This window comes from Desulfocicer vacuolatum DSM 3385 (assembly GCF_900176365.1).
Lineage (GTDB): Bacteria > Desulfobacterota > Desulfobacteria > Desulfobacterales > Desulfobacteraceae > Desulfocicer > Desulfocicer vacuolatum.
This window is the reverse complement of sequence record NZ_FWXY01000021.1, coordinates 1-57,671: the sequence shown is the minus strand read 5'-3', so window position 1 is coordinate 57,671 and position 57,671 is coordinate 1. Positions and strand designations below refer to the sequence as shown.

The following is a 57,671-nucleotide window of genomic DNA, read 5'->3' as shown; positions in this document are numbered from 1 at the left end:
ACGAACTTGGTCAGCTTGCCAGGAATTTTAACCGCATGACCCAGCGATTACAGGAAATCACCGTCTTAAGAAACGAGCTTGAAGAGGCCGTCAGAAAGCGCACTGCAGAATTGATGGAGATGAATAAACGACTGGTAAAAACAGAACGATTTGCCGCTGCCGGTCAGCTTGCCACCACCGTTGCCCATGAGATCAACTCACCACTCCAGGGTATTTTTTCCCTGGTGGAACTGATGAAGGATGACGTACCACAGGAAAGTGAAAGCCTTGAAGAGCTTGAAAGTATTGAAACAGGACTTCAATCCATTAAAAAAACCGTAAAAAACCTCATGGATCTGAACCGCCCCAGCGGGCTTGAAAAGTCCCACATTAATCTCAACCGGGTCATATCCAACACCTTTTCCCTTTTTAACACCCAGGTGGCAAAGGTGGGGGGAACCATCCAGCTGGATCTTGAACCGAACATGCCGTATATATTTGCATCCTCCCAGCTCCTCAGCCATGTGTTCATCAATTTGATCAACAACTCCATGGAGGCCATGGCCGATGACAATGTCCATGAAACAGAAAAACCCAGAAACCTTGAAATAAAAATACAGACCCGCTGTCACCGGAAAAGAATTGTTATTAAATTCCAGGACAACGGTCCCGGCATTAAAGAGGATGTGCTTCCCAATTTGTTTGTGCCCTTTTTCACAACCAAAAAAAAATTAGGCATGGGTGTGGGGTTAACCATCTGTTCTGACTCAATCCATGAGCACGGCGGTCTTTTGGAGGCCGCAAATGCACCCCATGGCGGAGCCCTGTTCACCATTACACTTCCCACAGACAATACCCCCCTGTGTGACCATGATCCCCCTGCACAGGCAGAAAAAAAGCAGCAAGCATAACCTATCCATGAGCCTTTTTAACTTTTTTCCAGAACGATTGCTGCGTTATTTTCCTGCACTGACAAGCGGTTTTATCATGACCCTTGCCTTTCCCGCCACCCAATGGTCCTGGCTGGCATGGGGGGCGCTGATACCCCTTTTATTGTCCATAAGGGGAACATCTCCTGCCCAAGCATTTGGCATGGGATTGGCCATGGGTATGGGGCACTTTTTCTCCTTAATTTACTGGATATTGCCCACCCTTCGCATTTATGGCAACCTGCCTGTTTTACTTGCCATGCCGGTCCTTATTTTGATGGTGTTCTACCTGGCCCTTTACCCGGCATTTTTTTGTATGATCATTTCCCGGGATTGTTTTGACACGCATTTTTCTGCCTTTCTGCCACTTAAAGCAGCTTCTTTGTGGGTGGCACTTGAATTCACAAGGGCAAATATATTCACCGGGTTTCCCTGGGGCCTCACAGGATATTCCCAGTATCTGAATATAAATTTGATCCAGATGGCAGACATCACCGGCGTCTACGGTGTTTCCTTTATCATTGTGGCGGTCAATGCCACCCTGGCCATGGCGTGGCATCACCGTGGCAATGAACAACATCCCCCTGAAATAAAAAAAAGCCGGAGAATCGCCTTATTTACCTGGGCCGCGTTGCTCCTGCCCACCCTGGGCGGCATCATGATCTATGGCCATAAAAGCATGACCGCCACGCAAACCGCCATGGCCCATGCCCCCAAACAGGTTGTATCAGTAATCCAGGGCAATATTCCCCAGGCAGCAAAATGGGATGACGCTTATAAGACCGTCACCGTGTCAACCTATTGCGAACTTTCCCGGTCAAATCTTTCCAGCCGGCCAAGGGATTTGATCGTATGGCCGGAAACGGCCCTTCCCTTTTATTATACCTGGGATGAAGAGAGCTCCCATGGGGTAAACCAATGCATCCGACAAAGCAATGCATGGTTTATCATTGGCAGTCCTGCTTTTTCCCTTGTGGGGGAGGATGACTTTCATTTTTTTAACCGGGCGTACATGCTCACCCCCCGGGCCATTGTCAGTGATTTTTACGATAAAAGCCATCTGGTACCCTTTGGTGAGTATGTTCCCTTTGGTAAATATTTAACGTTTCTGGATAAATTGACATCCCAGGCAGGGGATTTTTCACCGGGATCTTCCAATGCAAAGCCCCTGGCATTCAAGGGCAGCCGTGCCGGTGTGCTCATCTGCTTTGAAATTATCTTTCCTGAACTTGCCGCAACCGTGGTGAAAAACGGGGCAGATCTTCTGGTTACCATGACAAATGACGCCTGGTTCGGGCGCACATCTGCGCCGCTACAGCATTTTTCCATGGCTGTGTTCAGGGCTGTGGAAAACAGAAGAAGTGTTGCAAGGGCTGCCAACACCGGCATCAGCGGATTTATTGATCCCCGGGGCGTCATCACGGGCACCACAGCTCTTTTTGAAAAGACCACCCTGACCCGGCAGGTTCCCTGTATCAGCTCAATGAGTTTTTATACCACACATGGCGATGTGTTTGCATGGGTCTGTCTTATTTCCGCGCTCATTTTCGCATGCCCCTGGAAAAAATTTTATATGAAAAGGCAGCCTCCAAGGCAACCTCAGCAAAGCCGCCCCCCCGATGGGCAATAGGAACCGGACAATTGAGCTGTCTACAGTTCCGGTCCGGGCCCATTACCCATCGGGGGGACGGCGGTATAATACCATTTTTAATATTCATTGTGGGCAAAGCAGGATCAGAATGAAATTTGACCGTGGCGGTTATATTCTCATTGAAGCCATCGTTTAATGGTTTTAAGGTGGGAAAAAAGCACAATCAAAACAATGCCAATAATGACATATTGAATCACATGAACATGCTGTTCTAAAAAATCAAAAAAAATAACCCAGAAAAAAATCGCAGCAAAGGTTCCCAGAAACACAGCACTGAAATTTCGCCCCACATGGATGTTAAGAAGATATCCCATGATGGAACCTGTGACAGGTCCTGTCACCGGAAGCGGAACCATGACAAAAAGAAACAGGCCGATCCAGCCATATTTTTCTATCTTATCCTTGTGCTTTTCAGCTTTATTTTTCATGGCAACGGAAATCTGCATCACCCACTTAAATTTAATGTGGTTACTCATGGAGAGAATAAATACAGAGTAGGCCAGGCAGACAATGAGAATTTCAAGATAAAAATTGTACAGCAGGGTCCATACAAGGTTAAACCCCGCCATAAAACAGAGCCCAATCCCCGCAGCCCGTCCCCCGAAAATATGTGCCGCAAAGGCCAGCAAAAGATTGCCCGCCCTGGGGGGATCAGTGAGGGCAAACCAGATAATCAGGCCCATGAGCGCCACGGTGAGAAGAACCCCTCCCCACAAAATCATGCCTTCAGGGGTTTTATATATTTTGCCCTTTTGGGGAGCAAATTTTATGGAACCTGTTTTCACGAGGGTTTTATCTGCCTTTTATCACCGCGTAATTAATTTTAAAACTCACACCACAACCGGGGTGCACTAAAAGCCTGTTTAAAAATCAGGGAATGAAAGTGTAATCCCATGACCATGAGACTTACAGTCGATTCATTTCATCTATTTTACCACAGGCCCTAAAATTCAGAAACAATCAAAAAACAGCAAAAAAGTCAAGAAAAACAAATCCATAACGCCGTTTGATTCATTGACAATGTATTTTAAAAAATAAAAACAGCCAGGGTTTAAAAGCCCTGGGCCATTTCATCTGTTGTGTTGCAATGAAGCGGACTTTTATGATAAATAGTGCCCTAAGTTGAATAATAGGGCTTGAACACAATCAAAAGAAAACTCACAGGAGAACCCCATGTCCTTAGAAACAAAACAGAGCATTTCCTCTTTTTATGAAAAAGCAGAACAGCTCAAGGAGTATCTTTGACCTCCCTGTTAAGGAAAACAGGTTAAGAGAACTGGAAAGTTTCATTGCCAGGGAAGATTTCTGGAACGACAATGACAAAGCCACGGAACTTTTAAAAGAACGAACGCGAATATCTGATCTCATTGAGGCGTGGCAAGCTATTTATACGGAAATAGAAGATGCGGACACCCTGCTTGAACTTGCCCGGGAAGAAAAGGACAAGGAAGTGGAAAAAGAGGTGGAGTCCCAGCTCAAACGCCTTGAAAAAAAAATCAAATCATTTTCCATCAATATTATGTTAAATGATGAAGATGACGGCAAAAATGCCATTGTCTCCATCAATGCAGGGGCCGGGGGCACCGATTCCCAGGACTGGGCTGAAAAACTTTTTCGCATGTACACCCGCTGGATTTCCAAAAAAGGGTATAAGCTTCAAGTCATTGATTATCAACCAGGGGATGAAGCCGGGCTAAAAGGTGCCACCTTAAGTGTTTCCGGCACCAATTGTTATGGATACATGAAGGTGGAATCCGGTGTACACCGACTGGTGCGCATCTCTCCCTTTAATGCCAGCGGCAAACGACACACCTCCTTTGCGTCGGTGTTTGTTTACCCGGAACTCAAGGATGATATTCAAATTGACATTGACGAAGGGGATCTTCGGGTGGATGTCTACCGGGCCAGCGGTGCCGGAGGACAGCATGTCAACAAAACCAGCAGTGCCGTCAGGATCACCCATCTCCCCACAGGCGTGGTGGCCCAGTGTCAACAGGAATCCTCCCAGCACCGGAACAAAGAAATTGCCATGAAGGTGTTGAAATCAAGGCTGTATCAAATTGAAAAAGAAAAGCAGAACCGCAAAATGCAGGATCTCCACGACGGCAAGGATGAAATCGCCTGGGGTAACCAGATTCGTTCCTATGTCATGCATCCCTACCGCATGGTGAAAGATCACCGCACCAACTTTGAGGTGGGTGATGTGGATCGGGTGATGGACGGGGATCTGGATCAGTTCATTGAAGGGGTGCTGCTTTCCGGTAAAATATAATGAATGTCCGGGATATTATCACTGAACACTACAGGCCGGGAACAGATCTTTATGATCTGTTCATGCGCCATGCCCACCTTGTCACACAAAAAAGCCTTGAAATGGCCGCCACCCTCTCCCATCTGAATCCGGATACCGATTTTATCCGGGAGGCGGCCATGCTCCATGACATCGGCATCTTCATGACCCATGCCCCTGCCATCCACTGCCGTGGCTCCCACCCCTATGTGTGCCACGGCTTTCTGGGCAGACAGCTTTTGGATAACATGGGCTTATTTCGGCATGCTCTGGTATCGGAACGTCACACCGGAGCCGGTATCACCCTTGACAACATTAAATCCAACCGTCTCCCCCTGCCCCTCCGGGATATGGTTCCAGAAAGTCTGGAAGAAAAAATCATCTGCGTGGCAGACAAATTTTACTCCAAAAGCCCGGAAAAACAAGGCCATGAACCAAGTGTGGAAGAGATCATCTCCTCCCTGTCCGAAATAGACCCCGGCCATGGTAGACGATTTTTTCAATGGGCCTGTAGGTTTCATCTCTGCCCTTCTGTCCAGCGATTTTAATCAGAATATCATAAGCTCCCCTGCGGCGGTTATGAACATTCATGACTCTGGAGGCAACAAAATGGATATTCATTTTTCAAAGGTTACAAAGTCATACAATGAAAGTGGTAACCGCCACCTCATTTTTAAAGAGATAGATGCGCTTTTCCCCTCCAGGACCGTTTCTGTTATTGTGGGAAAAAGCGGGGTGGGAAAAAGCTCCCTCTTGAACCTGGCCGGGGGCATTGACACCCCGGATGCCGGTGCCATTACAATTGGAGATACAGTGATCACCCAGATGTCCGACCGGGATCGCACCATTTTTCGAAGAAAAAAAATCGGCATCATTTTTCAATTTTTTAACCTGATCCCCGTGCTCACTGTCCTTGAAAATGTCTGCCTCACTGCAGAGCTGGACAAGGCATCCCCCAAAGAGGCCCGGGAAAACGCCCTTTCTCTTCTGGATCAGGTGGGACTTTATCATCGAAGAGCAACCTACCCCGACACCCTGTCCGGGGGGGAACAGCAACGGGTGGCCATTGTCCGGGCCCTGGTCCATAACCCTGACATCATCCTTGCCGATGAACCCACGGGTAACCTGGACATGGCCACGGGAAAAACAGTTCTGGAACTCATTGTCAATCTGGTTACACAACGCCAAAAAACCCTGATCATGGTGACCCACAGCCCCGACGCCGTGGACTTTGCCCACCGGGTATTCTCCTTTAAAGATAAAAATCTGTCCCTGTCTCCGGAAAAAGGGGTGTTGAAATGATGATGCCCCCCGGTATTCTCATTAAAACCGCCCTGAAATACAGCAAACACCACCGGGCAAGAACCCTTTTGCTTATCCTTGGCATTGCACTGGGGGTTTCCGGGGTGGTGGCCATTGACATTGCCAAAACCAGTGTCAGCAAATCCTTTGAGCTCTCCACCGGCCTTGTCACCGGCAAAGCCACCCACCGCATCGTGGGCACCACATTGTCCCTTTCCCAGTCCTTATTTACAACCCTCAAAGTCTCCCTGGGCATCAAACAATGCGCCCCGGTGATCTCCAAATATCCCCATGTAAAGGAGCTCCGTGAAAAACAGATGCAGCTCCTTGGCATTGATCCTTTTTCGGAAAATGCCTTTCGTTCCCTGTCCCTGGCACCGGATTCATCCCAAAGCACCCCCAACCTGGCAAAAACGCTCATGTCAGGGGACGGTGTGCTCCTTTCCCAGACCCTGGCCCGGGAAAACAATCTTGCCCCGGGAGATACGCTGACCCTTGTCTTCGGCAAAAAACAGGTCAGCGTGCACATTGCCGGATTTCTTCACAGCACAGCGCCCCTGGAACGCCTTGCCCTCACCGGCATCCTGGTGACGGACATTGCCACGGCCCAGGAAATTTCAGGCATGGGAGACCGCATCTCCCACATTGATCTCATACTGGACTCAAGCCAATCTGTTAACGCCGTCAAAGCCATTCTTCCCAAGGGAAGCTCTCTGGTGCAGACAGCCCGGAACAACCGGGCCGTTCGCAATCTTTCCCAGGCCTTTGAGACCAGCCTTACGGCCTTCAGCATGCTGGCCCTTTTCATGGGGATGTTTCTCATTTACAACACCGTGTCATTTTCCGTTACCCAGCGTCAACGCCTCACCGGAATCCTGCGCTCTTTGGGGGCCACCCAAAGGGATATTTTCATGATGGTGACCCTGGAAGTATTTATATACGGCATTGCAGGCTCCCTGCTGGGCATCCTTGTGGGGATAATTCTGGGAAAGGGCGCAGTCCATGCCGTGTGTACCACTGTGTCAGACATGTATTTTGTGCTCACTGTGAACCAGACTCACATTGCCTGGCCCACCCTGGTTAAAGGCTTTTCAGCAGGCATGGTTTCCTGTGTGGCAGCCACCTTGTTTCCGGCCCTTACGGCAAGCCGTATTCCACCTGTGACACTTTCCCGGCGATCCACATCAGAAACCCGGCTGCAGGGCATGGCTTTAGGCCTTACCCTCATTGGCATACTGCTTCTGGGGCTGGCTTTTTTTCTTTTTGTTTTTCCCCACACCGGTGCCAGTCTGGATTTTCTGGGTATTTTCATGATGTTCACCGGCGCATCATTTATGGTTCCCCTGCTCACCCGGATGCTGATTGCCCTGCTTTTGCGCCTGACCGCCCCCATACCTTCTCTGCTCACCCGCATGGCCCTTAATAATATTGTGCGCTCATTGAGTCGCACCAGTGTGCTCATTGCGTCCCTCATGGTGGTGACCGCTGTGTACATCGGCATTGATACCATGACCGTCAGTTTTCGACAGTCGGTGGTAAAGTGGATTGACGACAATATCGGCGGCGATATCCATGTGCGATGTGCAGATAAAACACAACCTGCCATGGATGCCTCACTGGTGAAGGAAATAACGACCCTTCCCGGGGTGGAAAAGGTCAGTGCCTATGCCATGCAGACGGTGTTATCAGAACGCACAGGAAAAATCCATGTGTTTGCCTATGCCACAGATCAATCCCAAAGGGAATGGATATGGACAGCAAGCCCGCAAACCAATGGAAATACCCTGCCGTCACAGGGCCGCATCCAGGTATCGGAAATATTTGCGGCCCGGCATGGCATTGTTCCGGGACAAGGGCCAAAGATCACTTTAAACACACTTCAGGGCCTTCAAACCTTTCCGGTAACAGGCATTTTTCGGGATTTTTTCATGGGAGGTGGCCGCATCATTGTCCATCCACAAACCTTGAAAACCCATTGGGGATTTGACGGTATCACCTCCCTGCAACTTTTTTTAAACCCGGATCAAACTCCGGGTCAAGACGTGGATAGCACCATTAAAAGCATCCGGAGCATATCCCGGTCATTTCCACCCCTGGAAATCCGTTCCGGCAAAATATTAAAGCAAAGTGTTCTTGATGTATTTGACAATACATTCATGATCACCACGGCCCTGCAGTTTTTAACGGCCATTGTGGCCCTCACCGGCATTATCAACGCTGTGATGGCTCTGCTGCTGGAACGAAGCCGGGAAATGGCCATTTTACGATCCTGGGGGGCCGAGTCGGTGCAGGTGGCAAAATTACTGCTTCTGGAGTGTGGCTATGCCGGGTTCATTGCAGGAATATGTGCCCTGCCCTTTGGGCTTTTTCTTTCCTGGGTGCTCATTGATGTAATCAATAAACGCTCCTTTGGATGGACCTACGACATGGTGCTCCAGCCCCGGGGCTTTCTAACCGCCGTGGCCATGGCCATTGTGGCTGCTGTGGTTGCCGGTATTCTGCCTGCCGTAAAAGCCGGTCAAAACGATATTCCCACGGCCCTTCGCATGGAATAGAATGGTGTTACTGCCTTTAAATCAGGATTTCATTTATGAAACAACAAAACAGGCCCGGCATAAACACAGGAATAAAATTTAAAAAACCGACCGGTGTGCTCACGGCCGCACTTCTCCTGTCAGGAATGTTCTTCCTGGCATGTGGTGCCCCCCCGGACAGGGAAAAAGGGTTTGACATTGGCCAGGCCCTCTCTTCCACCTCCCAAGAAGCGTGCTTTGACCGGGCAGACCGGGAAAAAGTCATTACCTTTCCCCGGGATCTTGGCCCCCACAACACCTTTCAGACCGAATGGTGGTATTACACCGGCAATCTTACGGACAGATCCGGCAGCATTTTCGGATACCAGCTGACCTTTTTCAGAAGAGCACTCACCTGTGAGCCCCCCCGGGGATCTTCAAAATGGAGAACCGGACAGCTTTACTTTGCCCACTTTGCCCTTACCGATGTAACAGCAAAAAAATTTTACACTGATACCCGTATGAACCGGGAAAGCGTGGGCATTGCCGGTGCCATGGGCAACCCCTACCGGGTGTGGATAAATGATTGGGAAGCATTGGAAAAAGAAAATACAATTCATCTGCGGGCCCGGGGGTCTCTTTTTTCTTTAAACCTGGAACTGTCCCCCGGAAAACCTCCGGTATTCCAGGGGAAATCGGGACTTAGCCAGAAAAGCGCCCTGCCAGGAAATGCCTCTTATTATTACTCGTTTCCCCGGATTGACACCCAGGGAACCCTCCAGACGCCCAAGGGAGAAGTAAAGGTCAAAGGCCTCAGCTGGTTTGACCACGAATGGAGCACCAGTGCCCTTGGCAACAATGAAAAAGGATGGGACTGGTTTGCCCTGCACCTGGAAGATGGAAAAGACATCATGGTGTGCCAGGTCAGAAAAGCAGACAACCGCCCCAATGGGTTTTCCTTTGGATGTATTTCCCATGCCCATGGCGGTTACGACATCCTTGGCCCCGATGATTTCACAATTAAAAGCACAGACACCTGGAAAAGTCCTGTCACCGGTGGCATATACCCTTCGGCATGGACGATTTTTTTATCCCCCTTGGATATGACGCTTAATGTAACGCCTTACATTAAAAATCAGGAACACACCGGAGAATTCGTTTACTGGGAAGGGGCAGTGAAGGTTTCAGGAAAAAACAGTTCCGGGTCCGGATATGTTGAATTAACCGGGTATCAGACAAAACAAAAAAACCGATAATAACAATAAATACTTACTTTTAATACTTGCATTTATTCGGATGTAAGATACAATTGCCCTTCAAATTTTAAGCCCTGTCCCTGTCCGATAAAACCGGACTTACAAAGGACCGTCCATTTTAAAGAGGTGTATGTGAAAAACAGCAAAATACGTTTTGTGGCTATCCTGAGTATTCTACTGCTGTCAGGTTTTCTGAGCACCTGCCTGATCAGCTATTATGTGGCCCATGACTCTCTTTCTGAGCAGATTACTGAAACCACCCTTCCCCTGACCAGTGATAACATCTATTCAGAAATTCAACGGGATCTTTTGCGCCCGGTGTTCATCTCCTCTTTGATGGCCCAGGATACGTTTCTCCGGGACTGGACCATGGCAGGCGAACAGGATGACAAAGCCGTTATTCGATATCTCAAGGAAATTCAGCTGCAGTATGACACGGTGACCAGTTTTTTTGTGTCGGAAAAGACCAGAAAATATTATCACCCCTCCGGGGTTCTCAAAACCGTCAGCCAGACAGATCCCCAGGATGCCTGGTATTTCCGAGTACAAAAAATGCGGGACCCCTATGAGGTCAATGTGGACACAGACACAGCTGACAAAAATTCCATGGTGATCTTTATCAATTACCGGGTATTTGATTATGCTGGCCGCTACATCGGGGCCACGGGGGTGGGACTTGCCGTCAATGCCGTTCGGGATTTAATTGACAGTTACCAGCACCGCTACGGTCGAAAAATTTACTTTATTAATCCTGAAGGCCGGCTGACCCTCCACGGCTTAAACTACACCGGCCCGGACAATATTCGCAAGGTACCGGGGCTGTCAAAACATGCCACACGGATTCTCACCACCCCCAGTAATGCCTTAACCTACACAGATGAAGGAAAAACCATTTATGTAAACAGCCGCATGGTGCCCCAGTTTGAATGGTTCCTCCTGGTGATGCAGGCAGATGATCCTGCTGAAGGTCGAATTTTAAACACACTGATGATCAATCTGCTGGTCAGCTTCACCGTCACCGCCATTGTTCTGCTGCTGGCCTATATCACCATCGGGGGATACCAGAGGCGCCTGGAAGAGATGGCAACCATGGACAAACTCACCGGAGCAGCCAACCGCCAGGTGTTTGACATGTTATTCAACCAAAGCGTTAAACAGGCAAAACGCCGCAATAGCCCTTTGGCTGCCATCATGTTTGACATTGACCATTTTAAAAATATAAATGACACATACGGCCATACCATTGGTGATCTAATATTAAAGGCGGTCACCCGCACGGCAAAAAGCCATATCCGGGACTCTGATATTCTTTGTCGATGGGGGGGAGAAGAGTTTCTGATACTGCTCACCGATTGCAACCTGGAACAGGCCCGGACTGTGGCGGAAAAGATTCGTAAAAACATTGAAGTCGATCAAAATGTACTGCACCAAGGTAAAACCATTTCTGTCACCGCCAGTTTCGGGGTGACACAGATTGTTAATCAGGAAACTGTGCTCGATGTCACAATTCGCGTGGATAAGGCCCTTTATGCAGCCAAGGGAAATGGACGCAATCGCACCGAAGTGACCCCATGATCCCCTCCATTGTAAATGGAATTTTATTTTCCCGGGAAATCAGGGTTGAGCATACGATGGAGCAATACCGACTATCTGGCAAACACAAGCCGGGGCAACATGATATTTTCAAGGTGTTGCCGCTGTGCTTCAAAGGCGTCCTTGTCAGATTCCGGAACAAAGGACAAAGGCTCTCCAAAACTCAGAACAACCTTTGAAAACGGTTTGGGAAGCATGAACCGATCCCAGGAATTAAAATACCAGGCATTCTCCGGTTGAATATAAAAAGGTACCACCCACCCTCCGGTTCGATGTACCATCCTGATCACTCCGGGTTTGATGATACCCATGGGCCCCCGGGGGCCGTCAAGGATATGGGCACCAAAGCCGTGGGTGTTCAAATGATCAATCATGGCATCCATGGCCTGTTTTCCTCCCCGGGAAGACGAGCCCCGGACAGTATGCCAGCCGCTTTTATTGGCCACAGCGGAAATTAACTCCCCGTCTTTACTGCGGCTGGTCATCAGGGCCGGATTCAATTTTGAATAGGTTTTAAAATATCGGATAACGGCAAAAAACTGCTGGTGCCACCCACATAAAAGGATGGGGGTGTCCTGCCCCAGAAGACGTTGCCATGCCTGTTCATTTTCCACACGAAACCGGAATGTCCGACTGTACATCCGGACAAAATGATAAACAAACACAATAAACGGGCGGGTATAGATGAGCTTTTTAAATTTTTTCAACATGTCATCCTTTCACATGGTCATTGGTTTTGTTAATAAAAAACTCATGAGTCCGAAATTCTCATTTTTCATACCACATGGGATATGTTCAATTTCAAAGCCCCACATTATGTGGCATCAAACGGGAGAACTTATGACTGACGAGTAAAGAACATACCGACCTGAATAAACTCCAAAGGTTAAAGGCCTGAATAAAACACCATATCAATTTTTAAAAAGAAGGCAAGTCCCAAAATGAAACCGGTTGTCGGTAAGCGAATGAGGGATGATAAGGTTACCCAAATATTCTGAACCAGATTCAGGTTTGCATTGACGCCCCCCCTTTTGTAAACTATAACCATGACATGGACAGCCTCATTCTCTCTTTGAATACCACCCTTGACCTGGTCTTCCGCATGGGATCCATCATGTTTGTCAGCCTTTTTGGTATAGAACTTTTCATGCAGATGGGCTTGATGACCTATCTTAAACCCATTGGCAAACCCGTTGCCAGACTGGCCAACCTGCCCTCGGAAAGTGCGGTGAGCTTTTTGTCTGCCATCGGGTCCATGATCGCAGCCCACTCCATGGCGGCCCAATTCCATGCCGATGGTAAACTCACGGACCGGGAACTGATTTTAACCGGGGTTCTCAATACGGTGCCCTTTCATTTCAAAGAAATTCTCACCTTTCAACTGCCCATTGTTCTGCCCCTTCTCGGCATGCGGTTGTGTCTTATCTACATTGCCGCCTTCTGGCTCACCGGATGTCTGAAACTTGGATTTGTCATTATGGCAGGAAAATTCACCATTGCAGGGGAAAATCTCACCAAAGATGCTTTTAAATCCATGACCTGTGATCCCCATGACCCGAACTGTGTTCCCCGCACCCCGGTGCAGCTTTTAAAAGATACCTGGAATGCCAGGAAAAAAATGTTCATCCGCATGATCACATTGCTCTCCTCGGTGACCATGGTCATACAGATCCTCATGAACACCGGCATGCTCACATGGCTTGAAACTTTGATTGTACCCATGACCGCCCTTTTAAATCTTCCGGCAGCTGTGGTGGGTCCCTTGAGTGCCTATGTGTTCAGTCCCACGGTGGGCATCACCTACATGTCCAATCTTTTAAACCAGCAGGTGGTTACCGATTTCCAGGCCATTTTATCGTTAATGGCCGGCAGCCTGCTCATGATTCCCTTTACCCGGGTGAGGCGCACCCTTCCCCGGTACACCGCCATTTTTGGACTTAAAAACGGCAGCCTTATCTGTGCGATTACCACCACTTTCAGCATGACAGCAAGGATATTAACCGTTTTCTGGCTCCTTGTTTTCTTTTAGGCTGTCGGCGGATAAAAACATACCGGAATGCCCAGGCATTTTCCCACAAAAAAGCTTGAAGTAAGGCTCTCATTTGCGACGTATTTCATATTAAACAACTATTAATCCAGGAAAGGACTCCATGAAAAACAACACCAGAACCATCCAGACCATTCGACAAATGTTTGACGCCCGGTCCATTGCCGTGGTAGGTGCCTCTGCCGATCCTTCCAAATATGGTTTCATGACCTTGGACTGTATCATCAAAGGGGGATTCCAAGGCAAAATCTATCCCGTTAATCCCAAGGGAGGGGAAATTCTGGGTCTCCGGGCCTACACCTCCTTGATGGAATTGCCCCGGGTGCCTGATGTGGCAGTGATCCTGGTGCCGGTGCAGGCAGTGCCCCAGGTGATCCGGGATGCCGGACAAAAGGGTATTCCCGGTGTGGTCATAACAACAGCGGGCTACCGGGAAGTGGGACGGGACGATCTGCAGCAGGAACTCATTGAGATTGCTGAAAAAAATAATGTTCGCATCATCGGCCCCAACATTGAAGGCTTTATTTACATGCCCGGCAAACTCAATGCCCAGTTTTTCCCGGTGATTGAAAACCAGGGGCCCTTTGCCACCATTTCCCAGAGCGGCTCCCTTACCAATGGCCTTGCCGAATGGGCAGACCAAGAAAAACTGGGAATAACAGCCACCATTAATCTTGGCAACCAGGTGGACATATGCGAATCAGATTTCATGGAGTTTCTGGCACAGGACGATGCTGTTAAAGCCATGGGCCTCTACCTTGAAGGAGTGAAAAACGGCAGACGGTTTTTACAGGCCCTGCAACGGGTGACCCCGAGAAAACCGGTGGTGATCTTAAAATCCGGCAGATCCAGTGCCGGAGAAAAATCCGTGGCCTCCCACACCGCCTCCCTGGCCGGAGCCCACAAGGTTTTCCATGCCGCCTGCCGCCAGTATGGGGCCACTCCTGTGGACAATCTCCAGGATCTTTACGATTACGGAAAATTGCTGTCCACCATGGAGATCCCCCAGGGAAATCGATTACTGATTCTCTCTTCTTCCGGAGGCATCGGTGTCATTGCCGTTGATGAAGCCGAAACCCTGGGCATTGATGGCCCTGCCCTTCCCCAGGCCTTTGTGGACGAGGTAAAGGCTTTAAACCTGTCGCCCCTTGGGTCCTACACCAACCCCATTGATCTTGCCGCCATCTGGGCTCACGAGTTCAAGGAAGTGGCCCTTGCGGCGGACAGGCATGATGTGGCAGATGTGTTTCTCATCAACTTTGGGGACCCCATTGAAGGGGGTGGAGATATGATCATTGAGCTGAAAAAACAGATCAACGCCTCCATTGCCGTCTCTTACATGGGCGGTGCCCGGGACGAAGCCGTGGATCGTCCCCGCATGAACCAGGCAGGGGTACCGGTGTTTTCCACCCCGGAACGGGCTGTAAAAGCCATTGCCGCTGCCATGGAATATGGCCGGTTCCAAAGAAAAATCGGCACACCTGCGACAATGGCCCCTTCAGAAATATATAAAGATACCCATTCCCGGCATGAACCGGACACCAATACCCCGGCGGATTTTCTTCTGGAACCCCGGGCGGTGGCACTCATTGAAAAATATAACATCCCCTACCCGCCCCATTATTTTGGCAGCACCCTGGACGAATTAACCACAGCAGCCCATGACATGGGATATCCCGTGGTTCTAAAGGTGGTATCAAAGGATGTGATTCATAAGAGCGACAGCGGTGGTGTCTGTGTTAACATTAAGAACAGCCAAGAGTTAAAAACAGAATATGAGGCCATGACGTCCCGGATTAAAGAAGCCCATCCCCATGCCGTCATTGAAGGCATGTTGGTGTGCCGCCAGGCAGACCGGGGGGTGGAACTTATTGTGGGAGCCATGGAAGACCCGGTGTTCGGTCCCACCCTCATGGTGGGCATGGGCGGTATTTTTGCAGAAATCATGAAGGACACCGCCTTTCGGGTGGCCCCCCTCACCCCGGCCCATGCCCGGGAGATGCTCATGGAACTCAAGGGGTATCCCCTGCTCACCGGTGCCCGGGGAAGTGCATCCTGTGATGTGGATGCCGTGGTGGATCTGATCATGAACCTGTCTTGCCTTATTGTGGAAAACCCCGACATCAAAGAGCTGGATCTCAATCCGGTGAGGGTCTATGAAAAGGGAATTCTGGCCCTGGATGCCAGGATTATGAAAAATTAAAAATAATTACGCAGCTTAAGTTCAAAGGGATGGGGATTTAAATAGGTCTGGGTCTTAAGCCAGGGTTGATCATACTTTAAAACATAATGACGAATCAGCGTAATGGGCACAATGAGGGGCACATATCCCTCCCGGTACTGATCAAACAGGGTCAGTAACTCCTTTTTTTCATCCGGGGTAAGCTCTTTTTTAAAGTATCCCATGATGTGCTGGAGTACATTGATATTTTTTTTCAACGTGGTCATCAAAGACAGGGCTTTTAACAATGTTTCCTCATAGGTATCAAACAATTGATCCAGGTCCATGGCTTTTCCATTGGCCACAAGTTTACCCATCTTTCGATAGAGGTCCTGGTTATGGGAGAGAATCAACAGCTTATTGTGGGTGTGAAACGCCACCAGCCCCCCAAGGGTTTTATCGGTTTCAAGGAGATCCCGCCACCGCTTCAGGGTAAAGATGTTTTCAATGAAGTTTTCCCGGAGTTTGGGATCATGGAGCCTGCCTGCCTCCTCCACGGGAATCCGGGGAAAGCGGTCGGTGAATCCCCTTGCAAAAATTCCCCGGCCGTTTTTTCTGACCACGCCCTGATCTCCATACACCCGGATGCGATACAGCCCGCTGCTGGGGGATTTACTTCGAAAGATAAAGCCGCACAAATTTTCTGAAGAAAGTTCGTCAAGGCGTTTTTCCATCCAGGTCTTCATCTGATGGGTCTTGTCAATGTTGGTTTTCTGGGTAACCAGTCGGGGATTGTCACTGTCCCCCACCAGGCGCACCGCCTCCCGGGGAGTGGGCATACCGCACTCCACCTCGGGACACACAGGTACATATTGGGTGAAAAGGGCCAACGTCTGGGTGAGAAAGCGATCGTGGCTGTGGCCACCGTCGTAACGGACCTGTTTTCCCAGTAAGCATGAGCTGATACCTATTTTAATGGGGCTGAGCATATGAACGTCTCCTTTTTTAAAGTTATGACGGCCATTGAGAATAATAAAACAACCATGGCCGCTTAAAAAACTCGACATCAACATCTGTATATGGTGTATATAATTTTTGTGTTAAATGAAACTTAATTTTAAAATACTATGTTTTTCCCCGACGGGCATGTCCTGTGGAATACAACAAATAATAGGATCGTAAACGCGGAGCCAAATGGTATTATACCGCCGCCCCCCGACGGGCAATGGGCCCGGACCGGAACTGTAGACAGCTCAATTGTCCGGTTCCTATTGCCCGTCGGGGGGCGGCTCTGCCCACAAGAAAGCTTGAAATATGCCCCCGATTGGCGGAGTATTGCATATAAAAACTTATCAAGGTCTTCTTTCCCCAAAATCTATGAAACACAATAAATAGGAAAAAAACAGTGCAGGAAACCATTAAACATCAAAACCTGAACAGTGAATTTTACACCCCGGAAAAATGCTATATTACGGAATTGTCCAATGGTTGTGATGATCCCGATGTATCCATTGCCAGGGCCAGGGTAACACCCGGTGTGACCACCTGCCGGCATCGACTCCGGGATACCGCCGAACGCTATTGCATTCTCCAGGGAAAGGGGTGTGTGGAGGTGGGAGCGCTTCCCCCAAGGGAGGTCAATCCCGGTGATGTTGTCCTGATTCCCCCCATGTGTCCCCAGCGCATCACCAACATTGGTCAGACAGATTTAATTTTCCTTGCCATCTGTAGCCCCCGGTTTTCCGAAGATGTCTACCAAGACATGGAACATTGAGTTTATATCAAAAGGCTGTTAAATTAGTTCGATTATGTGACTACAAATTCCCCTGGAGACTGAAGCAGATAGTTTTTCAATGGATTTACAAATAACGCCTGACTGGATCACCCTAAGGGATACGGAGGGCCCACAGAAAATATTAAAAGGGAAATAAAGAACCCGATGATCGAAAAAAATTTTGATATACCCTTTATTGCCGATCTTGCACGCCGTGAAAAACAGATTCAGCAAAACTATCGCCCGATTATTGCGGTTCATAAATGGTTTGCCAGGCGTCCCGGAACCCTGTTTCGTGGCCTTATTTTATCTGAGTTTTCCGAAAATCCCCTCCAAAAAATCTATTACAATTCCAACAACTTTTCCGGGTTTCACATTGCAGATCCCTTTATGGGTGGAGGGATTCCTCTTCTGGAGGCCAATCGTCTGGGGTGTGATGTCACAGGGTTTGACATTAACCCCATGTCATACTGGATTGTAAAACAGGAAATTGAGCATCTAAACCTGGATGATTATGCCAAAGCAGCTGCACAGCTTTGCGTAAACCTTGAAAATGAAATTGGTCATCTTCACAAAACCCAATGCACCCTTTGTGGTTCTGGAAATGCCCATGTAAAATACTTTTTATGGGTAAAAACAATTCCTTGCAAAAAATGCGGAAAGGAGATGGATCTGTTCCCCGGTTATATGCTTTCCAGCGGTTCCCGGCATCCTAAGAATGTATTTGTGTGTCCTGATTGCGGGAAACTAACGGAAGTTAAAGACAAAAAAAATCCAGGTAAATGCTGTCATTGCTCCTTTCCACTGAAGCAAAACGGTCCTGCCAAAAGAGGGCTCTGCAAATGCCCTGACTGCCGCACGGAAAACCGGTTTCCTGATCCTGATCTGGGGGCTCCCAGGCATCGCATGTATGCCATGGAATACCATTGCCCGGTTTGTAAGCCTTCCCATAAAGGTCGATTTTTTAAAACACCGGATGACAAAGATCTTGCAAAAATTAAGGAAGCCTCAAAACGTTTATCCCAAATAAACCCCAAATATATTCCTGAATCCAAAATTCCCAGTGGAGATGAAACAAACCGCCTGCATCGCTGGGGCTATAACTATTACAAAGAGATGTTTAACCACCGGCAGCTCCTTGGCCTGGAACTTTCGGCCCGGCTCATTGCCCATGAACCGGACAAAAGAGTACGCAATGCCCTGGCAACAAATCTTTCTGACTTGCTCCGTTATCAAAACATGCTGTGCCGCTATGACAGCCGGGCATTAAAATCCCTTGATATATTTTCCATCCATGGATTTCCAGTGGGGCAGATTCAATGTGAATCCAATTTTCTGGGCATCATGCCCCCGGGACAAAACATCTGTATCGGCAGTGGCGGATGGGCAAATATCATCAAAAAATTCAAAAAAGCAAAATCCTATTGTGACCATCCCTTTGAAGTTAAATTTCAGGGCAAAACAAAAAAAGTGATCCCCACCAGGGACGAATGGATTGGAGATCATTTGGATAAAAATGCAGCAACGCCCCAAAGGAAAATTCATATTTCATGTAAGGACGCGGGGGTGTCGGACATTCCACAGGATTCACTTGACGCTGTTTTTACGGACCCGCCCTATTTCGGCAACATTCAGTATGCTGAGCTCATGGATTTTTGTTATGTCTGGCTGAAAAAAATAGTTGGCAAAACCACCCCGGCATTCAAAAAAGCTTCAACCCGATCCCCTGATGAGTTAACAGGCAATCTGGATATGGGCCGGGATCTGGATCATTTCACCCAGGGTATATCCAGGGTCTTCCAGAAAATGTCCACGGCATTGAAACCGGGGTCTCCTTTGGCATTTACCTATCATCATAATAAGATTGATGCCTATTACCCCTTAGCTGTGGCCATCCTGGATTCAGGCCAGACCTGTTCTGCATCCCTTCCGTGTCCTGCGGAAATGGGCAGCTCCATCCACATTAATGCCACAGGTTCATCCATCATTGACACCATTTTTGTTTGCCGGACAACGGGTATCATGCAGGGGAAATGGCTGGCAAAATCCCCTGAAGAGCTTGCCAAAATTGTTGAACAGGATTTAATTTTTCTCAAGGCTGGCAATGTAAATCCCACCCATGGCGACATCCGGTGTATTGCCTATGGTCATCTCATTCGCCATGCCATCTGGAATTTACGGCATGACTGGGATAAAACCAAAGCAACAGCAATACGCATTGAAAAGGTGATGGATTGGATTCGATTTTTTGGCAGCTGGTCCGAGGTTGAAAAATTTATAAACATGCCGGACAAAAACAAATCAAAGGAAAACAACCTGTTTTCAGTACAGGAAACCTGTTCCAATTATGGAGATGAAAATATTGATGTTCCCTTTTAAAGCAACATTGGAAGAGATCAATAAAGACCCTGACAACTATGTTGATTCCGTTTTTTCCTGCCTGGAATCTGAATTTCTTGTGATGCCAAAGGGAGCAGGATTTGTTGAATACCCTGCTTTTGAAGGTGGTTATGAGGCGCTGAAGGTCGCCACCAATGGATTTTCCGTGCTTGATCCTGCCGTTATTTATCCTGTCACGGTTTCTGAACCCATCTCCATCATTGTACTTCGCACCATGCTGGGTTTTACACCGCCGGAATGGGGGTATGTCACAACTCAAAAAACAGGGGTAAAGGTGACCCAGGGATTTATTCGCTCACTGGATCGTAAAATCAGAATGGCACCGGAGGAGGAATTGAACACAAACGGTGTGACAAAAGACAGAGTAAAGGCAATGGTTAAAGCTGCATGCCATTTGCTTTCTGAGGGAGCTCCCAAAGTCAACAACGATCAACTGCATAGACTGAACAAGGCCGACACAAAACATGGTATTTCCAGCATCAAAAATCTATCCCGGATAGGGGCACCCTATGCCATGCTGCTATATGAACGCTTTATTGGCAGGCCTTTTGCCGGTCACCGTGATTCAGTCAGTGATATCATTGGAGATAGTCTGGAATCGGCCATCGAAGAGGTGCTTACCAAAGCGGGGGTCAGTTTTCGTAAAACCAAACGAGCGGAACGCATTGAAGGTTTTGATCAGACACCTGATTTTATCATACCCAGTGAATTTAATCCCAGGATTGTCATAGAAGCAAAAATCACAGAAGACGATGGCACAGCCCGGGATAAGGTCACCCGAATTCAACATCTTGGGGAACTAAGCCTTGCCGGAAGGTCCCAGAACAATCCAAGATATGAAGTCATTGCCTGCATTGGCGGACGCGGTTTCGGGGTCCGAAGGGAAGATATGAAAAAGATGATTTTGGCCACAAGGGGAAAGGTTTTTACAGCAAAAACCCTGGAACATCTTGTGGAGTGTAGCGCATTGAAAAAATATAGATCAAATCAATAAAAGGGCCTGTTCACAGCATAGGCCACTTTTACCTTCATTTTTTTACTCGGTTTCCATGCCTGGCAAAAATTTTTTATTAGAAAATAAAACCTCCGGGTAACCTCAGCAGAGCCCCCCCGAGGGGCAATAGGAACCGGCCAATCGAGCTGTCTACAGTTCCGGGCCGGGCCCATTGCCCCTCGGGGGGGCGGCATAATACCATTGTAATATTCGTTGTGTTCGTCAGGACATACCCGTTATTTCATATTTTCATATCCCCGGTTTCCATAAATCGCTGATGAAAGGAAAACGCCTCCCCCAGAAGATGGGGTTCATGTCCACCCACCTTGTGCACGGCCCGGCTGTAGTAATCCCACAACAGATCCCGGTAATCAGGATGGGCACATTTTTTAATAACCGCCTCAGCCACCTGGCGGGGGGTGAGATTTCGGGTGTCCACCAGTCCTTGTTCTGTGACAATAACATCCACAGAATGCTCGGAATGGTCCACATGGCTCACCATGGGCACAATGGCGGAAATGGCACCGTTTTTGGCCATGGAAGGGGTAACCATGAATGAAAGCGCTCCGTTTCGTTCAAAATCCCCGGAGCCCCCAATACCGTTCATCAGCTGGGACCCCATGACATGGGTGGAGTTCACATGGCCATAGATATCTGCCTCCAGGGCCGTGTTAATGGCAATGACTCCCAAACGACGGATCACCTCCGGTGAGTTGGAGATCTCCACAGGCCGGAGAATAATTTTTTCTCTGTATCGATAGATCTCTTTAAAAAAACGGTCCCGGGCTTTTTCAGACAATGTCATGGCTGAGGCAGATGCTGCCCTAATTTTCCCCATGTCAATCAAATCCAGCACACTGTCCTGGATCACTTCGGAATAAAGATCCACACTTTGAAAAAAATCATCCTCCATGAACCGGCTTAACACAGCATTGGAAACATCCCCCACCCCGGCCTGCCAGGGCAGCGTTTTGGGCAGGCGGTCTTGTTTCATTTCATGGCGGACAAAGTCCAGAATCTGTTCTCCAATGCGCAGGGGAATTTCCCCGGGGGACTGGAACACGGCACAGGTATCTTTTTCTCCGCTTTCCAGGATGGCCACCACCTTATCGGGATTCATCTCAATAAAGGGTTTCCCAATGCGGTCCGCCGTGCGGTACAGGGGAATGGGCATACGATAGGGAGGATCTTCCGGGATAAAAATATCATGGATACCTTCAAGGCCCTGGGGATCACTCTGGGACATTTCAATGATAATCTTATCGGCATGTTTCACATAGGTGGGGGTGTTTCCCACGGACATGGTGGGCACCAGATGACCTTTTTCCGTGATGGCCACGGCTTCAACCACAGCCACATCCACCGCTCCCCAGTCACCGCAACGAACCAGGGAAGACAGCCGGGAAAGATGGTCATCTTTAAATAAAATTTCATTGTTGTTGATCTTTTTTCTCATGGTGCGGTCACTCATGTAGGGCCTGCGCCAATTGACCAGATCGGTGTTTGAAAGCAGGCCGTCCACAAGCTCTCCTGTGGATGCACCGGCATAGATATTTATTTTAAAGTTTTCTCCCTGTTCTGCCCGCCGGGCAAGTTCCATGGGAATCATTTTGGGATATCCGGCTGTAAATCCAGAAATAAATACATTGGTGCCGTCCACTATGTGAGCGGCGGCGGTGGCCGGATCGGTGATTTTATCTCTAAGCGGTGCGTATCTGATTCTATCTTTCAATGTCTTCTCCCTTGTTTTCCGGGCTCTTAAATCACAGGGTCTCCACGTTGTCAGGTCATCATGTGTTTACCTTAAATAAAGGCAAACCAATGGAAGTTCAGGCCCCATGAGTTCTGGATGATGATCCATCATGCCCCTTCTATCCTGGGCCGTAAAATACCACAATCATAATAAGTGGCACACCTTTTTCCCCAATTTTACAAATTCCTTGCACTGCATGATCAAGTTTATCTATAGTGCCATGGAATGGAAAATGGCCCCATAGAGAATGCATCATATCTATATATTTTGCATTTTATGGTAAACATAACAAATATTACAATTTCAACTTTCGGGCTTCATTTCAAAGCCGGCATTTTTAAATGTACCGACGGGCTCAGTGTACCGACGGGGTCAGGCTTTTGTTATTGATGTTATCGACCAAGGCCTTTGCCGGCAAAAAAAGCCTCGATAATGTCAATAACGAAAGCCTGACCCCACCACGAAATGCGAACACCGAAAGTTGAGTTACAATGGTATTATACCGCCGCCCCCGACGGGCAATGGGCCCGGACCGGAACTGTAGACAGCCCAATTGTCCGGTTCCTATTGCCCGTCGGGGGCGGCTCTGCTGAGGTTACCCGGAAGTTTTATTTTCTAATAAAACATACATGGCGGTAACCACCAGCCACAACGAAAAATGAAACTCTCATAATTCCAGGTCTTTGGATGGAGTTTAATATAAAAAAAGGATAAATTAAATGGAACTGATAGGGGTGGATACCGGAGGCACTTTTACGGATTTTATTTATAGAAAAGAAGGGAAATGGGGGGTGTTCAAACAGCTTTCCACCCCTTCCAATCCTGCAGAATCGGTGTTGAGCGGCATTTCACACATTACACAGTCAGACAATTATAAAATGGTGCACGGCTCCACTGTTGCCACCAACGCCATTCTGGAACGAAAAGGGGCCGTAACCGCCCTTATCACCAACAAGGGCTTTGAAGATGTTTTTGCCATTGGCCGCCAGAACCGCACGGAATTGTACAATCCCCAATACCGGAAACCACCCCTTCTTGTGCCCTCACACCTCAGGTTCGGGGTCCATTGCCGCACCAGAAGTGATGGCGGAGTGGAACTGGCCTTTGATGATGCTTCGGCAGCAGAGGTGGTGGAAAAAATCAAACAGGCAAAGGTGGACTCCATTGCCGTGTGCTTTTTGTTTTCCTTTCTCAATCCCCATGATGAAATAAAAATGGAAAAGGCCCTGGAAGCACTCAAAATCAGCACCTCCCTCTCCCACAAGATACTGGCGGAATTCCGGGAGTACGAGCGCACATCCACCACCGTGGTAAACGCCTATGTCTCCCCCATCATGAAGCGTTATATCACCCATATCATAGAGAACATCCACGGAAATGAGCTTCGCATCATGCAGTCCAACGGCGGCAGTATTTCTGCGGCCACTGCCATGAACGAATCGGTGAGAACCATTCTTTCCGGCCCTGCCGGAGGCGCTGTGGGGGCCTGGGAAACCGGCAAAATGGCAGGGGTGGAAAAACTGATCTCCTTTGACATGGGCGGCACCTCCACGGATGTGGCCCTCATTGACGGGGGGCTTCCCTTGACCTTTGAGTCCGCCATCTCTGATTTTCCCGTAAAAGTGCCCATGATTGATATTCACACTGTGGGGGCCGGCGGCGGCTCCCTTGCCTTTATGGATGCCGGAGGGGCCTTAAGGGTGGGGCCGGAAAGTTCCGGTGCTGACCCCGGGCCCATCTGCTATGGGAAAGGAGAGCAGATCACCGTCACCGATGCCAATCTCTATCTTGGACGGCTGGTGCCGGAACATTTCCTGGGGGGGCACATGACCCTGGATTTCCAACGGCTGGAATCTTACTTTGACAAGATGTCCCGGGAGTCTGGCCTGGACAAAAAGACCCTTGCCGAGGGCATTCTTTCCGTTGCCGACACAGCCATGGAAAAGGCCATCCGGGTCATCTCCGTGGAGCGGGGGTTTGATCCTTCGGAATTTTCCCTGTTCTCCTTTGGCGGTGCCGGGGGACTCCATGCGGTTTCCCTGGCCCGGCTGCTCAATATGCCCACCGTGTTTGTGCCCCAAAACCCCGGCATTCTTTCTGCCGTGGGCATGCTCATGGCAGATGTTATTAAAGATTATTCCCTTACCATCATGCAAAAGGCCCAGGACATGGACCATGCCATGCTTGAAAAACAATTTGAGCCTCTGGTTGAAAAAGGCATCGAGGAATTGCTTTTAGAAGGCATTGATAAAGGCCGTATCCATGTGGAAAAATTCCTGGACATGCGCTACAAAGGCCAATCCTACGAAATCATGGTTCCCTTTACCACGGAATATGAAAACAGCTTCCATCTTCTCCACGAAAAGAGCTATGGATACAGCAATCCAGACAAAAAAATGGAGATTGTCAACATCCGACTCAGGGCCAGGGGAACCCCGGAAAAACCGATAATAGATCCAGAACCCCATGCCGGAAAAATTCCCCCTGCAAAAGCCTTTGGGGAAAAACGTCCTGTGATCTTTGACGGTGTCCCCCGGGAAACCGACCTTATTCACCGGAAACATCTCAGCCATGGCAATGAAATCACAGGGCCTGCCATTATATTGGAGTACACCTCCACCATTGTCATGCCCCCGGACACCTTTGCAAGGGTGGATCAATTTGGCAATCTTATCATCCACACCTGCAAAAAAGGAGAAAAATGATGCCCCCTTTAATCCCATCAGACCCTTTGGATCTCCATGCAGACTCCCGGAAAACCAATAAGGCCCATGGCAATGAAACATCCGGTAAAGATATCCCCAATCCCATTTTGCTGGAGGTGTTTAAAAATCGATTTACCTCCATTTGTGAAGAAATGGGGGTTACCCTTAACCGCACGGCTTTTTCCCCCAACATCAAGGAACGACGGGATTTTTCCTGTGCTCTTTTTGATGCCAATGGCGCCATGATAGCCCAGGCAGCCCATATTCCCGTACATCTGGGCTCCATGCCCCTGTCTGTCAAGGCGGCCATTGATGCAGTGGAATTTGAACAAGGCGATATGGTGATGTTAAATGATCCCTACAAAGGGGGCACCCACCTGCCTGACATTACCATTGTGGCCCCGGTGTTTGATCCGGAATCATTGTCCCCTGCCAAGCCCGGCGCCGGGAAAAAAATTCCCAGACAAAACAGGCCCCGGTTTTTTGTGGCCAACCGGGCACACCACGCAGATGTGGGGGGAATGAGTGCAGGGTCCATGCCCCTGTCAAGCTCCCTGTTCCAGGAAGGGGTCATCATTCCACCTTTAAAAATCGTAAAAAAAGGCCAACTGGACAAAGATTTAATGACCTTATTTTTAAACAATGTCAGAACTCCCCAGGAGCGGGAAGGCGATTTTTCAGCCCAGATCATGGCCAATCTCACAGGTATCCGCAGAATCCGGGAACTGGTGAAAAAATACAGTCTGCCCGAGGTAAAGCGCTACGCCACATCCCTCATGGACTATTCAGAAACCATCACACGGAAAAAAATCGCATCCATCCCCGACGGGGTGTATGAATTTGAAGACCGGCTGGATGATGACGGCAAAGGAACAAAAGATATTCATATTCATGTTATCCTCACCATTAAAGGTGATGGCGCCACCCTTGATTTCAGGCATTCCCATGCCCAGGTCACCGGCAGTGTCAATGCGGTTTTTTCCATTACCCTGTCTGCGGTGATCTATGTATTTCGCACCCTGATAAAGGAGGACATTCCCTTTAATGCCGGTTGCTTCAAACCCATCAGCTTAATCACGAAAAAGGGAACCATTGTGGATGCCGTATTTCCTGCCGCCGTGGCCGGGGGCAATGTGGAAACGTCCCAACGGGTGGTGGATACCGTGCTGGGGGCCCTGGAAAAAGCCCTTCCCGGACAGATCCCGGCAGCCGGCCAGGGTACCATGAACAACCTCACCGTGGGGGGTATGGACCTGCGAACCCACACCCCCTTTGCCTACTATGAAACCCTGGGCGGCGGCATGGGGGCCACAGCCACAAATAACGGCGAAAATGCGGTGCATTCCCACATGACCAACACCTTAAACACCCCGGTGGAGGCCCTGGAATACAGTTATCCCTTTCTGGTGACACAGTATGCCATTCGCAAACATTCCGGGGGTGGGGGTAAATTTTGCGGGGGAGACGGTATGATCCGTGAAATGCGCATGCTTGGTCCTGCTGAAATGACCGTGCTGTCCGAGAGAAGAATTCACCCTCCCCACGGCATTGATGGCGGAAAACCCGGTGCCTGCGGTAATAATTATATTATCCGCAACGGCAGAAAAAAGATCATGCCGGGCAAATTCCATGCGCAATTAAAAAAAGGTGACACCCTGGGCATTGAAACACCGGGGGGCGGGGGGTACGGCAGACCTTAACCTTTTTTCCAATAAGTCCCCTTGCCGATCTTTGATTTGGCGGGGGACAAATCGCCTGTTATTTATTCATCGTATTTCCCTGGCATCTCGCCGATTTTAACACTGAATAACATAAAAAAACCCATACTCCGTCCATTTTTCATTTCCTCTGCCCCGGCATCGCACAACTATATTCATCCACATAAATTTTTAAAAAAGCATTCTCCCGCGAACTGACTTAATGCCCATTATTTTTTTTTAAAAAAATTCATTTTAGTGTTGAAATCTGTTTCAGCCTCCTATATGCTACACTTACTATAACATTTAAAAATCAAATAAAGGGACCCACTTATACATGGGCAGGTCCCTTGATAAAGTACGCCTGAATTTTTTGATTTCACAAAAAGGAGTCACTACAATGAAAGGATGGATCGGTAAAATTCTCCGGGTTGATCTCACCACAGGAGAAATAAAAGATGAAGTTCTGGACCCCGGGGTGGCCAAGGATTACATCGGCGGCCGTGGCATCGGTATCTATTATCTGAACAAAGAAATGGACCCGACATGCGACCCGTTTTCCCCGGAAAATCTCATGATTATGATGACAGGCCCCCTCACCGGCACCGGTGCCCCCACCGGCGCCCGATATATGGTGATGACAAAATCACCGTTAACCGGGGCCGTAACCTGCTCCAACTCCGGTGGAATGATGCCCCGGGAAATGAAACGGGCCGGTTACGACGGCATCATTTTTAAGGGCAAATCAGAAAAACCGGTTTTCCTCTGGATAAACAAGGGCAAGCCGGAGCTGAAAAGCGCTGAAGATATCTGGGGAAAAACAGTGCCGGAAAGTACGGACATGCTGCTTTCCCAAACAGATCCCAAAGCCCGGGTGGCCTGCATCGGCCCTGCCGGGGAGAATAAGGTTCTTTTTGCAGGTATCATGAACGAAAGGCACCGTGCCGCAGGCAGATCCGGTGTGGGTGCTGTGATGGGTTCCAAAAATCTCAAAGGGGTTGTGGTACTGGGAAGCGATAAAATTAAACTTGCCCAGCCCGATGCGTTCAAGGAATTCAATCAGAAAATTTTAAAACAATACACCGACGAAGCCAAAATAACACCGGTGGGGCTGACCATTAACGGTACCTCCGGAGTGGTTGCCGTGACCCAGGAAAAGGGCATTCTGCCCACCAAAAACTGGCAGCAGGGAACCTTTGACGGCTGGGAAGATATCCAGGGAACCACCCTTACTGAAAAATATCTGGTGAAAAACCAGGGCTGCTTTGGCTGCCCCATCAAATGCGCCAGAATCACCAAGGTGACGGAACCGGGATTTGAGGGAGAGGGCGAAGGTCCTGAATATGAGACCGTTTATGCCATGGGCTCCAACTGTATGATTGATAACCTGGCCGCCATCACCAAGGCCAATTATCTTTGCAATGAACTGGGTCTTGACACCATCACCATGGGAGCCACTGTGGCCTGCGCCATGGAGCTTGTGGATCGCGGTTATGTAAGCGAAGACGAAGTGGGACGATCCCTGAAATGGGGAGACGGCGAAGCATTGGTGGCGCTCACCCGTCAAACGGCCTATCGTGAAGGATTTGGCGATAAGCTTGCCAATGGCAGTTATCGCCTGGCAGATGGGTATGGACATCCAGAACTTGCCATGGTTTCCAAAAAACAGGAATTCCCGGGATATGAACCCCGGGGGGCCAAGGCCATGGGCCTTGCCTATGCAACATCCCCCATAGGCGGCTCCCACATGCGCGGCGATCCAGCCTATTTTGAAATTTTCGGCACCACCTTTTCCATGGACCCCCTGGCCACCAAGGGAAAGGCCGGCCCCACAAAGCGCATACAGGATCTGTCCGCCATTGTGGATGCCGCAGGGCTCTGCATCTTTTTCGGCGCCAGAATGCTGGCAGAAAAGGACAGCACCATGTCCCCCACCGGTATGTTGACCTATTTAAACACCGCCACCGGGGCAGATTATACCATGGAAGATCTGGTCATGGCTGCCGAGCGCATCACCAATGCCGAGCGGTTGTTCCTGGTGAATGCAGGTTTTGACAGAAAGGATGATTCACTGCCCAAACGCATCACAGACGAACCCTTACCGGCAGGCCCGGCCAAGGGCGAAACCTGCGATCTTCAAACCATGCTGGATGATTATTACGAAGTCCAGGGCTGGGACAACAATGGTATTCCCAAGGCTGAAACCCTGAAAAAACTCGGCCTGAACTGATTTTGCAGCAACACCCGTTTTTTGACCTATTTTTAACTGTCACGGATGGACCGAAATAACAACCAGGTCTGCCCGTGGCAGTTTATCTCCCATCACCCCTCCTCAGAATCAAAAGGCCCTGTAATCATCATGGGGCTGGCCTCAATATCCTCGGCAGACATCATTGTCACCACCCGCTCAAATGCACTTTCAATCATTAGCTGTTCCCAGCCTTCCAGATCGGAAAAACGTTCAGTAAATTTTTCCTGAAGAAGTGGGGGCACCTGTTCCAGAATGGTCTCTCCCTTTTCAGTGATAATAATATTGATTCGACGTTTATCGCTGGTACTCCGGGTTCTGGTTAAACAGCCCTGTTTCTCAAGGCGTTTCGTGATGTCTGTAACCGTTGCCTGACTGAGACTGATATTTCTGGACAATTGCGTCACAGATATTTTCTTCTGTGTCGATATTTCCTGAAGTACGATGAGTTGCGGACCGGTGAGTCCAAATTTTTTCCTCAAACTGCTGGAATGTCGATCAATGGCCTGAATAATTTTTCTAAGGGCAATCAATAGATTCCTGCACCGGATATCGTTTGAATTCTGCATAAAATCCTTAATTATAAGTAAATATGCGGCTTAAGTAATGTAAAATGGCGGCAGCCGCAGTAACGAAAAAATGAGAATACTTTCATCAATTATAATATTTGAGTAAGGATGAAAAGTTTTTTTTGAAGGAACAATTTTTTGCTGCCATGGATATGATGTTCTTCCAACACCAAGCCGAATACTTATCACCAAACAGTCACAATTACATAGCTTTCTAATCATTAACAATAGCTTATATATCAAACATTTTTAAATGAATTGCATTTATTTCCTTGTTTATTAGGTTTTTATGAAAGCTCTATATTTCAATTCAACTTGACAAAATAGATAGAGAACGATACTTTTTTAAGGTTGTTATTTTGAGTTTGCAAAAAGAAGCTGTTTATTACAGCATCACAGAGAATACCATTTTCTCTTAGACGGTTCTTTCAGACACGTGCAAACAAGGCAGATTTAATTGTTAATATCATGCTCCGGGCCTCGCCAGGCCTGAACCGTCATTTATCGCAAGAAAATTCAATCTGCCGATATGTCCGGGGCAAAAAGGAAATAGAATTTTTTTATCATGGAAAACCTGACGCAACTGATTTTCAAGCGATGTCTGGCCAGCGTGGCCACCTTGTTTGTCATATCAATTATTATCTTTATCGGAGTTGAGCTTTTACCCGGGGATGTGGCCCAGGCGGTTCTGGGTCAGCAGGCCACCCCTGAAACCGTGGACGCTTTTAGAAAAGAACTTAAACTGGACCTTCCCCCAATGGTCCGTTACGGGGCCTGGCTCAAAGGGGTTGCCCATGGGGATTTTGGCAATTCCCTGGCCAACGGCAGACCTGTGGCAGACCAGATCGGGTGGCGCCTGGGCAACACCTTGTTTCTGGCGCTTCTCACCTCGGCCATTGCCGTCCCCCTGGCCATTTGTCTGGGCATGCTGGCCGCCTTTTATCGCAACACCCTGTTTGACCGCTGTATCTCCATATCCACGCTGTCCTTTATCTCTTTTCCCGAATTTTTCATCGCCTACATCCTGATTCTTGTTTTCAGCATCCAGCTCAACTGGCTGCCCAGCCTTGCCGCAGTCAATGAAAACATGGGCCTTGGCACCCGGATTTACACGGTGCTCCTGCCGGCCATGACCCTGACCTGTGTGGTCACGGCACACATGATGCGACAAACCCGGGCCGCCATCATCAATGTCCTTGCATCGGCCTATATTGAAATGGCTCAAATCAAAGGAATCAAGCGGTTGCGGATCATTGTTCTCCATGCCTTTCCCAACTCCCTGTCTCCGGTGATCAATGTGGTGGCCCTGAACATGGCCTACCTCATTGTGGGGGTGGTGATTGTGGAAGTGGTTTTTGTCTACCCCGGCCTGGGCCAGCTTCTGGTGGATTCTGTGGCCAAGCGGGACCTGCCCGTTGTTCAGGCTTCAGGTCTGATTTTCTCCGTGGTTTATATCCTCTTGAATCTCATTGCAGATATATTGTCCATGCTGTCCAATCCCAAATTAAGACAATCCAGAATTTAATAAAGGAGCGCCCACTGTGTTTAAATTAATAAAGCAATCCCCTGTTTCTGCGCGGATCGGCATGCTTATTGTCGGGCTGAACCTGGCAGTTGCATTATTTGCCCCTCTCATAGCCCCCTATGAAGAGACCGGTGTGGTGGGGGATGTCTGGGAAACCTCATCTTCCGCCTTTCTCCTGGGCACCGACCACATTGGCAGAGATCTGTTCACCAGGATGGTTTACGGGGCCAGAAACACCATTGCCCTCTCATTTACCATCACAGGCCTTTCTTTTTTCATGGGGGTTTTTATGGGATTTGTGGCTGCGGTGAAAAAAGGCTGGGTGGACCAGGGCATCTCCCGGGTGGTGGATATCATCATGGCCTTTCCAACCCTTATTTTTGCCTTGATGGTCCTGTCCATAATGGGACCTTCTGTTCCCACCCTGATTTTCACCATTGCAATTCTGGACTCCACCCGGGTATTTCGCCTGTCCCGGGCCGTGGCCATGGATATTGAAGTACTTGAATTTGTAGAAGCGGCAAGACTTCGGGGAGAGGGTCTGTGGTGGATTATACGCCATGAAATCCTACCCAATGCCATGCCCCCGCTCATGGCTGAATTTGGGCTCAGATTCTGTTTTGTCTTTTTGTTCATTGCTGCTTTAAGTTTTCTGGGACTTGGGCTCCAGCCGCCTCTGGCGGACTGGGGCGGCATGGTGCGTGAAAATGCCGGAGCCATCAATTTTGGCATTTTAATCCCGCTGATCCCGGCAGCTGCCATTGCCGTTTTAACCGTTGGCGTCAATCTTATCGTGGACTGGTTTCTCCATTTATCCAGCGGTTTGCACGAATAAAAAAGGTAAATATTCGGTCCATGCTACGCAGCCCCAAACAGGCGAATATGGGGCACTTTCCAAACATTTACATGAGCAAACCGAATATTTACTAAAAAAGGAGTAAAAAATGAGTAACTTATTAAAAATCAGAAACTTACATATTGAAGGCTTTTATGAAAACCAATGGCAACCCATTGTCAAAAACGTAAGTCTGGAACTTAAAAGAGGGGAAGTTCTGGGCCTTATCGGCGAGTCCGGTGCCGGTAAATCCACCATTGGTCTGGCAGCCATGGGATACACCAGACAGGGCTGCCGTCTGGCATCGGGTTCCATTGATCTGGAAGGAACAGAGCTGTTTGGTGCATCCGACGAAGATCTTCGCTTGATCCGGGGCTCCAAAGTGGCCTACGTGGCCCAGAGTGCGGCCGCCTCCTTTAACCCTTCCCACCGGGTGATCCGCCAGTATGCCGAGGCCCCGGTTCACCACGGCCTTAAAAGCTACAAAGAAGCAGAAGAGGAAGCAGTGGAACTCTACCGCCGCCTGTTTCTGCCCACGCCGGAGAAAATCGGATACAGATTCCCCCATGAACTGTCCGGGGGACAGCTTCAGCGGGCCATGGTGGCCATGGCCATGTCCTGTGAACCGGATATTATCGTGTTTGACGAACCCACCACGGCCCTGGATGTGACCACCCAGATTGAAGTTCTGGCTGCAGTAAAGGAAATCACGGAAAAAATGAACAAGGCCGCCCTTTACATCACCCATGATCTGGCGGTGGTGGCCCAGGTGGCCCACCGGATCATGGTCCTTCGCAACGGCAAAATGGTGGAAGAGGGTGAAACCCGCCGGCTGATCAAAAATCCCAAGGAAAAATATACCAGGGATCTGCTCAATGTCAGAAAATCAATGGATAACCATGAAATAGACCCGTCTTCCGATGTGATTTTAAACATTAATAATGTGGCAGCCACATATACAGGGCATGACAATGTCATTGAAGATATTGATCTTAAGGTTCAGCGGGGACAAACCGTGGCCCTGGTGGGGGAATCAGGTTCAGGCAAAAGCACCCTGGCCCGGGTGATCACAGGGTTGCTCCCTCGAACCACCGGGGATATTTCCTTTCTTGGTCAATCCCTTTCCACAACATTAAAACAACGAAAAAAAGATGACCTGCGGCGTCTTCAGATGATTTACCAGATGCCGGATACGGCCCTGAACCCCAGACATACTGTGAGAAAGGTCATTGGTCGGCCCTTGAAATTTTATTTCGGTTTGAAAGGCAAAGCTGCTGAACTGCGAATCCGGGAGCTTCTTGAAAAGATAGAGCTCAATCCGGATGCTTACATTGATCGCCTCACCACAGAGCTGTCCGGCGGCGAAAAACAACGGATCTGTATTGCCAGGGCCCTGGCAGCCGAGCCCGAGCTGATCATCTGTGATGAGGTGACTTCTGCCCTGGACCAGCTGGTGGCCGAAGGCATTTTAAACCTTCTCCAGGATCTGCAAAACAAAACAGATGTCTCTTATCTTTTCATCACCCATGATCTGGCAACGGTGAAAGCCATTGCCGACAAAATTGTGATCATGCTCCAGGGCAAAATCGTTGAACAGGGGGAAAAGAAAAAGGTGCTGAGTCCGCCCCACCACACCTACACAGACAAACTTCTGGCCTCGGTTCCCAAGATGGACCCGGACTGGCTGGATACCCTGTTAGAAGAACGGGCCTCAACTTATCTTTAAAAGAAATAAAACACTCAACTTTCGGGCTTCATTTCAAAGCCGGCATTTTTAAATGTACCGACGGGGTCAGTGTGCCGACGGGGTCATGCCGACGGGGTCAGGCTTTTGTTATTGATGTTATCGACCAAGACCTTTGCCAACGAAAAAAGCCTCGATAATGTCAATAACGAAAGCCTGACCCCACCACGAAATGCGAACACCGAAAGTTGAGTAAAACAATAACCCTTTAAGGAGAAACACCATGACGGATCAAAAAGCAAGCGAAATTCGTAATTTGGATGGACACGATGAATCAAAAAAAATCACACGTCGCCAGTTTATTGCCGGGGCATCGGCCCTGGGCCTCAGCGCGGCTCTGTCCCCGGCCCTTGTCCCATCCAGCGCTTTTGCCGCCCAGGGACCTCAAAAAGGCGGACATTTTAAAATGGGAATGGCCGGTGGACATACCACGGATTCTCTGGATACAGCGCTTATCGCTGATCAGGTGGCCGACTGCACCAATTATGCCTTGAGAAACAACCTGGTGGAGGTGGACCATAAAGGCAATGCCGTTCCTGAACTTGCCGAGTCCTGGGACGCCTCCAAAGATGCGGCAACCTGGCATTTTAATCTGAGGAAAGGGGTGGAATTCCATAACGGCAAAACCATGGACAGCGAAGATGTAATTTTTTCCATCCGTCACCACATGGGCAAAGATTCCAAATCCGGTGCAAAAGGATTGATCAATCAAATTGAGGATATCAAAAAAGACGGCAAGGACAAGGTTGTTTTCACCCTCAAAACCGGTAACGCTGATTTTCCCTATATTCTTAACGATTACCACCTGACGATTGTACCGGCAGGAACCCAAGGCGAGCAATGGGAAAAAGGAATCGGCACCGGCGGATATATTCTGGAAGCATGGGAGCCCGGCGTTAAAAGCATTGTAAGACGAAATCCCAACTATTATAAGTCAGATCGGGCACATTTTGAGTCAGCTGAAGTTTTGAGCATCGCAGATACCAACGCCCGGACCAATGCCCTGAGAACCGGGCAGGTGGATTACATGAACCGGGTGGAACTTAAAACCATCCATCTGTTTCAACGGGCCAAAAACATCAATATCATCCAGGTGAACGGAGGGTACCATTATACCCTGGCCATGCTCACAGACACCCCCCCCTATGACAACAATGATGTCCGGCTTGCATTAAAATACGCCATTGACCGGGAAGAGCTGGTGAAAAAATTCCTGAGGGGATACGGCAGTGTTGGAAACGACCAACCCATCCATCCGGGCAATCGATTTTATGCCAACGATCTTCCCCAGCGCCAATATGACCCGGACAAGGCCAAATTTCATCTGAAAAAAGCCGGTCTTTCCCAACACACCTTTGACCTGCACACTTCAGAACATGGTGGTTTCATGGACATTTCCACCCTGTATCAGCAAAGCGCCGCCAAAGCCGGTATAAAAATAAATATGGTCAAAGAGCCTGAAGACGGTTATTGGAGCAATGTGTGGCTGAACAAAGCGTTTTGCCACGGTTATTGGGGTGCCCGCCCCACAGCGGACATGGCATTTTCCGTGGCCTATTCCGGAAAAGCCAAATGGAATGAAACCCGGTTGCAGAATAAGCGGCTGGATGAACTGGTCCTTGCGGCCCGTTCCGAACTGGACGATGCCAAAAGAAAAGAAATGTACAGAGAGTGCCAGATGATTATTCGCGATGAGGGTGGAACAATAGTTCCTTTTTTCAAAGATTACGTGGAAGCATCCAACGAAAAAATTGGCCACGGAACCGTATCCGGGCTATGGGAAAGCGACGCACACAGAGTCATTGAACGCTGGTGGTTTAAATCCTGATCCTGGTTTGCCTCTGTTTTTGCGTATATTTTTGTATTCAGGGAATCAGCACAAATCAAATTACCTCAAATAGGGCTGAAAACCCCAAATATTTAACGCTAAAACATATCAACGGTAAATTGAAAGTTTTTGAGTCCCTTACGCAGCACCGAAAAACATTACCCTGCTTATTTGTCGAAAAAATAACAGGGTAATGCTCTAATTTGATTAATGTGGGTTTGGTCATAACGTGGGCCATTTTGTAATAAAATTTCAGAGTTAAAAATTAATAGCTGTAATTACAGCACGTTGAAGTCAATAGAATTTTATTTCACGTATAGTGGCCCAGCTTATGATCAACCCCATTAATGTTAATAGCAAAAATTTGGCAAATCAGGCATCCTTCACAACTACTGTGCACTTTTTTTGCTCATCTCCCGTTCTAAGCCCTATCCTAAACCGCCTAAACTGCCCGCGCAAAAAAGACATAGACAACTATGCTTTATTTGTGAATATATTTACACTCAAAAGCTATTTTATTACAAAATATTGCATTGTATTAGAGGGGATTGGTTGACAAAAAACATAGAACACTATAGAATATTTCCAAAAACATTGAATCATCTGAGGGATCAAGACAAACAAGAAAATGAATTGATATTTATGAAATCAATCGTAAATTACTGGAGATTATATGTGTGGTATTTGTGGTGAGCTTTTTTTTGACAACCACCTTGCAAACGAACAATCCGTAAAAATTATGAACAAGGCAATGGGTGACCGGGGACCTGATCATGAAGATATTTACCATGGTATCTGGACTTCATTTGGCCATCGCCGTCTAAAAATAATAGATTTAAGTAATGCGTCCAATCAGCCCTTTATTGATCCCAGTTTAGGCATGACCCTTGTTTTTAACGGTGCAATATACAATTACAAGGAACTTCGCGCAGATTTAAAGCAGATGGGATATGCTTTCTATTCAAAAGGGGACACCGAGGTGATCCTTAAAGCCTATCATGCCTGGGGTGAAAACTGTGTTGAAAAATTCAACGGAATGTTCTCATTTGCCCTTTATGATCAAAACAATAATAGCGTCTTCATGGCCAGGGACCGCTTGGGTATCAAACCGTTATATTTTTATAAAAGCGAAAACAGTTTAATTTTTGCATCTTCCCTTCCTGCACTTCTGAAAACCGGAAGAATCAAATCAGATATCTCAACAGAAGCACTTCACTATTACATGTCACTCCATGCTGTTGTGCCAGCACCGCACACCATCATTGAGGGGATAAAAAAACTTCCACCGGCAACGGTGATGACAGTCAAAAAAGATGGCACCATGATTCAGCGTGCTTACTGGAATCTGAATTTTGACCGCGATGCCGAAGAAGAAAAATACAATTTTAATGATTGGAAAAGATATCTTTCTTTTACATTGAAAAACGCAGTGAAACGACGTCTGGTGGCAGATGTCCCGGTTGGTGTGCTTTTATCTGGGGGCTTGGATTCAAGCCTGATTGTCGGCCTGCTTGCCCAAGCAGGTCAAAAGGATTTAAAAACCTTTTCCATCGGCTTTGAAAGTGTGGGCGGTGAAAAGGGTGATGAGTTTCAATATTCGGACATTATTGCCCGGCACTTTGGCACAGACCACCATAAAATCACAGTGGATTCAGATCAGGTGTTGCCGTCAATGGATGCCTGTGTAAAAGCCATGAATGAACCCATGGTTTCCCATGACTGCATTGGTTTTTATTTGTTGAGTCAGGAGGTGGCCAAACATGTCAAGGTGGTTCAAAGCGGCCAGGGGGCAGATGAAATTTTTGGCGGTTATCACTGGTATCCGCCCATGCTGGAAAGCAAGGATGCTGTTCAGGATTACCGAAATCTTTTTTGCGACAGAAGCAATGATGAATTTCAGAATATTGTCCATGAAAAATTCCAGGGGCTTGATTTTACAACAGAATTCATTGAAAAACAGTTTTCAATGCCAGGCGCCGGTATTCCCATTGATAAGGCATTGAGGATTGATTCCACAGTTATGCTGGTGGATGATCCTGTGAAAAGAGTGGACAGTATGACCATGGCCTGGAGTCTTGAGGCTCGTGTTCCTTTTCTGGATCATGAACTGGTTGAATTGGCCGCTAAAATGCCAGCTGAATACAAAGTTGGCAATGGTGGCAAATATATTTTAAAAGAAGCCGCACGAGAGCTGATTCCCAGTGAGGTGATCGACAGACCCAAAGGGTATTTTCCCGTGCCCGCCCTAAAATATATACAGGGCAAATACCTTGATACCGTAACGAAGATTTTAAAAAGTGAAGCGTGCCGGTCCAGGGGAATTATCCGCAATGAATACATGGATGTTTTGCTCGAATCTCCTGAAGCACATATAACTCCCCTGAGAGGATCTAAATTGTGGCAGGTGGCCCTGTTGGAGTTCTGGATGCAGAAAAATGGAATATAGCCGCCACGGGCGGTCCGTATTCTGTCCTTGATCCAACCACAACAAAAGTTGAAAACCCTGTGGTTCACAACCATTTTTCATACAACTTCAAAAGTAGTTTACACTTTTTGGTCAACTTTTCCCGGGGAATGGGTATCTCTGTCTGAAAAGTGTAAAGCAGGAATGAAGGATGCCGGTTTACACGGTTTTTTCATATAAAGGGGGGGCAACCCATGGAAAGAGCAAAATACAGAATTGATAAAAATTATGGTCAATCGTTGAGAAATTGGGAAAAAATAGAAAACCCAACCACCAAGAAAATGACACCCAATTCATTTTCTGAAATGGGTTGGGGAAGATTGGTATTTGCCCATACATTCACATCTAATGATCAAATAGTAGAGACCATGTGTTTTCAAGGAGCTGACAGCCGGGACATTGCCATGTATGTTATTGATCCGCATGTTATTGTATCCATGGCACACGATAAATTGTTTCTTGATCCATCTCATACCTATCGGTTGTGGCATTATGATTATAGAAATGACAACTCAAAAAAGAATCCTGCTTTTTCAATAAATCGACTTTCAAGGGAAGGAGAGGCCCGGCAGGTCAATGATATTTATGCAAAATGTCATATGAAAGGTGCAGACCCTGGTTTTCTTCTGGAAAAACATGCAAACAAACTTAGAACCTATTTTATTGCAAAGAGAAAGCACGACGATGGTGTGATTGGCATCGTTACCGGTATAGATCATGTGGAAGCGTTTAATGACCCTGAAAACGGATCCAGCTTATGGTCCCTTGCGGTTGACCCCCAGGCCGGTATTCCCGGTGTCGGCATCAGCCTGGTCAGACAGCTGGCAGCGCATTATTTTACAAAGGGGCGCGCTTTCATGGATGTCAGTGTCATGCACAATAATACCCATGCGATTCTTTTATATGAAAAACTGGGTTTTCAGCGAATCCCTGTCTTTTGCATCAAACGAAAAAATACGATCAATGAATCCTTGTATATTACACCAGATAAAACCTTAAAACAGCTGAATCCCTATGCAAAACTGATTGTGGATGAAGCCAAGCGGCGGGGGATTGTCACTAATATTGTTGATGCCGATTATGGTCTGTTCCGCCTCAGCATGGGAAGCCGTTCCATCACATGCAGAGAATCCTTGTCTGAAATGACTTCTGCTGTTGCCATGACACAATGTGATGACAAAAGATTGACCCGGAAACTGGTCCAGAAAGTTGGCGTGACTGTACCGGCGCAGATAAAGCACGTTGATCATGAAACAGATCTTGCGTTTTTAAGAAAGGTACAACGGGTTGTGGTGAAACCGGCCAGAGGGGAGCAGGGAGCAGGGATCAGTGTGGATATTTCAGATCCAGATGAATTAAAGGAAGCGGTTAAAAAGGCTGAAAATATTTGCTCTGACGTACTGATAGAAGAGTACATTCAGGGTGAGGATCTGCGCGTCATTGTCATTGATCACAAAGTTGTTGCAGCGGCTGTCAGAAAACCTCCGGCCATCACAGGCACGGGCACATACACCATCTCAGATTTGATTGAGAAACATAATCGAAGAAGAATGGCCGCCACAGACGGTGAAAGCAAAATACCCGATGATGATGAAACACTGAGGTGTCTGAAAAAAGAAGGGTATGATTACGATTCAACTCTTGAAAAAAACGAAACAATTGTTGTAAGGAAAACAGCCAATCTCCATACAGGAGGAACAATTCACGACGTTACTGATGAACTTTCAGATGCGCTCAAAGAAGCATCGGTAATAATCAGTGAAACTTTGAATATCCCCGTTACCGGCCTTGATTTTATTGTCCCGGACATACGCCTTAATGCATATGCGTTTATCGAAGCCAATGAAAGACCGGGGTTGGCCAATCATGAACCCCAACCAACAGCTGAGCGTTTTATTGATCTGCTGTTTCCTGAAACGTTAAGGCAGCCCAAATGATTAAAATCGATAAATGTTATTTGCTGAATCAGTTGGTGTCACTGCTTCAAATTCCAAGCCCTGCAGGATATTTACCCTGTTCTATTATGGCATTTGCAGAATGAAACAACAAAAGGAGAGAGAAAGAGTGGAGGAAGAAAACGAGAACGACCCAATGGGTGCAGTGGATTTTACAAAAATATTTTTTACGGATATCAACGGAAGACTCATGAATTTATTTGTCAATCCGCTTATGGTCGATAAAATGAGTAAAACCGGTGTCGGGTTTGACGGCAGTTCCATTGCCGGTTATACCTCTGTGGAAAACAGCGATCGCCTTCTGGTTCCGAGCTTGTCTACCTACAATGAAATTGATTTCGGAGACAAAACAGTGGGATTTCTTATTGGAGACATTTACGACGAAAAGGGTAATCCGTCTGGAACAGATCCGCGTCATCTGCTGAAAAAGGTTCTAAAAAAGGCTGAAAAAGAATTTCAGGTTCGATTTACTGTGGGACCCGAGCATGAATTTTTCCTGTTTAACGGGGAATCGGCGGCAGCAGGCACAGACCCTGAAATGTGTGTTTTGGAGCATTCTGACGATATCGGTTATTTTGTTTCCTCCCCCACGGACAAAGGTGAATCCGTTCGCCAGGACATTGTCAATGTATTGGCCGGGTGCGGCATCCAGTATGAAAAGACCCACCATGAAGTCACCCCTTCGCAGCACGAGATTAATTTAGAGTGCACGGATGCCCTGTCAGCGGCGGACCGTACCTTGCTATTTTCATATGTGGCAAAACAGGTCGCCGAAAAAAACGGTTTTACCGCCAGTTTTATGCCCAAACCCTTTGAGAATTATAATCGCAATGCCTTTCATATTCATCTGTCCATGCAGGACTTTGAAGGTAATAATCTTTTTTATGATGCCACTTCAGAACATCAGTTAAGCGATCTTGCCCGGTACTTTATCGGTGGTATTTTAAAATATGCCCGGGAAACATCCATTATCATGGCCTCCACGGTAAACTCCTATAAAGCCTATGTCATGGGAAAAGAGGCACCGGTTGTCAGGGGCTGGGGCCTTCGGAATCGGAGTTCCATGGTTCGGGTTCCCTACACCCTGTCACCAGAAAGTACCCGAATTGAGCTTAGAAATCCTGACCCTGCCGGCAATGTTTATCTTCAGATGGCGGTATTAATTTCAATGGGGCTTGCCGGCATGAGGGAAAAGCTCGATTGCGGCATGGCTGACAAAGGAAGTTCCTACAATAAGGAGCACGGGTTGAAGGTCTGGGATGATGACTTTTTGCCCAGAAGTTTTTATGAAGCCCTTGTGGAGGCCGAAGACAGCAGCTTTTTAAAAGAGACCATGGGAGAAGCGATTTACAAAAACATGATGACGCTCAAGCTCAAGGAATGGGAGGAGGACAGGGTTCACGTTACACAACGGGAACATAATAAATACAGAGACGTCTGATTGTATCTCGTCAGTCATAAGTTCTCTGCACGCCTTGTTCAGATATAGGCTAACCGACTGAAATCATTAAACTTGAATTTTAATGATTCATTTTCATGGTGATAATGATTTCAACAACTTATGAGAACTTATGACTCTGGAGATTGTATTAAGGCTATTTTTGTTAAGGGAATCAGCAATTTTCAATCTATCATTTATTCGGGATCTCATTTATGTAAAATAATAACCAGAGATTGTTAAATGGTAAATCAGTAAGGTCTGACTCCCTAAAGAACATACCGGTTTGATTGTATTTTTATTTATCTTCTGCACTGGGCCGTTTATACATAGAACGGCCCCTCGCCTTGAATATGAATAAAAATTCTGCGCATTCCGGTATGTTCTTATCAACCAAAAGCCCAAAAAAAATCAGTTGTTTTATTCGGGAAAAACAGAGCATCTGTACATCATTGTGCTTTTGTCCTTTTCCCCGCTATATTCAAAAAAAGAGGTTTAATATGCCAAGACATGTAAGATTAGATAAGGTTATTGTCCCCGTTAAATCCATAAAACTGTTAAAACGACTTCTCAATGAAAACCCTGTATTAAAAAAAATAATGGCCCATTCACCCACCCATGAAGATGCCAAAAAAAAGATTAAAAAATGGGTGCTGGATACCATCAAGGATAAAAAAGCGGTATATCAATTTTATAGGGATATACCCGAACCTGATTTCAATATCAATGCCCTTGACTGGAATGATATTGCGGCCATCAGAATCCTTGATTATATTGATCATGCCGGGGTAGATATTGAAAATCCTAATTTCAAAGATGTATTAACAGAAAATGATCCCTTCAAATTGCTCTGGCTGGCCATACACAGAGGCACCGGGGGAGCCCGTCCTGATTTCTTTGACGATATGATTCACCTTTTCCGGCAGTTCAACGGCAAAGAAAAACGGGAAATCCCCGCAAGAGAAGAGATCGAAGAATGGATGGAGCTCTACCCGTCAGGATTAGAACCCCAAATTATTCAGCTCAGGGAAAAAAATAAACGACGCATATTAAAGATCATCATCGCCAAAATGGATGAAGGGGAAATAAGTGATCCCAAATATTTTTTTGAACTGGGATTAACCGAAGAGGAAAAACTCAAAACAGCCTTTGAGTGGTGGAAAGAAACCAGTTTTCACTTGAAATTTGCCGTGCGAAATCCTGATCTTCTTGATGAACTTTTAAACCACTCCCTGGACCCCATCACCATGGAGGTGCTCCATGATGCAGAGGAAAAAGGGATTCCTTTTTTCATCAATCTTTATTACCTTTCGTTGTTAAATGTAAATGCGCCATGGTTTGCTGTGGGGGCTGAACTTGCCATCAGAGATTATGTAATCTACAGCAAGGAACTTGTGGAAAATTTCGGGAGCATTACGGCATGGGAAAAAGAAGATACGGTTGAACCGGGCAAACCCAATGCCGCAGGCTGGATTCTTCCTTCCCGCAATAATGTTCACAGAAGATATCCGGAAGTTGCCATTCTCATCCCTGATACCACGGGCAGGGCATGTGGTGGTCTTTGTTCCTCATGCCAGAGAATGTATAACTTTCAAAACGGCATTCTCAATTTCAACCTGGATGAGTTAAAACCGGATGAATCATGGTCAGTCAGGCTTGAAAAATACATGCAGTATTTTGAAAAAGACGCCCAGCTCAGGGATATCCTTATCACCGGCGGTGATGCCTTTATGAATTCCAACAGATCGTTAAAAAAAATTCTTGAGGCTGTATATAATATGGCTGTCAGAAAAATTAAGGCCAATAAAAAACGCCCTGACGGTGAAAAATTTGCCGAAATACAGCGGGTTCGGCTGGGCACAAGAATTCCTGTGTATCTCCCCCAGAGAATTAATCCTGAATTGATAAGCATACTCAAAGAATTTCGGGAAAAAGCAGTAAAAATCGGGATCTGCCAGTTTGTAATTCAAACCCACTTTATTTCGCCCATGGAAATTACACCCGAGGCCCAAAAAGCGGTTCAGAGAATTTTATCGGCCGGCTGGATTGTGACCAATCAGCATGTTTATATTACGGCAGCATCCCGACGGGGACATGGTGCAAAATTAAGAAAAGTTTTAAACGATATCGGCATCCTTCCTTATTATTCCTTCAGTGTCAAAGGCCATAATGAAAATCTCTATAATTTTGCCACAAATGCCAGATTAATCCAGGAACAAAATGAAGAAAAATACATTGGCATGATTCCAGAAGAATACCATGAAAAAATTAAAAATTTCGCTTTTGATCCTCCCCGGATGGTTGAAAACATCATTGGTTTAAAAGAAAAACTTCAATTGCCCTTTCTTTCCACGGATAAAAGTGTGCTCAACATGCCGGGAGTGGGCAAAAGCATGTCCTTTCGAACCATCGGCATCACAAGAAGAGGCAGACGGATTCTTCAGTTTGATCATGATCCCAGTCGTCTTCACAGTCCCATTATCAATAAAATGGGAAAAGTCATCATTGTAGAATCCAAAGCGATCAATGACTATTTACATCAATTGAGCAATATGGGGGAAGACATTTCCGATTATAAGAGCATTTGGGGGTATTCCATCGGACAATCGGAAAAAAGACATTCTTTGTATGAGTATCCTGATTACGATTTTAAAATCACTGAACAATACAGCAATATCCAAATTTAATATTATTGCATCTCAAGTTTTAGAGAGATTAACCATGCAGATGTTTTCTCCCACTGCATTGTCATCACTTAATTTCAGGATTGCCGGTTTTCAAATATGCCGAGGGGGGGGGCTTGATTTCATGTTCGTCCACCGTTGGCAGCATGTATCAGGTGTAAAGAATTAATTATTTGAAATCATTTACAATATTAAATCGTTGGGTGTCTTGTGCATATGCACTGGGCAAAGTTAGAACCAAGCCCCCGAGCGGCATATTCACTCCGAAATCTTGGCCTTGAGCATGCACTGTTTTTTGACTCTCGTCTTTTCAATTGTTTGACGAATATACTCCGGTGTCGTGCCGCAACAGCCCCCCAGCACTTCCACTCCCAACTTTTTTATGGCATACATATTTTCAGAAAAAGTGCGGGCATCTTCACTGTACCGGGTTTTTCCCTGCCGAACCACAGGGGACCCTGCATTGGGTGCCACCATCACCGGAGTGGAAACAGCCCTTCGCACCTCCTTTGCCAACAATACCATGCGGTCACTTCCCAGGGAACAATTGGCCCCCACCACCAGGGCATTGGCATCTTTTAATGCGTTCATACTGTATTCCACAGAATCCCCCATGATGGTTGAAAATCCCTTTGGGTATTCCTGAAAAGTCATGGACGCAAAAACAGGTAAATCACTCACTGACTGAATCCCCTGAATGGCCGATATAATTTCTTTTAAATTAAAAAAAGTCTGCACTAAAAACAGATCCACTCCCCCTTGGACCAGGGCCTGGGCTTGGGCTGCAAAACAGTCTTTAACAGCCTCTTCTGATATGGTGCCACCGGCCTGAATCAACTCTCCGGTGGGGCCGATATTACCGGCCACAAGGCATTGATCCTTGGCTATTGATTTTGTGAGACCGGCTGCGACTTTGTTGATTTGCTCTGTTTTTTTATCAAGCCCGGCTTTTTTAAGCTTAATGGGATTACCGCCAAAGGTATTGGTGATTAAAACATCAGCCCCGGCATCGGCATAGCCCTGGTGAACCTTTATAATTTCCTCCGGCCTTTCAAGCACCCATGTTTCAGGAACGGTTCCGCTTTCAAGCCCGGCCTGAATCAGCATGGTTCCCATGGCACCGTCAAACATTAACCCCTGTGTTTCAATATTTTTTAACAACGACATTATAAAAATTCCTTTTTGTCCACAACCTGGCGTTTCATCCCTTTAATGATATGGTAGTAATCCTCTTCCACGGCTTTCTTATAATTTTTAACAGCAAGCTTCAAGGCTTCAATTTCTCATTATCCATATTATGCTGAGGAAATTCGGAAGGTCACCGGGCGTGCTCTGCTTGATGTTACCACTTTGCTTAATGGTGCCTGGGCTTCTCTTTTGCCCATGCAAATATGACAAAATTCTAATCGTGGCGCTTATATCATGGCTGATCTCGCTTGACGAAAACTAATTTAAAGGAGTAGTATCGAGAGGATGAAATAAAATTCCAAGATCCATTTAATACTTTAAACCCGGGAATAATGAATCATGGAAGACAAAGTAAAAAATTTAAAAAAAGGCCGGACCGTTGCCTTTATTTCGGTGCTCATTTCCCTTGCTCTTGCCATCATGAAAGGCATTGTGGGGTATCTTTTTAATTACCAGGTACTCATTGCCGATGCCATCCACAGCGCTGCAGATCTCATGACCCATGCGGCATCCGGTTTTGGCCTCTGGATTGCCTCCAGGGGCAAAACCACCCGATTTCCCTATGGGTTATACCGCGCCGAAACCCTTGCCTGCCTGGTGGTGGGAATCTTTATTTTCATGGCCGGGATTGATCTTTTCAAAGATGGCATCCATAAATTATTCCATCTTGGCTCGGTGACCTCATTTCCCGTATTTCCCATTGCTGCCAGTCTTATTTCTTCCATTGCCGGGGTGATCATTGCAAAAATGGAATCCAGTGTAGGCCATGCCATTGGCTCACAATCATTAATTGCCAGTTCCAAGGAAGCTTTTCTGGATATATTCACCTCCCTTGCAGTGCTTGTGGGTATCTTATTAGTCTATTACAGAATTCCCTATGCCGAAGGAGTTATTATTATCATAATTTCCCTGGTCCTGGTGAAAATCGGTGCTGAAAATGCCTGGATTGCCCTGCTCATTTTATTGGACGCCAACCTGGACCCGGATCTGGAAGAAGAGATTGAAGAAAAAATAAAAAATATCAGGGGAGTTAAAGGGGTTGGCACCGTCAAAATCCGTCAATCCGGTCCATTTAAAATGGTTGAATGCGTCATCATAACCCGCCCATTGCTCTCTTTATACAAGGCCCATGAAGTGACAGACAAGGTGGAGCAGATGATTGCTGAAGAATATGAGCACATTGAATCCATTTTTATCCATGTTGAACCGGAAAAAAAGAAAAATCTTCGGGCATTGATTCCTGTGACAAAAAATCTGGGTATGGACTCTGTGGTGGATCATCATTTTGCCAGAGCCGCCGGTTATCTTGTTTTGAAATTAAAAGAGGAAGAGGCAGAAATTATAAATTTTTATGAAAATCACTTTTTAAAAAATAAAGAGCATCTTGGTGTAAAAACCTCAAGATCGGCCATTGAATATGAAACAGATATACTGTTTGCAGCAAGCATAGGAGAAATATCCTTCCATATATTAAAATCCAACATGATTGATGTGTTCAAGGCCGAGGCGGGTAAGTCGGTAAAGGAAACCATTGATGATTACTACACAAAGAAATTAACGCGACTGGAACAACCGGTTCACTTAATTGAGGAATCACAAATTTCAAAAATGACGCCCCGGAGGCATCATTAGCCCTGCCCTTCCAGAGGGAGGCTGAATACAATATCAATAATTCAGGCATCTTTCATATCCCTGCAAAAATATTTTACACTTTTTTTGACCCTTCCTGAAAAAATGAGATTGCTTTCAAGAAATTTAAAACAATTTTGAAGGAAAGCAAAATTGAATACTACAATTGTTATTTTCACTTGAAAAAAATGATAATCGGAGTAATGTGTTTTGAGTAACAAAGGGAAAAAGAACCTCTCCGGTTCGGGTAGTTTGGTTCTTTTCCGGGATTTGGGCTGGGAGATGGTTGATTTTTTTATTTCCTTTGGTTAATGCAAAATCAATGAAATAGATGTTCCTTCATTTTCTCCTGAACCCATCTCAATATTGCAATAAGTGGAAAATCTCAAGCTGGAAACGCATAGATGGAAACGTTTTCCAGTTTTTTGACTTAATATCACAATAGGTGGACAATATTGGCATCTATTACACCCAATAGCATGGAAAATTTCCACTTATTAATACTGTTCGGTTCTTAATTAATATTGGAGACAATAATGGATGCATCATGGATATTTATGGTAGCCATATGGGCTTTTTTCGAGCTTGTTTGCTGTTTGATAAAAGTGGGTTTTGCAAAAAGAATGAAAATAGCTGCTATTGGTTCGACGCTAGTCGTATCGGGGATAATGTTTGATGGCATGTCAAATCCAGGCGCAAACCCTGTGTTCCTCTTTATGACAACTTTTTTTATGTTCGGTACTCCAGCAGTCATCATTTACTTTTTTCGTTTAAAAGCGGCAAGAATTGCCAATACAAGTCTTGAATCGAAAAAAAGAACCCGAACATTTACACTCATATTTAAATTAACAAGTCAGTTTCTTGCCATAATTATTGGCTTTGTCCTGAGTATGATATTGGTAGTCGTCGTGTTTGGCAGCTTATATTTATCCGCAAAGTAAATTGGAGCGTGTTTCGTGCAGGAGAAGAAAGCAAATAACTCAGAAGCATATTTCTTGATGAGCATGGCATACCTGGAACTTGGAGAAGTGGCAGCTCAACACCAAAACGAAACAGGAGAATATCAAAATGCTGTCGCATACCAACTTTATCATGCGTTAGAAATATTTCTAAAGTATGCCATTCTGAAAAAGACAGGAAGGCATAAAAAGGGACATGATCTCAGAGTGTTGTTCGAAGAGTATAACAATTTGTATGCTAAAAAAATATATCGTATAGAAAGTCCCTTTGATTTTACTACTTATGACGCAAGTGATTTAAATATCGGAGAAGAAGAGATGTTCAATAATCATTTAAATCAATTCAATCCCCAAATAATGGATCAGCACTTAAGGTATCCCCCCTGACAAAAAAACAGGAGGATATTCATTCAGGATTGAGAACGATATTTTTTCAAATATGAAAAATAAATTTCTGGAAATATACGGTGAAATAAATTGGGCAGATTTATGTTTTACTCCCTTTCTTTGTTTTTATTTTTTTTAACATCATTAGCATCTGGCAGTGAGCTTGATACAAAAATAAATAATCTTTTGCTTACCATTTCAAGCGATTTAAACAGCAAATGCCCGATAAATGTTGATCGTTTCATAATTTTAAAAAATACTGTGGTGGATGGCAAAATGTTTATTTATCGCTATTTAACCGATTTTCAGGCCATGAATCAATATATGTTTGAAACTTATGGTGCAAAAACCACGACTGCAGACTGGGAGGAAGGTTTCAAGAAAAATGCTATAAAAGAAGATTGTTCAGACCCAGATGATCCCTTTTTTGCTATTGGTGCTACTATAGGCCGTTATTACTATGATGAAAATAATACCTTAAGAATAAAAATTGAAACATCCAGAGAAGACTGCCCAAAAATAACAGATAATCCGTGGGCTGTTGGAATGTATGCCTTATTACCCAAGCTTGTTTGTCAAGATAATCAAATCTATAGGCAATGCTATGCTGTATCTCAAAATGAGTGTGAAACAGCAATGAAATCGGCAACCGCAGATTGTTTGCAAAGATATTTAAGTGAGCTACCACCTGACATAAGTACTAATAAAAAAATCGGACCACATTGGGGAGAAATTGTTGGGGCATGTGCGATTGAGAAGTATATTTCAAGTTTAAAGAACAAATTTACAAATACTAATGAATGCAACAATATGAATAATTGGAAATAAATATCGGTTGAGGAAATTCTATGAGTAAAAAAAATACTGTGTCTATTTGTTTATGCTTTTTTTTGATTGCTACTTATGTACCTTATTCATCTGCTTCTATGTTTGATGATATTACGTCAGGTGATATTGCGCATGTTTTGGATAAGCGGAAAATAAGGAAATGGAACCAAGAAAATAGAAAGAAATATAAAATGGGCGAGGAAAAAATGGGTTGCCCAGGTTTTCCTATGGAATGGTTGCCAAAAGAAGGACGGTATACAACTCCACATGATTGTTATTTCACTGCAAAATTTACAAACAACACATCAGAATATATTACATATATTATTGTCAATATAAAATTTTTCAATAAAACAACTAACACTCTTGTTGTTCAAAAAAAAGAAACATTACCAATCTCAGTTATGCCTACCGTTACCAAAACTATTCAAGTTTATTTTGATAATGATCTTTTTTTGAAAGCATACAAACAGCTTGGTGACGATTTTTCGTGGAATTATGAACTTATAGGTTGTTTGCCTAAAGATTTGGCATATTTTACTTACCCATATGAATATAATTGGCTTGAATAGCCTTTATTACAAATATAAAGAGGTAAATATATGATTTTTGAATACAAAAAATTGATAAAACTTAAATCTGAGGAAGGCACTCTTTCACATTCAGAATGTGTAAAACTAAACGATTATTTAGCCACGTTATCAGTCGAAGATATCGAAATGCCTGACAGAAAAAATGTTTCTGAATATCTCTTGGTTGCTCTTAATATGAACAGTGTTGAGATTCAATTAATTCCATCATTAGAAAAATTAAGAAATGATTTGCAAGAATCTTTAAAATAAGGATATTAGCAAAATTTGGGGTTGGTCATATGTAACCTGTAAGTTGGAGCGGACACGCTCTTGAACTCTTGAGGCGGCATGATTGTGTTGGAAGCGTTCCGCTCAACTTAAATGTTTTCGCAATAAAAAAATGATAAATTTAAAATTCAAAAAATCTTATGTTTCAATCAGTGGTGATTATTATCAAATTAAATTTGATGATGAACCAGATGAACCTATAGATGTTGATCAAGTAATGGATTCACTTGGACCGTATTTTCTCATTCAGTTCAATTTTGAATTTCCAGGAAGCGATTATTACATCGAAAGTGACGATGAAGCTTTAATTGGGCATTATGTTGTGAACAGCGTAATTTTAGGCCATCGAACATTCACAATCAAATATGGCATTGATGATAGATTCATTGTAAAAATAGAGTTTGGGGCTACGGATGAAGAACAAAATGATTTAATAAATGTCTCAAAAGAAATGTTTTTAAATGTGCAAGTTAAGGGATAATAAAATGCGAACAAAACGCTGCAGCTGACCGGGGGGAGCTAGCGGCTTTTCGAAAGCCCTTGGATTTCGAAAAAACTTGGCTTTTAGAAAGTGCTCGGCTATATGCCCCCCCCGGCCAGCTGAGCTCCCCGATAGGGTGGACCGCTCCGCGCTCCACCCTATCGGGCCGGGCTGATCAACGCCGTGCACAGGTTCCGCGCTACGCGCTCCACCTATCCACGGCGTTGAAGCCGTCTCCGATTCTCAGCCTTGAAAAGAAATAAAAAGCCATTTCTTTTCAAGGCCTGCGAGTCTCGCGGCTTAACAGCCCGGCCCGTTAGAAAATATTATTAGAAATAAATTAATTTCAAACTTAAACTTAAACTAAATTTAAGTTTAAGCTTGACATATAGAATACCATAGGTTAACTTTTGTTCACATTAAGCCACTCACAACTTAAACCGTGAATAAGGAATTATTATGACAGGACAAAAGTTAAAGAAGAAATTAAAAGCATTAAAAATGAGTCAAGTTGAGTTCGCATCAAAGTGTGGAGTATCAGACGTACAAGTGTCAAAATGGATCAATGAACATATAGATGTTCCTCATTATGCTATTACCATAGTAGAAATGATTGACGAACTGAAAACAGAATCTGCAATAAACAAGCTTAAAGCATTAGCTAATACAGTTTCTGATGGTCATTATACAATTTGCAAGTTTACGACAAACTATCGGGTTGGTTTGGGCACACCAGCAGATAGAGACTTTATTGATAAAATGGCCGATGGAAATAGTATCGAGGAAGCTATTTTAAAATTGTTGGATCGAATACGTGAAGTAGCTTGGGGATAGATATATAAGGAAGTTATCTATTAAATTAACAAATTTCTAACAAAATAAGGATTAGTAACCGTGCTGAGGCACGAAGCTCGGTACTAATCCTTTGGTTCAAGAAGCTGCGGGTGTATAGGGGGAAAGGTTACCGGTTTTCTGGATGGGTTAATGATCAGGTCTGATGAAAATTAAAAAAACGGCCTTTCTTTTGATGTGAAAAACAAAAGTCCGGCCGGTTTTCAGCGGTTAAAACCCGGTTCAAAACTTTAGGTATCTGCAATATTGCGCAGGGATAGCGCAACATGCCTGGTGATAGATCGGCCTGTTTGTAAAGGAGGCAAAATCCGGGTAAAAAAATTGTGCAGTTACCCGGGTTTGCCCCGGGATTCCGGTTTTACAAAGAAAATGAATTTCAAATCATGTCCGCAATGGCTGCATTTAAGACCGGGGATTGCAGGTTCCCGGATTTCAGTAATTTCAGTAAAAAGCGCAATAATGTCATGGATGAATGAAATCAGTTCACGGATTTTTTCAATGGGTAATGCACTGTTGGGATTAAGAAATCCATAATGCCGGATTTTCATAATCCCTTGGGAAGAACATGCTGCAAAAACCGTCTGATAAATTCCATGGCATCCAGAGCCATGGTTTTCCATTTTTTCTTTTCACGGTCTTTGTACGAAAATTTAATGACACCATTTTCAATGCTTTATTGGTGCATGAAAACAGGGCGCTGTAAGCTTGTCTCTGATGTGATCTTACAACTTCCCGAAGACCTTGCGGGAGCCCCCTGTGTCAGAATAGTTGGTAAGGTCTCCTCCCGCTTTCATTGGATTTTGTTGAAAATGTTCCAGGATCTGACCAGGGTTCTGCTAAAAAAATGCTGGATGCCGGAATAACTGATACGTAGTGTGGCTGCACTCCAGCCAAGCTCGTTTTGGCAGCTAAGCCAATATTGACGTAGCTGTTCTTCGCTGATATCTTCTAAGGGGTGATTGTAAAAACGCTACAGCTTTAAAACTGCGCTGGTATAGGATTGAATGCTGCGGTCAGCGTATCCTGCTAACTGGAGGTCTTCTTTAAAACGTTTGATTAATTTGCTCATGGTATCTTCCTTTCTTCTTTAACCTTGTCGGGTGGAAGATACCATGAGCAATGGAATTGAACAATGCTGCGAGGCGGAATCTGCGCGTAGCGCTTACTTGAACCAACAGCTCAAGAGGGACCGGGAAAGGCCGCGGCGTTTTTGGTCGAATTCAGTTTACATAAATTTCGGGTTGTGAAAAAGGTCTTTGGTTCTCATTTCCCGGCCCCTTAGCAGTGGCGTTAGGTTTTGGGGTATCATTGTTTTAAACTTTACATAAGGTATATTTTTACGGGTAAATGTTTTGATTATAAAAGAAACAGATAAAAAAAAGGTGAATGGTAAGTTTCAACAGTTTGGATATGATGCTGAAAAGCAAATGGCTTATTATTTAATGCGGGCATTTGAAAAGGATAAGGTCATTCGCGTCATAAATGATTTAAGGCTTGAAAAAGACGGTGTTGTTGCCCAGATTGATCACTTAATCATTCACAGCTTTGGGTTCATTATCATAGAATCAAAAAGTGTCACAACCGAAGTATCCGTTAATGAGCATGGAGAGTGGGCCAGGTATTTCAACAACAAACCCAAAGGTATGCCATCTCCCGTGAACCAAGCCATTCGCCAGGCCGATTTGTTAAAACAAATTCTCATGGAAAACAATAAAGATATCATGAAAAAAACCATCATTGGCCAGGGCTCAAGTGGAAAACTAAAATATGATGTGTTAGTTGCAATTTCAGATAGTGGCATTATCAAGCGGGGAAAAAATGTTAAACAGGATGAGGTTCTGAAGGCTGATCAAATTACAGATAAGATTGAAAAAACCATAGAAAAATATGAGCGAGAAAACAATAAACTCTTCAGCCTGAAAATGAATATGCATTTATCTGATGAGAGTCTGACCAATATCTCCAAATTCTTGTGTAAATCACATAAACCTTTGGGAAGCTCCAGCAAATCCCCCGAGCCAATGCAATATCCAAAAAGAACTACACCTGGTGATTCGCACCCCGTTGCCATGACTTCGAAAGAAAACCCAAAAGTACAAGACCTATCAACAAATCAGGCACATTGTTTAAAGTGCAATTCCCAGAATATTAAAATAGCATATGGGAAATATGGCTATTATTTTAAATGCCTTGATTGTGATGGGAATACGGGCATTAAACTGAAATGCAAGGACAATTCCTGTAAACCCAGGTTAAGAAAGAGCAAACTCCTATTCTTTAAGGAATGTGCTGTTTGTGGAACCTCTGAATTATTTTTTGAAAATCCAGAATAAAGCCAATATAATTGATTATTTGTTTGAAGATGCTTTGCCAGTTAGGATACAATTTGCAGCATTCTATGGACTGGGGAAGCGTCTCATGGAACTTGCCTTGGAGCCGTTTTCCGCGAAGGCTATTGGCGCGGCTGATTAGCGCCGTTATGCATCAACAAAACAGAAACAGTTTAAAAAGGGTTATTATACATGAGCAAAATACAGGTCTACTGCGCAGTATCCCTGGACGGTTTCATAGCTGGACCTGAAGATGATTTGAGTTGGCTTGGCGAACCACCCCCAGAGCAGACATGTGACCCTGGAACGATTAGTTTCGAAGTATTTTTGGAGCAGACAGGTACACTAATAATGGGACGGCGTACATTTGATGTCGTAATGGGGTTTGGTGGAGATTGGCCTTACGGCTCCATACCGGTTTTGATTGCCACGACTCGGCCTTTGCTGGATGTTCCTGCATCGGTATCAACCTGTAAAGGGAACATTAAAGACCTTTGTGAACAGGCAAAGCAGATGGCAGGCGACAAGAATGTTTATCTTGATGGAGGGAACCTAATAACCCAAGCTTTGGACGCAGGTAGTGTTGAAGAGATGATCCTAACAGCAATCCCCGTTCTTCTCGGGCAGGGAGTGTCTCTCTACCAAGGCAAACAAATTCATCATTTCAACTCGAAATACTTGGGCAAGCTCGGCACAATGATGCAGACCAAATTTACGAATGTCGAGTAGTCGGAGTGCATAATCGGGTAGCCGGGGGGTTTAATCCCCCAGCCCCCACAACACCCTGCGTGCGGGTCCGCACAGGGCGTTTAATCAAGAGTACCGGGCCGTAACCGGATAAATTGCTTACGAATGGTTTTCCCATCATGCGCCTGTACACTACTCATCCATTCGGATTCATTGTATGTACAGAGTAAATGGATACCTTTTCCTTCGCTCCTGACTTTCAGCCCTTCACCATGTCCAGGGCATTACTCCCGACGTTTGGCGACTATGGCATATGCTGACTTCTGCCCTGTCTCCAGACAAGTTACCTTGAAAGGCGCAATGAAGTTTCTTTTGCAGGTGCTGCCCGTTGTTTGTATCTCATCACCGTCGGCAACAGCCGGTGATGCCTGGACCTTGGTATTCCGGTATGGCCCTGCCCGGGAGTTATTGCAAAAGAAAATCAATGCATGCAAAGCAGATCTCCCCGGATAAGAACGTGAACTGTCACTACACAACCGCAGCATTTACCCTGTCTCCTGAATCTTGGGCTTTGACATGTTGTGCAGGCTTACCCGGAGACCAGGCCTTATATGCTGTTTCTGTTCGTCGGCTCATAGTTTTGCGCTCCAACTTCCTTCAGACGGTTCCTCACGGTTCCGCTCTTGTTTTCGGATAATACTTGTGTTAACTGTAACTTGGTTGATAGGATTCACGTATAGGGGACTTGCATCCCATAAGTTCACGCCCATGCCGGGCGTACCACAAGGTACAGAAACGGACACCGCAAACAGATCAACCAGACTCAGTCTGCTTGATCTGCGCACGGTGCCGGTCAGCACCGCGATTATGTTTTTTTGCATCATTTTGCGATTCATAGTACAATTTCGATTATTTTTGGCTAAAATCAAATTTTTATTCACTCATGCAAAAGAGCACAATTTATGATTTCTAAAATAATATTAGAAAACTTTTTTAGCTTCAATCAATCAACATCTATTGAATTGAACTCTGATATCAATATTCTCCTGGGTATTAATGGGAGTGGAAAATCTAATTTTCTTAAAGCAATTCACCTGCTTCAAGAAAGTATAGTTGGTGATGGGCTCGAAAAAATATTGTTAAAACACTGGAGTGGTTTTGACTCCGTTGTAAACTTTAACAGGGAGGAAAAGGATTATATAAAAATATCCTTCGAGTTTGATAAAGATGCTATAGAAAAAGCAATAAACAAGCAAGGATATCGTTTTCACAAAAACCCGATTTACGAAATAACAATATGTAAATCCGGGATGACTTCATATTACTTAAAAGAAAAATTATATTCTAAAAGCAATAGCAAATATGAAGATGATTTTATCTATATGGAGATGGATAATGCACAGGGTATTATTTCTACACGAGAAAAAGGGCAAGTCGGGATTAAAAAATATCCACAAGAACACAAACAAATAAGTTTTAAACCAACTGAACTTGTTCTAAGGCAAATATCTGATCCTGATAGATTTTATCCACATTTTACGTTAAAAAGATCAATAGAAGAGTATTCAGTTTATTATCATTTTGACACTGGTTTTAATAGCATAATTCGACAGCCGTCAAGTTATGGGACTGAAGTAAAACTATTACCAGATGGTCAAAATCTCGTAACAATTCTCAATAACATCAAAAATAATCATTCATTTCATTATGATAAGATTGAAAAAACTATAAATAAGATTAACCCTTCGTTCAAAGATATAAATTTTGCTTTTTTGGGATCAAAAATTTACTTAGTTCTTCGCGAAGAGCAACTTTCAAAATCCGTATCTATTGACCATATTTCGGATGGGACATTGCGCTATTTAATCTTATTGTCAATACTATTCAATCCTGAACGAGGCAATATTGTATGTATTGATGAACCAGAAATAAGTCTTCACCCCGACATGATAAATTCAATATCTGACGCAGTAAAGGAAGCATCAAAAAACACCCAGATGATAATAACGACCCACTCTCCATTATTGCTTAATTCATTTGAAATAGAAGATGTTTTAATATTTGAAAAAAACATAGATAACGAAACAATGGTCTTTAGAAAAACTATTGATGAATTTGAAGATTGGATTGAAAACTTTATGGTGGGTCAAGCTTGGCTGCAAGGGCTTTTGGGTGGGAAGCGATGGTAGAAATAACAATTTTTGTTGAGGGCGTTAATTCAATAAATTCATCTGTATTAACGGCAGACAGCAGTATGTTCTTTCGGGAAAATTTTCACAAATTATTCTCTCAACAATTACATCCTACAGAATTCGATTTAAAAATAATTTCTTTTGGAAGTGTTACTCAAACTAAAAGCAAATTATCCCATATTGAATCGCGAGGTTTGAATGGTGTTATTTTAATCGATTTGGATGCACAGAAAGAAGAAAAAAACGATAGGCTCAACGATAACTACTCTGAATTTAACACAGACATAATCTTTTTTATGATACAGGAAATGGAAGCTTGGATTCTATCTCAAACAGATAAAATTGAAATATTCGGTAAAAATGAAAATTTGATTCGTAAAAGAGATGGGATTATTAGTGATAATCAACTAATAAAAAACAAGCATCCAGAAACGATAAAAAAACCAAGTAAAAAATTAGACACTATTTTGCGACAGTGTTTTGATGTTTTAAAAGTTAAAGGTTCAAAAAAACGGGTAACTGGAAAACGATATTTAAAATCTAAGGATGCTCCGAAATTGATTGGACTGCTTGATTTAAGTGAATTAATGAAGACATTTGATGAGGTGGATCGACTTGTTAACCATATAAAGTCATTATAAAATTTCAATATTAGCTATAAACATAATCGGGTAGCCGGGAGTTTTAATACCCCAGCCCCCACACCACCCCACAAGCGGGTCCGCATAGAACACAAAACCAAAAAAATTGCATTCTCCCACTGGTGCTACTTTGCTTTTTTTTTCGTTGACCTGAAGCCGAAGCTTACGTTTAAGGAATTTTTAAATATTGCCCATAACACAAACGCTATCGGGTCAACCCCTTTTTTATGGAGAGTTTTATCTCGTAGTTTTTTATTTATTTTTACTCCAAGTTTGAATTGTTGAAAGCACAAAATTGTTCAT

46 protein-coding genes and 1 pseudogene (1 of these 47 running past the window's edge) are annotated in these 57,671 nt (G+C 45.4%); 38 read left to right on the top strand and 9 right to left on the bottom strand.

Features of this window, described 5'->3' with window-relative positions; genetic code table 11:
* On the top strand, positions 1 to 890 hold the 3' portion of the coding sequence (locus B9A32_RS16675; protein WP_084071095.1) for an ATP-binding protein. Its footprint begins 676 nt before the window's first position; the window shows 890 of its 1,566 coding nt (coding positions 677–1,566); its start codon lies off the left edge, out of view; its stop codon occupies positions 888 to 890.
* Positions 891 to 897: 7 nt separating this feature from the next.
* Positions 898 to 2,538, top strand: a complete 1,641-nt coding sequence (gene lnt / locus B9A32_RS16670; RefSeq protein ID WP_084071092.1) for an apolipoprotein N-acyltransferase — start codon at positions 898 to 900, stop codon at positions 2,536 to 2,538.
* Positions 2,539 to 2,675: 137 nt separating this feature from the next.
* Here the strand turns inward: lnt and B9A32_RS16665 are convergent, their stop codons facing one another.
* Complete coding sequence (locus tag B9A32_RS16665; RefSeq protein ID WP_084071089.1) at positions 2,676 to 3,344, bottom strand: small multi-drug export protein; 669 nt, start codon at positions 3,342 to 3,344, stop codon at positions 2,676 to 2,678.
* A 388-nt stretch (positions 3,345 to 3,732) separates the two neighbouring features.
* Between B9A32_RS16665 and prfB the strand changes: the two genes are divergently transcribed.
* The 6 genes from prfB (at position 3,733) to B9A32_RS16635 (ending at position 11,495) form a co-directional block, all read left to right on the top strand.
* A protein-coding gene (gene prfB, locus B9A32_RS16660; RefSeq protein WP_232367207.1) for a peptide chain release factor 2 occupies positions 3,733 to 4,831 on the top strand; the annotation gives its coding sequence in 2 pieces (ribosomal slippage) (positions 3,733 to 3,801 and positions 3,803 to 4,831; 1,098 coding nt in all).
* Positions 4,831 to 5,397, top strand: a complete 567-nt coding sequence (locus B9A32_RS16655; protein WP_084071086.1) for an HD domain-containing protein — start codon at positions 4,831 to 4,833, stop codon at positions 5,395 to 5,397. The genes prfB and B9A32_RS16655 overlap by 1 nt, the downstream gene beginning before the upstream one ends.
* A 61-nt stretch (positions 5,398 to 5,458) precedes the next feature.
* Positions 5,459 to 6,151: an ABC transporter ATP-binding protein gene (locus B9A32_RS16650; protein WP_084071085.1), complete on the top strand. Its 693-nt coding sequence runs from the start codon at positions 5,459 to 5,461 to the stop codon at positions 6,149 to 6,151.
* Positions 6,148 to 8,706, top strand: a complete 2,559-nt coding sequence (locus B9A32_RS16645) for an FtsX-like permease family protein (protein ID WP_084071084.1) — start codon at positions 6,148 to 6,150, stop codon at positions 8,704 to 8,706. The genes B9A32_RS16650 and B9A32_RS16645 overlap by 4 nt, the downstream gene beginning before the upstream one ends.
* Before the next feature lie 35 nt (positions 8,707 to 8,741).
* A complete protein-coding gene (locus B9A32_RS16640; RefSeq protein ID WP_084071083.1) occupies positions 8,742 to 9,920 on the top strand; it encodes a lipocalin-like domain-containing protein in 1,179 nt (392 codons plus the stop codon).
* A 132-nt stretch (positions 9,921 to 10,052) separates the two neighbouring features.
* A complete protein-coding gene (locus B9A32_RS16635; protein ID WP_084071082.1) occupies positions 10,053 to 11,495 on the top strand; it encodes a sensor domain-containing diguanylate cyclase in 1,443 nt (480 codons plus the stop codon).
* A gap of 71 nt (positions 11,496 to 11,566) precedes the next feature.
* Here B9A32_RS16635 and B9A32_RS16630 read toward each other — a convergent pair whose 3' ends face one another.
* Positions 11,567 to 12,223: a lysophospholipid acyltransferase family protein gene (locus tag B9A32_RS16630; RefSeq protein WP_084071081.1), complete on the bottom strand. Its 657-nt coding sequence runs from the start codon at positions 12,221 to 12,223 to the stop codon at positions 11,567 to 11,569.
* A 341-nt stretch (positions 12,224 to 12,564) separates the two neighbouring features.
* Between B9A32_RS16630 and B9A32_RS16625 the strand changes: the two genes are divergently transcribed.
* On the top strand, positions 12,565 to 13,542 hold the full coding sequence (locus B9A32_RS16625; protein WP_084071080.1) for a hypothetical protein: 978 nt from the start codon (positions 12,565 to 12,567) through the stop codon (positions 13,540 to 13,542).
* Between the two features lie 121 nt (positions 13,543 to 13,663).
* Positions 13,664 to 15,763 carry an acetate--CoA ligase family protein gene (locus B9A32_RS16620; RefSeq protein ID WP_084071079.1) on the top strand — a complete coding sequence of 700 codons (2,100 nt, stop codon included), beginning with the start codon at positions 13,664 to 13,666 and terminating at the stop codon, positions 15,761 to 15,763.
* Here the strand turns inward: B9A32_RS16620 and B9A32_RS16615 are convergent.
* Together B9A32_RS16615 and B9A32_RS21890 are read right to left on the bottom strand one after the other, a co-directional pair.
* A complete protein-coding gene (locus B9A32_RS16615) occupies positions 15,760 to 16,710 on the bottom strand; it encodes a YbgA family protein (protein ID WP_084071078.1) in 951 nt (316 codons plus the stop codon). The genes B9A32_RS16620 and B9A32_RS16615 overlap by 4 nt on opposite strands.
* Before the next feature lie 211 nt (positions 16,711 to 16,921).
* Positions 16,922 to 17,062 (bottom strand): hypothetical protein, encoded by a 141-nt coding sequence (locus tag B9A32_RS21890; protein WP_212637981.1) that lies wholly within the window; start codon positions 17,060 to 17,062, stop codon positions 16,922 to 16,924.
* A gap of 64 nt (positions 17,063 to 17,126) precedes the next feature.
* On the opposite strand from B9A32_RS21890, the gene B9A32_RS16610 reads away from it, so the two are divergent.
* The 3 genes from B9A32_RS16610 to B9A32_RS16600 all read left to right on the top strand — a co-directional run bounded on the left by B9A32_RS16610 (position 17,127) and on the right by B9A32_RS16600 (position 20,889).
* Positions 17,127 to 17,495, top strand: coding sequence for a cupin domain-containing protein (locus B9A32_RS16610; RefSeq protein ID WP_084071077.1), 369 nt, complete (start codon positions 17,127 to 17,129; stop codon positions 17,493 to 17,495).
* A gap of 165 nt (positions 17,496 to 17,660) precedes the next feature.
* Positions 17,661 to 19,874: a DUF1156 domain-containing protein gene (locus tag B9A32_RS16605; RefSeq protein ID WP_084071076.1), complete on the top strand. Its 2,214-nt coding sequence runs from the start codon at positions 17,661 to 17,663 to the stop codon at positions 19,872 to 19,874.
* Complete coding sequence (locus tag B9A32_RS16600; RefSeq protein WP_232367206.1) at positions 19,843 to 20,889, top strand: C15orf41 family protein; 1,047 nt, start codon at positions 19,843 to 19,845, stop codon at positions 20,887 to 20,889. The genes B9A32_RS16605 and B9A32_RS16600 overlap by 32 nt, the downstream gene beginning before the upstream one ends.
* Positions 20,890 to 21,130: 241 nt before the next feature.
* Here the strand turns inward: B9A32_RS16600 and B9A32_RS16590 are convergent, their stop codons facing one another.
* On the bottom strand, positions 21,131 to 22,621 hold the full coding sequence (locus B9A32_RS16590; RefSeq protein ID WP_084071072.1) for a succinate CoA transferase: 1,491 nt from the start codon (positions 22,619 to 22,621) through the stop codon (positions 21,131 to 21,133).
* A gap of 740 nt (positions 22,622 to 23,361) precedes the next feature.
* Here B9A32_RS16590 and B9A32_RS16585 point away from each other — a divergent pair.
* The 3 genes from B9A32_RS16585 (at position 23,362) to B9A32_RS16575 (ending at position 29,274) form a co-directional block, all read left to right on the top strand.
* Positions 23,362 to 25,347 carry a hydantoinase/oxoprolinase family protein gene (locus tag B9A32_RS16585; RefSeq protein ID WP_084071070.1) on the top strand — a complete coding sequence of 662 codons (1,986 nt, stop codon included), beginning with the start codon at positions 23,362 to 23,364 and terminating at the stop codon, positions 25,345 to 25,347.
* A complete protein-coding gene (locus tag B9A32_RS16580) occupies positions 25,344 to 27,047 on the top strand; it encodes a hydantoinase B/oxoprolinase family protein (RefSeq protein ID WP_212637980.1) in 1,704 nt (567 codons plus the stop codon). Before B9A32_RS16585 ends, B9A32_RS16580 begins: the two co-directional genes overlap by 4 nt.
* A 397-nt stretch (positions 27,048 to 27,444) precedes the next feature.
* Complete coding sequence (locus tag B9A32_RS16575; RefSeq protein WP_084071064.1) at positions 27,445 to 29,274, top strand: aldehyde ferredoxin oxidoreductase family protein; 1,830 nt, start codon at positions 27,445 to 27,447, stop codon at positions 29,272 to 29,274.
* A gap of 92 nt (positions 29,275 to 29,366) precedes the next feature.
* On the opposite strand, the gene B9A32_RS16570 is transcribed toward B9A32_RS16575, so the two are convergent.
* Positions 29,367 to 29,861 (bottom strand): MarR family winged helix-turn-helix transcriptional regulator, encoded by a 495-nt coding sequence (locus B9A32_RS16570; protein ID WP_084071061.1) that lies wholly within the window; start codon positions 29,859 to 29,861, stop codon positions 29,367 to 29,369.
* Positions 29,862 to 30,426: 565 nt separating this feature from the next.
* Between B9A32_RS16570 and B9A32_RS16565 the strand changes: the two genes are divergently transcribed.
* The 8 genes from B9A32_RS16565 to B9A32_RS16530 all read left to right on the top strand — a co-directional run bounded on the left by B9A32_RS16565 (position 30,427) and on the right by B9A32_RS16530 (position 44,337).
* The gene (locus B9A32_RS16565) at positions 30,427 to 31,386 is read left to right on the top strand and encodes an ABC transporter permease (protein WP_084071058.1); all 960 of its coding nucleotides are present in this window, start codon (positions 30,427 to 30,429) and stop codon (positions 31,384 to 31,386) included.
* 16 nt (positions 31,387 to 31,402) lie between these two features.
* Positions 31,403 to 32,221, top strand: coding sequence for an ABC transporter permease (locus B9A32_RS16560; RefSeq protein WP_212637979.1), 819 nt, complete (start codon positions 31,403 to 31,405; stop codon positions 32,219 to 32,221).
* A 109-nt stretch (positions 32,222 to 32,330) separates the two neighbouring features.
* Positions 32,331 to 33,947: an ABC transporter ATP-binding protein gene (locus B9A32_RS16555; RefSeq protein WP_084071055.1), complete on the top strand. Its 1,617-nt coding sequence runs from the start codon at positions 32,331 to 32,333 to the stop codon at positions 33,945 to 33,947.
* Between the two features lie 241 nt (positions 33,948 to 34,188).
* Positions 34,189 to 35,793: an ABC transporter substrate-binding protein gene (locus B9A32_RS16550; protein ID WP_084071052.1), complete on the top strand. Its 1,605-nt coding sequence runs from the start codon at positions 34,189 to 34,191 to the stop codon at positions 35,791 to 35,793.
* A gap of 673 nt (positions 35,794 to 36,466) precedes the next feature.
* Positions 36,467 to 38,239 (top strand): N-acetylglutaminylglutamine amidotransferase, encoded by a 1,773-nt coding sequence (locus B9A32_RS16545; protein ID WP_084071049.1) that lies wholly within the window; start codon positions 36,467 to 36,469, stop codon positions 38,237 to 38,239.
* A gap of 212 nt (positions 38,240 to 38,451) precedes the next feature.
* A complete protein-coding gene (ngg, locus tag B9A32_RS16540; RefSeq protein ID WP_084071046.1) occupies positions 38,452 to 40,194 on the top strand; it encodes an N-acetylglutaminylglutamine synthetase in 1,743 nt (580 codons plus the stop codon).
* A gap of 100 nt (positions 40,195 to 40,294) precedes the next feature.
* Positions 40,295 to 41,653 (top strand): glutamine synthetase family protein, encoded by a 1,359-nt coding sequence (locus tag B9A32_RS16535; RefSeq protein ID WP_084071044.1) that lies wholly within the window; start codon positions 40,295 to 40,297, stop codon positions 41,651 to 41,653.
* Between the two features lie 497 nt (positions 41,654 to 42,150).
* Complete coding sequence (locus tag B9A32_RS16530) at positions 42,151 to 44,337, top strand: KamA family radical SAM protein (protein WP_084071041.1); 2,187 nt, start codon at positions 42,151 to 42,153, stop codon at positions 44,335 to 44,337.
* A 255-nt stretch (positions 44,338 to 44,592) separates the two neighbouring features.
* Here B9A32_RS16530 and B9A32_RS16525 read toward each other — a convergent pair whose 3' ends face one another.
* Positions 44,593 to 45,501 carry a homocysteine S-methyltransferase family protein gene (locus B9A32_RS16525; protein WP_084071038.1) on the bottom strand — a complete coding sequence of 303 codons (909 nt, stop codon included), beginning with the start codon at positions 45,499 to 45,501 and terminating at the stop codon, positions 44,593 to 44,595.
* A gap of 360 nt (positions 45,502 to 45,861) precedes the next feature.
* On the opposite strand from B9A32_RS16525, the gene B9A32_RS16520 reads away from it, so the two are divergent.
* The 8 genes from B9A32_RS16520 (at position 45,862) to B9A32_RS16485 (ending at position 51,500) form a co-directional block, all read left to right on the top strand.
* Positions 45,862 to 47,154, top strand: coding sequence for a cation diffusion facilitator family transporter (locus B9A32_RS16520; RefSeq protein ID WP_084071035.1), 1,293 nt, complete (start codon positions 45,862 to 45,864; stop codon positions 47,152 to 47,154).
* Positions 47,155 to 47,687: 533 nt separating this feature from the next.
* Positions 47,688 to 48,092: a hypothetical protein gene (locus B9A32_RS16515; RefSeq protein WP_084071033.1), complete on the top strand. Its 405-nt coding sequence runs from the start codon at positions 47,688 to 47,690 to the stop codon at positions 48,090 to 48,092.
* Positions 48,093 to 48,107: 15 nt separating this feature from the next.
* Positions 48,108 to 48,497 carry a HEPN domain-containing protein gene (locus B9A32_RS16510; protein WP_084071032.1) on the top strand — a complete coding sequence of 130 codons (390 nt, stop codon included), beginning with the start codon at positions 48,108 to 48,110 and terminating at the stop codon, positions 48,495 to 48,497.
* Between the two features lie 102 nt (positions 48,498 to 48,599).
* On the top strand, positions 48,600 to 49,325 hold the full coding sequence (locus B9A32_RS16505) for a hypothetical protein (RefSeq protein WP_139795867.1): 726 nt from the start codon (positions 48,600 to 48,602) through the stop codon (positions 49,323 to 49,325).
* Positions 49,326 to 49,345: 20 nt separating this feature from the next.
* Positions 49,346 to 49,897, top strand: a complete 552-nt coding sequence (locus tag B9A32_RS16500; RefSeq protein ID WP_084071030.1) for a hypothetical protein — start codon at positions 49,346 to 49,348, stop codon at positions 49,895 to 49,897.
* A gap of 30 nt (positions 49,898 to 49,927) precedes the next feature.
* A complete protein-coding gene (locus B9A32_RS16495; protein WP_084071029.1) occupies positions 49,928 to 50,167 on the top strand; it encodes a hypothetical protein in 240 nt (79 codons plus the stop codon).
* Positions 50,168 to 50,297: 130 nt separating this feature from the next.
* Positions 50,298 to 50,666: a hypothetical protein gene (locus tag B9A32_RS16490; protein ID WP_139795866.1), complete on the top strand. Its 369-nt coding sequence runs from the start codon at positions 50,298 to 50,300 to the stop codon at positions 50,664 to 50,666.
* Between the two features lie 459 nt (positions 50,667 to 51,125).
* A complete protein-coding gene (locus tag B9A32_RS16485; RefSeq protein WP_084071027.1) occupies positions 51,126 to 51,500 on the top strand; it encodes a helix-turn-helix domain-containing protein in 375 nt (124 codons plus the stop codon).
* Positions 51,501 to 51,847: 347 nt separating this feature from the next.
* On the opposite strand, the pseudogene B9A32_RS22595 reads toward B9A32_RS16485, so the two are convergent.
* A pseudogene (locus B9A32_RS22595) lies at positions 51,848 to 52,191 on the bottom strand (transposase); the annotation flags it as partial.
* Between B9A32_RS22595 and B9A32_RS21885 the strand changes: the two are divergent.
* Complete coding sequence (locus B9A32_RS21885) at positions 52,172 to 52,381, top strand: hypothetical protein (protein ID WP_212637983.1); 210 nt, start codon at positions 52,172 to 52,174, stop codon at positions 52,379 to 52,381. The pseudogene B9A32_RS22595 and the gene B9A32_RS21885 overlap by 20 nt on opposite strands.
* Here the strand turns inward: B9A32_RS21885 and B9A32_RS22480 are convergent.
* A complete protein-coding gene (locus tag B9A32_RS22480; RefSeq protein WP_332308530.1) occupies positions 52,309 to 52,461 on the bottom strand; it encodes a hypothetical protein in 153 nt (50 codons plus the stop codon). The two genes, B9A32_RS21885 and B9A32_RS22480, sit on opposite strands and share 73 nt — an antisense overlap.
* A 409-nt stretch (positions 52,462 to 52,870) precedes the next feature.
* Between B9A32_RS22480 and B9A32_RS16470 the strand changes: the two genes are divergently transcribed.
* The 5 genes from B9A32_RS16470 to B9A32_RS16455 all read left to right on the top strand — a co-directional run bounded on the left by B9A32_RS16470 (position 52,871) and on the right by B9A32_RS16455 (position 57,368).
* Positions 52,871 to 53,851: a nuclease-related domain-containing protein gene (locus B9A32_RS16470; RefSeq protein ID WP_084071022.1), complete on the top strand. Its 981-nt coding sequence runs from the start codon at positions 52,871 to 52,873 to the stop codon at positions 53,849 to 53,851.
* 189 nt (positions 53,852 to 54,040) lie between these two features.
* Complete coding sequence (locus tag B9A32_RS16465) at positions 54,041 to 54,577, top strand: dihydrofolate reductase family protein (RefSeq protein WP_084071019.1); 537 nt, start codon at positions 54,041 to 54,043, stop codon at positions 54,575 to 54,577.
* A gap of 318 nt (positions 54,578 to 54,895) precedes the next feature.
* Complete coding sequence (locus tag B9A32_RS21160; protein WP_212637978.1) at positions 54,896 to 55,048, top strand: hypothetical protein; 153 nt, start codon at positions 54,896 to 54,898, stop codon at positions 55,046 to 55,048.
* A gap of 449 nt (positions 55,049 to 55,497) precedes the next feature.
* A complete protein-coding gene (locus B9A32_RS16460) occupies positions 55,498 to 56,724 on the top strand; it encodes an AAA family ATPase (protein WP_084071016.1) in 1,227 nt (408 codons plus the stop codon).
* Positions 56,718 to 57,368: a DUF4276 family protein gene (locus B9A32_RS16455; RefSeq protein ID WP_084071013.1), complete on the top strand. Its 651-nt coding sequence runs from the start codon at positions 56,718 to 56,720 to the stop codon at positions 57,366 to 57,368. The genes B9A32_RS16460 and B9A32_RS16455 overlap by 7 nt, the downstream gene beginning before the upstream one ends.
* Positions 57,369 to 57,671 lie beyond the last annotated feature (303 nt).

Bases quoted from the DNA above. Each gene is read 5' to 3' on its own strand.
- lnt (WP_084071092.1), top strand. From the start codon at position 898: ATGAGCCTTTTTAACTTTTTTCCAGAACGATTGCTGCGTTATTTTCCT.
- B9A32_RS16655 (WP_084071086.1), top strand. From the start codon at position 4,831: ATGAATGTCCGGGATATTATCACTGAACACTACAGGCCGGGAACAGAT.
- B9A32_RS16650 (WP_084071085.1), top strand. From the start codon at position 5,459: ATGGATATTCATTTTTCAAAGGTTACAAAGTCATACAATGAAAGTGGT.
- B9A32_RS16645 (WP_084071084.1), top strand. From the start codon at position 6,148: ATGATGATGCCCCCCGGTATTCTCATTAAAACCGCCCTGAAATACAGC.
- B9A32_RS16640 (WP_084071083.1), top strand. From the start codon at position 8,742: ATGAAACAACAAAACAGGCCCGGCATAAACACAGGAATAAAATTTAAA.
- B9A32_RS16630 (WP_084071081.1), bottom strand. From the start codon at position 12,223: ATGTTGAAAAAATTTAAAAAGCTCATCTATACCCGCCCGTTTATTGTG.
- B9A32_RS16625 (WP_084071080.1), top strand. From the start codon at position 12,565: ATGGACAGCCTCATTCTCTCTTTGAATACCACCCTTGACCTGGTCTTC.
- B9A32_RS16620 (WP_084071079.1), top strand. From the start codon at position 13,664: ATGAAAAACAACACCAGAACCATCCAGACCATTCGACAAATGTTTGAC.
- B9A32_RS16615 (WP_084071078.1), bottom strand. From the start codon at position 16,710: ATGCTCAGCCCCATTAAAATAGGTATCAGCTCATGCTTACTGGGAAAA.
- B9A32_RS21890 (WP_212637981.1), bottom strand. From the start codon at position 17,062: ATGCAATACTCCGCCAATCGGGGGCATATTTCAAGCTTTCTTGTGGGC.
- B9A32_RS16605 (WP_084071076.1), top strand. From the start codon at position 17,661: ATGATCGAAAAAAATTTTGATATACCCTTTATTGCCGATCTTGCACGC.
- B9A32_RS16600 (WP_232367206.1), top strand. From the start codon at position 19,843: ATGGAGATGAAAATATTGATGTTCCCTTTTAAAGCAACATTGGAAGAG.
- B9A32_RS16585 (WP_084071070.1), top strand. From the start codon at position 23,362: ATGGAACTGATAGGGGTGGATACCGGAGGCACTTTTACGGATTTTATT.
- B9A32_RS16580 (WP_212637980.1), top strand. From the start codon at position 25,344: ATGATGCCCCCTTTAATCCCATCAGACCCTTTGGATCTCCATGCAGAC.
- B9A32_RS16575 (WP_084071064.1), top strand. From the start codon at position 27,445: ATGAAAGGATGGATCGGTAAAATTCTCCGGGTTGATCTCACCACAGGA.
- B9A32_RS16570 (WP_084071061.1), bottom strand. From the start codon at position 29,861: ATGCAGAATTCAAACGATATCCGGTGCAGGAATCTATTGATTGCCCTT.
- B9A32_RS16565 (WP_084071058.1), top strand. From the start codon at position 30,427: ATGGAAAACCTGACGCAACTGATTTTCAAGCGATGTCTGGCCAGCGTG.
- B9A32_RS16555 (WP_084071055.1), top strand. From the start codon at position 32,331: ATGAGTAACTTATTAAAAATCAGAAACTTACATATTGAAGGCTTTTAT.
- B9A32_RS16550 (WP_084071052.1), top strand. From the start codon at position 34,189: ATGACGGATCAAAAAGCAAGCGAAATTCGTAATTTGGATGGACACGAT.
- B9A32_RS16545 (WP_084071049.1), top strand. From the start codon at position 36,467: ATGTGTGGTATTTGTGGTGAGCTTTTTTTTGACAACCACCTTGCAAAC.
- ngg (WP_084071046.1), top strand. From the start codon at position 38,452: ATGGAAAGAGCAAAATACAGAATTGATAAAAATTATGGTCAATCGTTG.
- B9A32_RS16535 (WP_084071044.1), top strand. From the start codon at position 40,295: ATGAAACAACAAAAGGAGAGAGAAAGAGTGGAGGAAGAAAACGAGAAC.
- B9A32_RS16530 (WP_084071041.1), top strand. From the start codon at position 42,151: ATGCCAAGACATGTAAGATTAGATAAGGTTATTGTCCCCGTTAAATCC.
- B9A32_RS16525 (WP_084071038.1), bottom strand. From the start codon at position 45,501: ATGTCGTTGTTAAAAAATATTGAAACACAGGGGTTAATGTTTGACGGT.
- B9A32_RS16520 (WP_084071035.1), top strand. From the start codon at position 45,862: ATGGAAGACAAAGTAAAAAATTTAAAAAAAGGCCGGACCGTTGCCTTT.
- B9A32_RS16515 (WP_084071033.1), top strand. From the start codon at position 47,688: ATGGATGCATCATGGATATTTATGGTAGCCATATGGGCTTTTTTCGAG.
- B9A32_RS16505 (WP_139795867.1), top strand. From the start codon at position 48,600: ATGTTTTACTCCCTTTCTTTGTTTTTATTTTTTTTAACATCATTAGCA.
- B9A32_RS16500 (WP_084071030.1), top strand. From the start codon at position 49,346: ATGAGTAAAAAAAATACTGTGTCTATTTGTTTATGCTTTTTTTTGATT.
- B9A32_RS16495 (WP_084071029.1), top strand. From the start codon at position 49,928: ATGATTTTTGAATACAAAAAATTGATAAAACTTAAATCTGAGGAAGGC.
- B9A32_RS16490 (WP_139795866.1), top strand. From the start codon at position 50,298: ATGATAAATTTAAAATTCAAAAAATCTTATGTTTCAATCAGTGGTGAT.
- B9A32_RS16485 (WP_084071027.1), top strand. From the start codon at position 51,126: ATGACAGGACAAAAGTTAAAGAAGAAATTAAAAGCATTAAAAATGAGT.
- B9A32_RS21885 (WP_212637983.1), top strand. From the start codon at position 52,172: ATGACACCATTTTCAATGCTTTATTGGTGCATGAAAACAGGGCGCTGT.
- B9A32_RS16465 (WP_084071019.1), top strand. From the start codon at position 54,041: ATGAGCAAAATACAGGTCTACTGCGCAGTATCCCTGGACGGTTTCATA.
- B9A32_RS21160 (WP_212637978.1), top strand. From the start codon at position 54,896: ATGAAGTTTCTTTTGCAGGTGCTGCCCGTTGTTTGTATCTCATCACCG.
- B9A32_RS16460 (WP_084071016.1), top strand. From the start codon at position 55,498: ATGATTTCTAAAATAATATTAGAAAACTTTTTTAGCTTCAATCAATCA.
- B9A32_RS16455 (WP_084071013.1), top strand. From the start codon at position 56,718: ATGGTAGAAATAACAATTTTTGTTGAGGGCGTTAATTCAATAAATTCA.